The following is a 56,981-nucleotide window of genomic DNA, read 5'->3' as shown; positions in this document are numbered from 1 at the left end:
GAAGGCCCTATGCGGCCGCTACCGGACGCAGCAGGACACGCACCTCGTCCGCCTCCGGCGCACCCGTCTGCTCGTGCAGGGCCAGGGCCTTGTTCCAGCAGGCCCGGGCCCGGTCGATCTGGCCGAGGCCGTCGAGCGCCTTGCCGAGCACGGTCAGGACGTTGGCCCGCATCCAGTCGCCGCCGACGCAGCCGGTGGCGAGGGCCTGCTCGGCGTGTTTCGCGGCCTGGGCGGGGTGGCGGGCCGCCAGGTGGATCTGGGCGATGCGGTAGTGCGCCGTGCCCTCCCACAGCCGCTGGCGGTTCTCCGCGAAGGTCCGCTGGGCGTCGGTGAGCTGGACGAGCGCCTCCGCGTGCCGGCCGGCCTGGTTGAGGCCGATCCCCAGCGCGTACCGGGCGTTGGCGACCCGGAAGCTGATGCCGAGCTCGTCGTAGAGGGCCACGCCCTGGCGGGCGAGCTCGATGGACTGCTCGGTGCGCCCCATCATGGCGAGGACGCGGGACCAGTTGCACAGGGAGCTGGCCTCGCCGTGGCGGTTGCCGTCGAGCCGGAAGGCCTCGATGGCGCGCAGGACGTGCGTCTCGATGGTCTGGAGCACGTGCGGCTCGCTGCCCGCGTGCTGGTTCATGCAGCCGATGGCGATGGCCAGTTCGTTCGCCGCGTTGCCCCGCGTCCAGGGGTCACCGGTCGTCTCGGCGAGGTCCGCGGCGCGCTGCAGCTCCACGGCGGCCTGCTCGAAGGCCCCCAGCTTGTTGAGGACCTGGCCGAGGGTCACCCGGGCCCGGCCCTCGGCGTGCGGGTCCGCCGAGGCGTGCGCGGCGTCACGGGCCGCGCGGGTCACCAGCTCGAAGCGGTGCGAGCTCGCCCCCGACTCCGCCAGGTCCTTGGCCGCGAGCAGCAGGTCCACCGCGCGCCGCAGCCCGGCCCGGCCCAGGGACTGCTGGACGCACGCCAGGATGCAGGCCGCCTCCGCGTGCAGCCAGTCCAGGGCCCTGCTGTCGTCCTCGAAGCCCCGTACGGGGTGGTCGACGGACTCCAGGTGATCCACTGTCCGGTCACCGGGACGCTCGATCGCGTACACCCGGGCCGCCGAGGCCAGGTAGAAGTCGAGGAGCCGGGAGAGGGCTGCCTCGCGTTCGCTGGGCGGGAGTTCGTCGCGTTCGGCGCAGGCGCGGGCGTAGAGGCGGACGAGGTCGTGGTAGCGGTAGCGGCCGGGGGCCGCGGACTCCAGGAGCGAGGTGTCGACCAGGGACTCCAGGAGGTCCTCGGTGTCCTCGGGCGCGAGGCCGAGCATCGCCGCGGCGGCCGTGAGGGAGATGTCGGGGCCGTCGGCGAGGCCGAGGAGGCGGAAGGCGCGGGCCTGGACGGGCTCCAGCTGGCCGTAGCCGAGCTCGAAGGTGGCCTCGACGGCGAGGTCGCCCGCCTGGAGCTCGTCGAGGCGGCGGCGCTCGTCGGCCAGCTTCGCGGCCAGGGTGGAGACGGTCCAGGTGCGGCGGGCGGCGAGCCGGGAGGCCGCGATGCGGATGGCCAGGGGCAGGAAGCCGCAGGCGGCGACCACGTCGAGGGCCGCATCGCGCTCGGAGGCCACGCGCTCCTCGCCGACGATCTTCGTGAACAGCTGGAGCGCCTCGTCGGGGGACATCACGTCCAGGTCGACGAGGTGGGCCCCGGCCAGGTCCACCATGCGGGTGCGGGAGGTGACCAGGGCGGCGCAGCCCTCCGTGCCGGGAAGCAGCGGGCGGACCTGGGCGGCGTCGCGGGCGTTGTCGAGCAGGACGAGGACGCGGCGGCCGTCCAGGACGGAGCGGAACAGGGCGGCCCGCTCCTCCAGGGTGTCCGGGATGTCGGGGTCGGCCGTGCCGAGGGCGCGCAGGAAGGCGCCGAGGACCGTCTCGGGCTCGGCCACTCTGGGGCCCGCGCCCTGGAGGTCGACGTACAGCTGGCCGTCGGGGAAGTGCGGGCGCGCGGCGTGCGCGACGTGCACGGCGAGGGTGGTCTTGCCGACGCCGCCGATGCCGGCGAGGGCGGACACCGCCATCACGCGGCCTTCGGCCGTGGAGAGGATGTCGCTCAGCTCCTTGACGAAGGAGACGCGGCCGGTGAAGTCCTGCACGGTGGCTGGAAGCTGCGCGGGCCGGATGACCCCTGCGGACGGTTCGGCGGCGGGGGCCGAGGGTTCGGCCAGGGCCGGGTCGGCGGTGAGGATGCGCTGCTGGAGCTCCTGGAGGCCGGGGCGCGGGTCGACGCCGAGCTCGTCGGCGAGCAGGCGGCGGGTGTCCGCGTAGACGGCGAGAGCCTCGGCCTGGCGGCCGGAGCGGTAGAGGGCCAGCATCAGGAGTTCGCGCAGGCGCTCGCGCAGCGGGTGCGCGGCGGTGAGGGCGGTGAGTTCGGAGACGGACTCGGCGTGGCAGCCCTGTTCGAGGTCCATGTCGAGGCGGGCCTCGACGAGTTGCAGGCGCCACTCCTCCAGGCGGGTGCGCTGGGCGTCGGCGTAGGGGCCCGGCACGTTCGCGAGGGGCTCGCCGTCCCAGCGGGACAGGGCCTGGTTGACGAGGCTGCGGGCCTCGCACAGGTCGCCCTGGGCGCGGGCCCGTTCGGCCGCGGTCCACAGGGTTCCGGCCTCGGCGAGGTCGAGCGCGCCCTCGGCGGCGCGGACGGCGTAGCCGCCGGACTCGCTGACCAGGGCGCCGGGCGGCAGGACCTTGCGCAGCCGCGACGCGTAGGTGCGGATGGCGGCGAGGGCCTGTGACGGGGGCTCCTCGCCCCAGATGGCGTCGATGAGTTCGGACGCGGTGGCCGTGCGGCCGTCGCGCAGCAACAGGGCGGCGAGCAGCGCGCGCTGCTGCGGCGATCCGGTGGACAGCTGCTGCTCCCCGAGCCAGGCCCGCACGGGCCCCAGCACGCTGAACCGTGCGGTTGGCTGAACGCCCCCCTCGGCCCCACCCAAGCCGCGGTCCACACCGGCCCCTGCCGCACCTGCCCCCGCCGCGCCTGCGGCAGCCGCCGTGCCTGCGGCGCTTGCTGTGCCTGCGGCGTCTGCTGTGCCTGCGGCGCTTGCTGTGCCTGCGGCGTCTGCTGTGCCTGCGGCGCTTGCTGTGCCTGCGGCAGCCGCCGTGCCTGCGGCAGCCGCCGTGCCTGCGGCGCTCGCCGTGCCTGCGGCGTCTGCTGTGCCTGCGGCAGCCGCTGTGCCTGCGGCGCTTGCTGTGCCTGCGGCAGCCGCTGTGCCTGCGGCGCTTGCTGTGCCTGCGGCAGCCGCTGTGCCTGCGGCGTCTGCTGAGCGCGGGGCGCCCGCCGTATCCGCGGCAGTCGCCGTGCCTGCGGCAGCCGGGGTGCCCGCGGCCCCCGCCGTGCCCGGGGCACTCGCCGCCCCTGCGGCACCCGCCGTCTCGGGGGCGCCCGCCGTGCCTGCGGCAGCCGGGATGCCCGGGGCCCCCACCGTGCCTGCGGCACCCGCCGCGCCCGCCGTCCCCACGGCACCCGCCGCCAGGCCCCTCTTGCGGCGGCCGCCGCGTGCGGTTCGGCCTGAGGTCGGGGCAGGGGCAGGGGCAGGGGCAGGGGCCGGGCCGTCGTTGTCCGGGGTGGGGGCCGGGCCGTGGGCCGGGGCAGGTGGGGGCCCGGCCGGGGCCGTGCCGGGGTCCGGCTCCTGGCCCGCGCCAAGCGAAGCGCTTCCCGCCGCCGGACGCCGCTGCTCCGGAACTCGCGGTAGACCGTCCATCGCTCCCCCTGCTGCCCTGCCGCACGCAGTTGTCTGTGTCTGATCAAATACGCCCAACTGTGCCCGGCTGTGCCCGGTTCCTGCCTGCTGTGCCCGATACGGGTCTGCCCAGCCCGCACGACGTACTGCGGTGCACAGTTTGCCTTGTCGAGGGCGAATGCGTCAGCCGTGCGAGACGGCTCTCACAGGGTCATCGCACCAGTGACCGGTTTCAGACAACTGACGGATCGTCAGATGCGCGCTACCGTGGGCGGCATGGAGACCGTGGAGAACACTGCGGAGAGCGCCCAGGGCACCGCCGTCACCAGGCCCCCGTTCCCCCGGATCATCTCGGTGGACGACCACACGGTGGAGCCCCCGCACGTCTGGCGGGACCGGCTGCCGGAGAAGTACCGCGACCGGGGCCCGCGCATCGTCCGCGCCCCCCTGAAGGAAATGTCGTTCTTGGGCGGTAAGTTCGCCCCGGTGATGGGGGCGAAGGGGGACGAAGGCCCCATCGGGGACTGGTGGGTGTACGAGGACCTGCACCGGCCCCTGACCCGCCTCGACACGGCCGTCGGCTACGCGCGCGACGAGATCAAGCTGGAAGTCATCACCTACGAGCAGATGCGCCCGGGCTCCCACAGCGTCCCGGAGCGCCTCGCCGACATGGACGTCAACCACGTCCAGTCCGGTCTGTGCTTCCCCACGTTCCCGCGCTTCTGCGGCCAGACGTTCACCGAGGCCGCGGATCGTGACCTGGGTCTTCACTGTGTGCGCGCGTATAACGACTGGATGGTGGAGGAGTGGTGCGGGCCCGCCGCGCAAGGTCGGCTGATACCGCTCACCCTGGTCCCGCTGTGGGACGCGGAGCTCGCGGCGGCCGAGGTGCGGCGCAACGCGGCCCGCGGCGTGCGGGCCGTGGCGTTCTCGGAGATACCGCCCCACCTGGGGCTTCCCTCGATCCACACCGACTACTGGGACCCGTTCCTCGCGGCCTGCGACGAGACCGGCACGGTCGTCGCCATGCACATCGGGTCGTCCAGCAAGATGCCCTCGACGTCGGCCGACGCACCGCCCGCCGTCGGCTCCACCATCACGTTCGCGAACTGTTGCTTCTCGATGGTCGACTGGCTGATGAGCGGCAAGTTCGAGCGCTTCCCGCGCCTGCGGGTCATGTACGCCGAGGGGCAGGTCGGCTGGATCCCGTACATCATGGAGCGCGCGGACGTGGTGTGGGAGGAGAACCGGGCCTGGGGCGGGGTCGCCGACAAGGTCCGCAGGCCCCCCTCCGAGCTGTTCGCCGAGCACGTCCACGGCTGCTTCTTCGACGACGCCTTCGGGCTGCGGAACCTCGACGCGATCGGCGTCGGGAACGTCCTGTACGAGACCGACTACCCGCACTCGGACTCCACCTGGCCGAAGTCCCGCGAGGTCGGCGAGGCCCAGATGGAACACCTGGCTCCGGACGTCGTGGAGCGGATCGTGCGCGGCAACGCCATCGACCTCCTCGGCCTCACCCCCGACGGCCTGTGGCCGGGGCCAGGGGCCTGAGCGGGCTTCTCAGTCCTCCACGGGGAACCCGCTGGTGTCCAGCGAGAACTTCCGGCCGTCGGAGAGGGCGAGGTCGACGGTCGCCCCATAGGGGTACTCGGTCTTCTTGCGGTAGCCGGTGGCGCCGGAGCCTTCGTACAGTGTGCACAGCTTCTTGAACGGGTCGAGGATGAGGTACGTCTCGATGCCGAAGCGGCTGTACTTCGCGACCTTGGTGACGTAGTCGTTGTCGTCGGACTCCGTGGAGACGACCTCGATGGCGGCGATCACGTCCTGGCAGATGTAGCGCTTGCCGCGGGGCTCGGCGTCCTCATCAAGGATGGTGATGTCGGGAGCTGTCGACGTCTCGCCGGGGAAGTCGATGCCTACATCGAAGACGATGGGGGCGCCCCGCAGGATGGTGTGGGCCTGCATGACCACGTTGAGGATCGTGTTCGACTGTGCCGGGCTCTGCGGGGTCATGATCACCTTTCCGTCGATGATCTCGACGACAAAGCCCTCGATGTTGGTCTGCGCTTCCACGTCTCGCCAGAGGCGGTCGAGAACTGTCATCACCATCGTCCTTCCGTCCCTGACTGGCTGGATCTCCCGCGTGTTCCAGCCTAGCGGGGCAGCGTGCGCGCGCCTGGGGTAGTCGCGATCTCGCCCTGAGTGACATGGGGTGGTCGGCCGGGTTCCGGGCTCTTGGGGAGGGGCGGGGGCGGCCGCCCGCCGTCGCCCGGGCCATTGTCAGTGCCCCGGGTTTCAATCGGAGGCATGGCGATCAAACGTGAGCGGGCCAATGTCGATCCCTTCTCGCACGAGCCGCCCGTGCCGGACGCGGAGCGGGTGGTGCGGCGCGGGGACTGGTACGGAAGGGACCTGTCGGGGGAGGAGTACGAGCGCTTCACGTTCTTCGACACGGATCTGACGGAGGCGGTCGCCGAGGGGGCCGTGTTCGACGGGTGCACCTTCGCCGGAGTGAAGTTCAACGCGGCGCGGTTCACCTCGGCGGCCTTCACCAACTGCACCTTCAAGCGCTGCGTGTTCTTCGACACCCGCTTCGAGCAGTGCAAGGCGGTGGGCAGCCTCTTCCAGCAGTGCACGTTCACGGTCTTCGAGGTGCGCGGCGGGGACTGGTCGTTCGTCGCGCTGCCGGGCGCCGATCTGCGCAAGGCCGTGTTCGACGGGGTGCGGATGCGGGAGGTGGACCTCACGGCGGCCCGCCTTGAGGAGGCCGCCGTGACCTGCTGCGACCTGTCGGGCGCGCAGCTGCACAGCACCCAGCTCATGGGCGCCGACCTGCGCGGCAGCGAGCTGTCGTCCCTCGACCCGCTGACCGTGGCGATCGGGGGCACGAAGGTCGACCTGGACCAGGCGGGGGTGATCGCCGGGGCGCTCGGCTTCGAGGTGGGCTGAGCCGGAGCGGGCCGGGGCCGGGCGGGCCGGGAGCCCGTGACCCTTGTCTGATGGATCGTCAGGTAAGACGATGTGGGCCGTCGGAGCGGACGGCGTGCCGTCCGTCGGGCCAGGGCAAGGGATGGAGTTCCTATGGCGCCGGTGCCGGACCTGGCGGAAGTCTTTCCTCCGGATCGTCTCGCCTACGGCATGCAACTGCCCGTGCAGGCGCGCAGCGTGCTCTTCGCCGAGCCGTGGGAGGCGGGCGCGGGCGCGGCCGACCTGGTGGCGGTGGCGCGCGCGGCCGACGACGCGGGGTTCGCGTACGTGGCGTGTTGCGACCACGTGGCGATCCCGCGGCGGCTCGCCGACGCGATGGGCACGACCTGGTACGACCCCGTGGCCACGCTCGCCCACCTCGCGGCGGTCACCGAGCGCGTGCACCTGCTCAGCCACGTCGCCGTGGTGGCCCTGCGCCATCCACTGCTCACCGCCAAGCAGTACGCGACCCTCGACCACCTCAGCGGCGGCCGGCTGGTCCTCGGCGTCGGCGCGGGCCACGTGCCGGAGGAGTTCGCCGCGCTCGGCGTGGACTTCGCGCGCCGCGGGGCGCTGCTCGACGAGACGGTGGACGCGCTCAGAGCCGCCCTCGGCCCGGCCGAGTACCCCGAGCACCACGGCCCCGACTTCGACTTCGCGGACCTCGGTCAGCGGCCGCGGCCCGCCCGGGAGCGGGTGCCGATCTGGGTCGGCGGCTCCTCGCCCGCCGCCGTGCGCCGCGCCGCGACCCGGGGCGACGGCTGGCTGCCGCAGGGCGACCCGCGCGACCGGCTGCCCCGGCAGATCGCGGAGCTGCGGCGGCTGCGGGAGCGGGCCGGGGTCACGGAGCCGATCACGGTCGGCGCCCTCACCGAGCCCCTGTACGTGGGCGATCCCTCCTGGCCGGTCGGGCGGCGCACCCTCACCGGCAAGCCGGACGCCCTCGCCGACTCGCTGCGCGCGTACGCGGCGATGGGCGTGCACCAGATCCAGGTGCGGTTCCGCAGCCGGAGCCGCAGCGAACTCACCGACCAGATGGCGGCGTTCGGCGCACAGGTCGCGCCGCTGCTCGGCTGAAGGGAACCGGGATGGGCAAGCTGGAGGGGCGCGTGGTCATCGTCACCGGCGGGGCGCGCGGCCAGGGGGAGCAGGAGGCGCGGCTCTTCGTCGCCGAGGGGGCGCGGGTCGTCATCGGGGACGTCCTGGACGAGCAGGGGGAGGCGCTGGCCAAGGAGCTGGGGGACGCGGCCCGCTACGTCCGCCTGGACGTGGGGAGCGAGGACGACTGGCGGGCCGCCGTCGAGGCGACCGAGGACGCCTTCGGCAAGGTCGACGGGCTCGTGAACAACGCGGGCATCCTGCGCTTCAACGAGCTGGTCAACACGCCCCTGGAGGAGTACCAGCGCGTCGTCCAGGTCAACCAGACCGGCGTGTTCCTGGGCATCAAGTCCGTGGCCCCGCGCATCGGCGAGGCGGGCGGCGGCACGATCGTGAACACCGCCTCGTACGCGGGGCTCGCGGGCATGGCCTACATCGGGGCGTACAGCGCGACCAAGCACGCCGTCATCGGCCTGACCCGGGTCGCCGCGATCGAGCTCGCGGCCCGGGGCATCCGTGTGAACGCCATCTGCCCCGGCGCCATCGACACCCCGATGAGCAACCCGGCCCAGCTCGATCCGGGGGCGGACGCGGAGAAGGCGGCCCGGGGGCTCGATGCGCTGTACCGCAGGCTCGTGCCGCTCGGCCGGGTCGGCAAGGCGCACGAGGTGGCGCGGCTCGCGCTGTTCCTGACCGCCGAGGAGGACTCGGCGTACATCACCGGGCAGCCGTTCGTGATCGACGGCGGCTGGCTGGCCGGGGTCGACGTCTTCTGACGGTTCGTCAGTTCGGCTGGGCACCTCTCTTGACGCTCCCGGTGCCCGGTGGAACAGTCGAGTCACTCGATCTGACGGTGCGTCAGAAACGTAGAGGACGGTGAACCGCCTTGGAATTCGGGCTCTTTGTACAGGGATACGTCGGCAAGCGGGCGCAGACCGACCCGCTGGCCGAGCACAAGGCGCTGATGGAGGAGACCGAGTACGTCATCGTGGCGGACAAGGCGGGTTTCAAGTACGCGTGGGCCTCCGAGCACCACTTCCTGGAGGAGTACTCGCACCTCTCGGCCAACGACGTCTTCCTCGGCTATCTGGCGCACGCCACCGAGCGCATCCACCTCGGCTCCGGCATCTTCAATCCCCTCGCCCAGGTCAACCACCCGGTGAAGGTCGCCGAGAAGGTGGCCATGCTCGACCACCTCAGCGAGGGCCGCTTCGAGTTCGGCAGCGGGCGCGGCGCCGGGTCGCACGAGATCCTCGGCTTCCTGCCGGGCATCACCGACATGAACCACACCAAGGAGATCTGGGAAGAGACCATCGCCGAGTTCCCCAAGATGTGGCTCCAGGAGGAGTACGAGGGCTTCCGTGGCAAGCACTGGTCGCTGCCGCCGCGCAAGGTCTTCCCCAAGCCGTACGGGTCCTCCCACCCCGCCATGTGGTACGCCGCCGGGTCCCCGCCGTCGTACGCCATGGCGGCGAAGAAGGGCCTCGGCGTGCTCGGCTTCAGCGTGCAGAAGGTCTCCGACATGGAGTGGGTCCTGGAGCAGTACAAGACCGCGATCCGGGACGCCGACCCCGTCGGCGGCTTCGTCAACGACAACGTGATGGTGACGTCCACGGCGATCTGCGCGCCCACGCACGAGGAGGCCGTGCGCACGGCCGTGCACAGCGAGCTCAACTATCTGCAGTCCCTGGTCTTCCGCTACCACGACACCTTCCCCCGGCCCGAGGGCATCCCCCGGTGGCCCGAGGTCCTGCCGCCCTACACCGAGGAGATCGTCGAACTGCTCATCGCCGAGGAGCTGATGATCTGCGGGGACCCGGACGAGGTGCTTCGGCAGTGCGAGCGGTGGGAGCGGGCGGGGGCCGACCAGCTGTCCTTCGGGCTGCCCGTGGGGATCTCGGCGGAGGACACGCTGCGGACGATCCGGCTGATCGGGGAGCACGTGATTCCCAAGATCGATACGGATCCTGTGCATCGCACCAGCCGGTTCCGTGCGGGGGCCTAGCCCTCGCGGGTGCGCCCCGCTGCGTCCATTAGCGCGCTCCGCGCGCGGGCACCCCTTCCCGAACCGGGGGCTCCGCCCCCACGCCCCCGTTCTTCGCGCTTCGCGCTCGTCCTCAAACGCCGGACGGGCTGAATGTGGAAAGGCCTCTCGTGATGCTGGACCATCTCATCAAAGGCGCCACCGTCGTGGACGGTACGGGTGCGGCGGCGCGCGTCGCCGATGTCGGAATCCGGGACGGGCGCGTCGCCGTCGTCGCCCCGGGTGTCACCACGGACAGCCGCACCGTCGAGGACGGCCGCGGCCTCGTGCTCGCGCCCGGGTTCGTGGATCCGCACACGCACTACGACGCGCAGCTGTTCTGGGATCCGTACGCGACGCCGTCGTTGAACCACGGGGTGACGACCGTGGTGGGCGGGAACTGCGGGTTCACGCTGGCGCCGCTGCACCCGGAGCGGCCCGAGGACGCCGACTACACGCGCCGGATGATGTCCAGGGTCGAGGGCATGTCGCTGGTGGCGCTCGAAGAGGGGGCGCCCTGGTCGTGGCGGTCCTTCGGGGAGTACCTGGACGCCCTTGAGGGGCGGATCGCCGTCAACGCCGGGTTCATGGTGGGGCACTGCGCGCTGCGGCGGTACGTGATGGGGGCCGACGCCGTCGGGGGGCAGCCGACCGCCGGGCAGCTGGAGCGGATGGTCGCGCTGCTGCACGAGGCGATGGCGGCGGGCGCCTGGGGCCTGTCCACGACGCAGTCGTCCACGCACGCGGACGGCGACGGGGCGCCGGTGGCGTCCCGGCACGCGCGGCCGCAGGAGCTGCTCGCGCTCGCGCGGGCGGTCGGCGAGCACGAGGGCACCCAGCTGGAGGCGATCGTCGCCGGGTGCCTGGACCGGTTCAGCGACGCGGAGGTCGACCTGCTCGTGGAGCTGAGCGCGGCCGCGGGGCGCCCCCTGAACTGGAACGTGCTCACCATCGACGCGGCCGTGCCCGAGCGCGTGCCGCGCCAGCTCGTGCCCAGCGAGCGGGCCCGGAAGGAGGGCGGCCGGATCGTCGCCCTGACCATGCCGATCCTGACGCCGATGAACATGTCCCTCGGCACGTTCTGCGCGCTGAACCTCATCCCAGGGTGGGGGGAGGTGCTCGGCCTGCCGGTCCCCGAGCGCATCGCGCGGCTCCGGGACCCGGAGGTGCGCGCGGAGCTGCTGCGCCGCGCCACCGGCGAGGAGGCGGGCGTCTTCCGGCGGCTCGCGCACTTCGACCGGTACGTCATCGGGGACACGTACTCCGAGGCCAACGCAGGGCTCGCGGGCCGGGTCGTCGGCGACATCGCGGCCGAGCGCGGCCAGGAGCCCTTCGCCTGCCTGGTCGACATCTGCGCCAACGACCTGCTGCGGACCGTCCTGTGGCCCATGCCGACCGACAACGACCCGGCGTCGTGGGCGCTGCGCGCCGAGACCTGGGAGCACGAGGACGTGCTGCTCGGCGGCTCCGACGCGGGGGCGCACCTGGACCGCATGTGCGGGGCGCCGTACACGACGCGGTTCCTCGGCGACTGTCTGCGCGGCCGCGAGCTGGTCGGTCTGGAGCGGGCGGTACGGATGCTCACGGACGACCCGGCGCGCCTGTTCGGCCTGCGCGAGCGGGGCCGCGTCGCCGAGGGCTACCACGCGGACCTCGTCCTCTTCGACCCGGAGACCATCGCCGCGGGCCCCGCGACGCTCGTGCACGACCTGCCGGGTGACAGCCCGCGCCTGGACTCCGAGGCGCTCGGGGTGCGGGCCGTGTGGGTCAACGGCGTCGAGGCGATCCGGGACGACGTGGTGACGGGCGCGGTGCCGGGCCGGGTCCTCCGGTCGGGCCGGGACACACGGACGGTGGCCACCAAGTGACGTTCACGGAGAGCCTGTTCATCGGCGGCGAGCCGGTCGGTCCCGACGGCGGCCACTACGACGTGATCGACCCGGCCAGCGAGGAGGTCGTGGGTCGCGCGCCCGAGGCGAGTCCCGCGCAGGCGCGGCAGGCCGCGGCGGCCGCGCGGGAGGCCTTCGGCCCGTGGTCGCGCACGGCGCCCGAGGAGCGCGCGGCCGTCCTGGACCGGGCCGCGGGGATCATCGAGCGGGACTTCGACGCGCTCGCCGCCCTCGCCCAGGCGGAGACCGGTGCCACGACGGCGACCGCGCGGGGCATGCAGGTCGCGGTGGCCGCGGCGCGCTTCCGGCGCTATGCGAAGGGCGCCGTCGAACCCGTCGAGACGGCCCTGGTGCCGCAGGTCAACGAGGCGGGGCCGCTGGGCCGGGCGGCCGCCGTCGGTGCCGTGGCGATCCGCGGGCCGGTCGGCGTCGTCGCCTGTGTCACCTCGTACAACAACCCGTGGGCCAATGCGGCGGGCAAGGTCGCCCCGGCCCTGGCGATGGGCAACACCGTCGTCGTGAAACCGGCCCCCCAGGACCCGCTGTCCGTCCACCGGATGGCCGCGGCCCTGGCCGAGGCCGGGGCGCCGCCCGGCGTGGTGAACGTCGTCGGCGGCACCTCCACGGCCGTCGGCGAGGCGGCCGTGGCGGCCGCCGAGGTCGACATGGTGAGCTTCACCGGCTCCACGGCCGTCGGGCGGCGCATCGGCGAGGTGTGCGGCCGGGGCCTGAAGCGGCAGCTCATGGAGCTGGGCGGCAAGGGCGCCGCGGTCGTCTTCGCGGACGCGGACCTGGACGCGGCGGTCGCCGGGATCGGCACCACGTTCTCCTTCTACAGCGGCCAGATCTGCACGGCGCCGACCCGGGTGATCGTCCAGCGCGAGGTCTACCGACCCCTCCTGGAGAAGCTGACCGCGTACGCCTCGTATCTGAAGGTCGGCGACCCGCGGGCGAAGGGCACGGTGGTGGGCCCGGTCATCTCGGCGGCGCACCGGGACCGCGTCGAGGCGTACGTGGAGCTCGGCCGCAAGGAGGGCGCGCGGCTCCTCACGGGCGGCACCCGGCCCCCGGGCCCCGGCTTCTACGTCGCGCCCGCGCTCCTGGCCGACTGCACCCCCGACATGCGCGTGGTCCGGGAGGAGATCTTCGGCCCCGTCGTCGTGGTCGTCCCCTTCGACGGCGACGAGGACTCGGCGGTGGAGCTGGCCGACGACAGCGACTACGGCCTGCTCTCCTACGTCTGGTCCGCGGACGTGGCCCGCGCCTTCCGCGTCGCGCGGCGGCTGCGCGCGGGCGGCGTCGGCGTGAACACCATCGCCCGCAACATGGAGGCCCCCTTCGGCGGCTTCAAGGCCAGTGGAGTGGGCCGCGACTGCGGCTCCTACGCGCTCGCCGCGTACAGCGAGACGCAGTCCGTGGTCTGGTCGGGCTGAGCGCCCGTACGGGACCGGGGGACTAGGCCCGGCCTGGTCCCCGCCTGGTCCCCGGGACGGATACGAGCCGGTCACCGCCCCGAATAACGTACCGGCCATGAGAATTGGAGTGATCGGAACCGGAAACGTCGGCCGCGCCCTCGCCGCGGCGTGGGCCGCCGCCGGACACGACGTGGTGCTCGGCTCGCGCGACCCCGGGGCCAGGAAGGAGACCGGCGCGGAGCTCGGCCTGCCGCTCGCCGACGTGCGGGCGGCGGCGGCCGGGGCGGAGGTCGTCGTGAACGCGACGCCGGGCGCGGACTCCGTGGCCCTGCTGCGCGCGTCCTGCGCCGACGTCCTCGACGGCAAGGTGCTCGTCGACATCGCCGTGGGCTTCACCGTCGAGCCGCACGGCTTCGTCCTCACCCACCCCGAGCTCTCCCTCGGCGAGGAGATGCAGCGGGCCTTCCCGTCCGCCAGGGTCGTCAAGACCCTCTCCACGATGGACTCCGCGGCCATGGTCGCGCCGGACGCCCTGGCCGGGGAGAGCACGGTGTTCCTCTCCGGCGACGACCCCGCCGCCAAGGCCGTCACCGCCGCCCTCCTCACCGACCTCGGCTGGCCCCCCGCCTCCCACCTGGACCTGGGCGGCATCGACACCGCCCGGGGCCAGGAACACTTCGCCCACCTCTTCGTGGCCCTCGCGGGGGCCCTCGGCACCCACACCTTCAACGTACGGGTGGTGCCCCCGGCCGGGCGGTGATCAGCGGCCCAGGAAGATCGGGTTCGTGAGGGCGCGCATGGGGCCCGGGAGGGGCGGGGTCAGCTGGGGCTTGCGGACCTCGGCGCGTACGTAGGCGGCGTAGGAGGCCGTGGTCCGCCACTCGGCGGAGGCGGTGCCCGTGTCGTCGATGGGCGGGCCGGTGAAGAGGACGCCCTGGTCGGTGACGAAGCGGATGACGCAGCCGGGGGCGCCCTTGACGTCCAGGCGCACCGTCACCGGGTCGTCGGCGGCCACGCGCAGGCGCTCGCCGATGCCCGCGTGGCGGCCCTTGCCGCCGGCCGCGGTGAAGGTCAGCTCGACCTCCTTGGCCTCGGCGATGTAGGAGCGGCCCGCGCGGATGCCCTCCTGGACGGCCTCGCGGGTCAGGTCGTCGGCGAGGACGACGGTCTGCGGGCGGCCCACCGGGTCCGGGTCGCGGTGGGCGTCGCTGTTGCCCATCGCGGGCGTCCAGCGGCGCCCGCCGCGCACGGCCGCCACCAGGGCGTTGTCCCACTCGGAGAGGGCGACCTCGTCCTCGGGCGAGTAGGCGCCGTTCCACACCTCGACCGCGTCCGCCTCGCCGAAGCCGAACTTCCAGTTGCAGCCGACGCAGGTGGCGTGCGGATGGGCGGGCACCACGAGGCCGCCGGAGCGGCGCACGGCGCGGGCGTAGTGGCCGAAGCGGTTGTCGCGGGCCCGGTAGCGCCAGTCGATGAAGGTGCCGGGCTCGGTGCCGATCGCGAGGACGTGGCCGTTGCGGGTGGTGATCTCCTCGCCGAGCAGGACGAGCAGGTCGTCACCGGCGACCTCGGACCAGTGGGCGTGCGACGACTGCGTGTTGTGGTCGGAGGTGTTGATGAAGTCCAGGCCCGCGGCGCGGGCGAGCGCCCCGATCTCGGCGGGGGTGCGGCGGCCGTCGGAGTACCAGGTGTGCAGATGGCAGTCGCCCCGGTACCAGGCACGGCCCCGGCCCCGGGCCCGCTCCGGCGGGTACGACGGCTTCGGGGTGGTGCCGGGCGCCCCGTAGGTGAGGGTGATGGTCACCTCGTACGGCAGCCCCTGCGGCGCCACCGTGTACGGGCCGAGCGCGATGTGCCAGCGGCCCGCGCGCACCGGTCCGGGGAGGTAGCCGGGGGTCGCGTCGTCGGCGCGGACGAAGAACTCCGTGCGGGCGCCGCCCGACCAGCCGCGGAAGCCCTTGCCGCCGAGGTCCGTGCCGCGCTCGTCGAAGACGCCGATGTCCAGGGCGTTGCCGACGGTGCCGGCGGGGACGGGCGGCTTCTCGTAGGTGTAGGCGACGTGGATCTCCCGCACGCCGCGCGGCACGTCCACCGGGAGGTAGACGAAGTCCGGGGCGCCGGTGGGCAGCGTGCCCCTGACGGTCTTCGTCTCCTTGCCGGAGCGCCGCTCGGCGGCCCCCGCGTCGTCTGCGAAGCTCACGGTTCCCAACGTAAGGGCCGTGGCCGCGCCCGTCACGAGCAGCGCCCGTCTGTTCAGGTGGCCTTCGTCCTGGCACATGGATGCTCCCCGGAGTCGGTGACGACGGTGACGACGACACGTGAGTGGTGCCTGCAACTCTGGTATTGAGCCGTGAACTCCCTTGTAAGGGAAGGGAATCGACAGGTTTCCGGCCGGGGACGACGGGGCCGTTCCGGAATGATCCCGTCCGTACTCGCGAAGCGGCCGCGACCTGGCGGAAGTGTCTGTGGGTGTCACGTGTTGTCGCTCGTATGCTCAAGGACATGACCAACAGCGCACAGCCCCCCGAGGACGGACGTCCGACAGCCAACGCCATGCGGCGGGCCCTGCGGCGGGCCAGGGACGGGGTCGCGCTGGACGCGGCGGAGGCCGCCGTGCTGCTCCAGGCGCGCGGCGACGACCTGGAGGACCTGGCGGCCTCGGCGGCCCGGGTGCGGGACGCGGGCCTGGAGGCGGCGGGGCGCGCGGGGGTCATCACGTACTCGAAGAGCGTGTTCATCCCGCTCACCCGGCTGTGCCGGGACAAGTGCCACTACTGCACGTTCGTCACCGTGCCGGGCAAGCTGCGCCGGGCCGGGCACGGGATGTTCATGTCCCCGGACGAGGTCCTGGACATCGCCCGCAAGGGCGCCGCGCTCGGCTGCAAGGAAGCCCTCATCACCCTCGGCGACAAGCCCGAGGACCGCTGGCCCGAGGCCCGCGAGTGGCTGGACGCGCACGGCTACGACGACACGATCGCGTACGTACGGGCCATATCGATCCGCATCCTGGAGGAGACGGGCCTGCTGCCCCACCTCAACCCCGGGGTGCTGTCCTGGACCGACTTCCAGCGGCTCAAGCCGGTCGCCCCCTCCATGGGCATGATGCTGGAGACCACCGCAGAGCGGCTGTGGTCCGAGCCCGGCGGCCCGCACCACGGCTCGCCCGACAAGGAACCGGCCGTCCGCCTGCGCGTCCTTCAGGACGCGGGCCGCTCCTCCGTGCCCTTCACCAGCGGGCTGCTCATCGGCATCGGCGAGACGTACGAGGAGCGCGCGGACTCGCTGTTCGCGCTGCGCCGCGTGGCCCGGTCGTACCACGGCGTGCAGGAGCTGATCATCCAGAACTTCCGCGCCAAGCCGGACACGGCGATGCGCGGCATGCCGGACGCCGAGATCGACGACCTGGTCGCCACGGTCGCCGTCGCCCGGCACATCATGGGCCCCACCGGCTGCATCCAGGCCCCGCCGAACCTCGTCGACGGCGAGTACGCCCGGCTCATCCGCGCCGGCATCGACGACTGGGGCGGCGTCTCGCCGCTCACCATCGACCACGTCAACCCGGAGCAGCCCTGGCCGCAGATCGAGGCGCTCGCCGAGCAGTCGGCGGCCGAGGGCTTCGCGCTGCGCGAGCGCCTGTGCGTCTACCCCGAGTTCGTGCGGCGGGGCGAGCCGTGGCTGGACCCGCGCCTGCTGCCGCACGTACGGGCGCTCGCCGACCCGCAGACGGGTCTCGCGAACCCGGACGCCCCGGTCCGGGGCCTGCCCTGGCAGGAGCCCGACGAGGGCTACGTGGCCTCGTCCGGCCGCACCGATCTGCACCGCACCATCGACACGGAAGGCCGCACCGCCGACCGCCGCGACGACTTCGACGAGGTGTACGGCGACTGGGAGGCGCTGCGCGAGCAGGCCGCGCCCGGCATGGTGCCCTCCCGCCTCGACGGCGACGTCCGCTCCGCCCTCGCCACGGCCGCCGACGACCCGACGCGCCTCACCGACGCCGAGGCCCTCGTGCTGCTGCACGCGGACGGCCCCGCCCTGGACGCGCTCTGCTCCGTCGCCGACGACGTCCGCAAGTCCGTGGTCGGCGACGACGTCACGTACATCGTCACGCGGAACATCAACTTCACGAACGTCTGCTACACGGGCTGCCGCTTCTGCGCCTTCGCGCAGCGCCGCACCGACGCCGACGCCTACACCCTGTCCCTGTCACAGGTCGCCGACCGCGCGGCCCAGGCCTGGGACGTCGGCGCGGTCGAGGTGTGCATGCAGGGCGGCATCCACCCCGACCTGCCGGGAAGCGCGTACTTCGACATCGCCGCGGCCGTGAAGGAGCGCGTGCCCGGCCTGCACGTGCACGCCTTCTCGCCGATGGAGGTCGTCAACGGCGCGACCCGTACGGGCCTTTCCATCCGCGAGTGGCTCCAGCGCGCCAAGGAGTCCGGCCTCGACTCCGTCCCCGGCACCGCCGCCGAGATCCTCGACGACGAGGTCCGCTGGATCCTGACCAAGGGCAAGCTCCCGGCGGCGACGTGGATCGAGGTCATCAAGACCGCCCACGAGGTGGGCCTGCGCTCCTCGTCCACGATGATGTACGGCCACGTCGACCAGCCGCGGCACTGGCTCGGCCATCTGCGCACGCTGGCCGCACTCCAGCAGGAGACCGGCGGCTTCACGGAGTTCGTGACGCTGCCCTTCATCCACACGAACGCGCCCGTCTATCTCGCGGGCATCGCCCGCCCCGGCCCCACCACCCGCGACAACCGCGCGGTGACCGCCATGGCCCGGCTCCTGCTCCACCCCCACATCCCCAACATCCAGACGAGCTGGGTGAAGCTCGGCACCGAGGGGGCCGCGGAGATGCTGCGCTCCGGCGCCAACGACCTGGGCGGCACGCTGATGGAGGAGACCATCTCCCGGATGGCGGGCTCCAGTTACGGCTCGTACCGCTCCGTGAAGGACCTCGTCGCCATCGCCGAGGCCGCGGGCCGCCCCGCGAAGCCCCGCACCACGCTGTACGGAGAGGTCCCCGAGGAGCGGGTCCAGGCAGCCGCAGCCTCGGACGGCCACCTCCCGGAGCTCCTCCCGGTCCTGGACGCGTAGCCCCGGTTTCGGGAAGGGGCGGGATGGGGGAGGCCCCCGGCAGGGACGGGCTCAGCGGCCCACGTCCTGGCCGAACGTGGCGTTGGCCTCCGGGGCGCCGAGCCCCTTGGGGCCGAAGGAGACGATCCCCGTCGTGGTGACCCCGGCGCGCGTGCCGGGGAAGTACCAGGCCGCGCCCGAGTCCCGGTGCGCCCCGTCCTCCCCGCGCGCGGTCACGGTCAGGTCGGCCTTCCCGTCCCCGTCGACGTCGGACAGCAGCACCCGGTGCCCGAAGTAGTCCCGCCTCTCGGAGACCCCGGGAACGCCCGGCTTGGACTGGTCGAAGGCCTGGGCACCGGTGCCGCTGAGCCCGGTGCGGGAGCCCTTGAGGAGGACGAAGGACCCGGCGTCGGAGACCTTCGCGGAGCCGCTGCCGATGTCCTCGCCGGGCACGCCGACGGCGATGTCGGCGTAGCCGTCGCCGTTGACGTCGCCCGCGCTGATGTCGGAGCCGAACCGGTCCCCGGCCTCGCCGACGCCGGGCACGCCCGCCGAGTCCTGGGTGATCTTCTTGGTGCGGGTGGCGGCGGGCCCGTTCTTGCTGCCGTAGTCGACGCGGACGGTGCCCTTGTCGCTCTCGTTGTCGTCGTTGCTGGAGCCGTTGTCGCGGGTGACGAAGTCGCCGTAGCCGTCGCCGTCGACGTCCGCGACGGCGCCGCCGAGGGAGGACTTGAGCTTCTGGGTGGTGCTGGTGAGCCCGTTCTTGGTGCCCTTCCAGAAGCGGCTGGGGTAGGCGCTCTCCTCGAAGCCGTGGGCGGTGACGAGGTCGTCGACGCCGTCGCCGTTCAGGTCGCCGGGGACGAGGTAGGCGGGGCCGAACGTCTGGCTGGTGTGGATGGCCTCCTGCCGCTGGGGCTTGCCGTCGCGCGTGAAGGGGCCGTAGGAGACGGTCATCCCCTCCTCGTCCTCGTCGTTGTCCGGGTAGTCGTTGCTGACGAGGTCGCGGTGGCCGTCGCCGTCGAAGTCCCCGGTGGCGAACCCGGCCGAGGTGGCGGGCAGTTCCTCGGAGGCGCCGGTGAGGCCGTCCTTGGAGCCCCACAGGGCGAGCAGCTTGTCGCCGTACCCGCTGCCCACGACGAGATCGGTGAACCCGTCGCCGTCCAGGTCCCCCACGGTCACCTGCGTGCCGAAGGTGCCGTCCTTCTCGATCTCGCCCGGCACTCCGGCCGTGCCCCGGTCGACGACCTTGGGGTGCGCCCGGTCCGGCCCGTTCTTCGAGCCGTAGACGACGGCGACGTACCCGGCGTTGGTCTTGCCGCCGACGGTGGCGTACGGCGCGGAGATCGCGAGGTCGGCGTAGCCGTCGTGGTTGAAGTCGGTGACGGGGACGCGGGGCGCCCGCGCGGCGGGCGCGGCGGCGTGGGCCGTGCCGCCGACGGCGAGCGGCACGGCGACCGCGGTCGCCGCGACGGCTGTGATGGCTGTGGTGAGGGAGCGTCGCACGGATCCTCCTGGGGCTGCTGTGGGGCTACGCCGGTGCACTGGGGGAGACCCACGAGGGGAAGGGACGGTTGCACGCGGGTGAAGCCGAGGCGCGGGGCGGGGCCCGGCGGAGTGCTTCCGTATCAAAATTGACCTCTGAACAGAAGACCAAAGTGACCTGTTCAGGAAGTCATTTCAGCCATAGAGTTCTGATCATGAACGAGAACGCAGCCACCGCGCACACCGACACCACCGCCTCCCAGCCGGTCCTGACCCGCTGTGCCGACGCCGAGACCTGCGCCGACCCGAGCAGCGTCATGAGCCTCCTCGGCGAGACGGGCGGCGCGGCGGGCTTCACCAGCTACCGCTCGACCTTCGCCCGGGGCGCGGTGGGTGCGCCGGCCCACTTCCACACCAAGGCCAGCGAGCTGTTCTTCGTGGTCAGCGGCTCCCTCCAGGTGCTGATCGGCGAGGAGATCAAGGTCCTGAACGCGGGTGACTTCCTCGCCGTCCCGCCGCACACCCCGCACGCCTTCGCCGCGGCTCCGGGCTGCGAGGCCGACGTCCTGTTCGTCTTCACGCCGGGCATGGACCGCTTCGACTACCTGCGCCTGCTGAGCCGCGTGCTGCGCGGCGAGGCCGACTTCAAGGAGATCGCCGAGTCCGGGGAGCGCTTCGACAACCACTACGTGGACAGCCCGGTGTGGCGAGCCGCCCTGGAGGCCGCCGAGGCCGCGCGGTGATCGACGCACGGCCTAGCGGAAGGCGGGCAGGCTGCGCTCCGCCCATGCCGCGAAGGGGCGGGCGGGCCGCCCGAGGACCCGCTCCACGTCCCCGCTGACCTCCTGCTCGGCGGGCAGCGGGCGGCCCAGCACGTCCAGGGTCCCGTCGATGGCCTCCTCGGGCATGAACCGCGCCAGGTGGGCGCGGGCCTGCTCGCGGGACAGCTCCACGAAGGTCACCTCCTCGCCCAGGGCCTCGGCGAGCGCCGCGGCCTGCTGCCGCGGGCTGACGGCCCGGGGCCCGGTGAGTTCGTACGTACGGCCCGCGTGCCCGTCCTCGCGGAGCGCGGCCGCGGCCACCTCGGCGATGTCCGCCGGATCGACGACGGGCAGCGCCACGTCGGCGAACGGGGCGAACACCGTCCGCTCGGAGCGGACCGCGTCGGCCCAGGCGTAGGCGTTCGACGCGAAGCCGCCCGGCCGCAGCACCGTGAAGTCGAGGCCGGAGCCGCGCACGGCGGCCTCGAACTCCCGCAGGCGGGCGTGCGAAGGCGCCTCCGGGCGGGTCGAGTTGAGCTGCGACGACACCAGGACGACCCGCTTGACCCCGGCCCCCACGGCCGCGTCGAGCAGTGCCCGGGGGCTCTCGCCGTGGGCGTTCAGCTCCCCGCCGATCAGCAGGAAGAGCGCGTCCGCGCCGGCCAGGACCGGGGCCATGTCCGCCGCGCTCCCGACGTCGGCCCGGGCGTGCCGGACCCCGGCAGGAAGGTCCGCGGGCGCCTCGCGCCGCGACACGGCGACGACGTCCTCGCCCGCGTCGGCCAGCAGGGGCACGAGCGTCCGGCCGATGTTCCCCGTCGCACCCGTCACCACGATCATCTGGGTCTCCTCCGTGAGAGTTTGTTAGTTAGTTGGCTGACTTACTCGCCGGGCAAGAAGTTAGCACGGCGGTGCGCCGCTTGCCTATAGTCAGTTGGGTGACCAACTCAGTGAAGCCGGAGTCGGAGCCGAAGCCGAAACAGGGGCAGGAGTCCAAGCCGCGGGCGCGCGGGGCCGACAAGCGGCGGCGGCTCGCGGCCGCGGCGGCCCGGGTCCTGCACGAGCAGGGCGCCGAGCGCACCACGCTCGCCGACATCGCGCGCGCGGCGGACGTACCCGTCGGGAACGTCTACTACTACTTCAAGACCAAGGACGAGCTGATCCGCGCCGCGCTCGGCGAACACCGCGTCCGCCTGGACGAGATCACGGCCGAACTGGAGGAGCTGCCGGACCCGCGCGAGCGCCTCAAGGCCCTCGTCGCGGCCTGGGTGGACCAGCGCGAGGTGGCCGCGCGGCTCGGCTGCCCCACCGGCACGCTCGCCGTCGAACTCGACAAGCGCGCCGACGGGGTCCTCGACGCGGAGGCGGCCACGGTGATCCGCCGCCTCCTCGACTGGGCCGCCGACCAGTTCAGGGCCCTGGCCCTGCCGGACCCGGACGGCCTCGCCGTCACCTTCGTGTCCGGCTACCAGGGCATGTCCCTGCTGGCCAACGCCCTGCGGGAGCCGGAGATCATGACCCGTGAGGGGGCGCGGCTCACCGCCTGGCTGGACTCCCTGGAGGGACCGGCCGGGTGAGACCCCGACCGGCCCCGGCCGTGCGGGTCAGCGGCCCATCCACGCGCCGAAGTAGGAGCGCTCGTCCGGGGCGCCCAGGGCGGCGGGGCCGAAGGACGTGCCGCCGGAGGTCGTCAGGCCGGTGCCGGACCCCTTGAGGTACCAGGCGGCGCCCACGTCCTGGACGGTGGTGTCCTCCTCGGGCGCGGTGACCGTCAGGTCGGCCTTCTTGTCGCCGTTGACGTCGGAGAGCAGGACGCGGCTGCCGAAGCGGTCACCCGTCTCGGACACGCCGGGCACGCCCGCCGTGGACTGGGTGAAGGCCTGCGCGCCCTTGCCGCTGAGGCCGCTCTTGGCGCCCTTCAGCAGGACCACGCTGCCCGCGTCGTAGGCCTCCGCGGCGCCCGCCTTGACGTCTTCGCCGGGGACGCCGACGGCGATGTCGGCGTAGCCGTCGCCGTTGACGTCGGCCGCGCCGAGGGCGGCGCCGAACTGGTCGCCGCGGTGGTACTCGCCGTCCCCGCCGGGTATGGAGCCGCCCCGCTCGCCCGCGCCGGGCACGCCCGCGCTGTCCTGGGTGATCTTCACGCTGCGGGTGGCGGCGGGGCCGTTCTTGTGGCCGTAGTCGACGCGGACGGTGCCCGCGTCGTCGGACTGCGCCTCGCCGTCGCCGCTGACCGCGCGGGTGACGAAGTCGCCGTACCCGTCGCCGTCGACGTCCGCGACGACGCCGCCCCGGGAGGGCTTGAGGGCCTTCGCGGAGGTGCCGCTGAGGCCGCTGCGCGTCCCCTTCCAGAAGCGGCTCGCGAACGGCCCGTCCTCGTCGCCGTCGTTGGTCACGAGGTCGTCGACGCCGTCGCCGTTCAGGTCCCCGGCCACGAGGTCGAGGAGCCCGGGCTCCGTGGGGACGCGCACGGCCTTCTTCCTGGCCGGGTGGCCCTGGGCCGTGAACGGGCCGTAGGAGACGGTCAGGGTGGCCCGGTCGTTGTCGTGCGCCGGGTAGACCTCGTTCACCAGGTCGCGGTTCCCGTCGCCGTCGAAGTCACCGGCCGTGATGTTCCCGTAGGCGCCGTTGGCGACCTCGCCGGAGGTCCCGGTCAGGCCGGCGGCGGAACCCCACAGGAGGACCGCCTTGGTCATGGGGTGCCCGCCGACGACGAGGTCGGTGTAGCCGTCCTTGTTGAAGTCGCCGGTGACCAGTTCGCCGCCGAACAGGTCGTCCTCACGGGCGTCGCCCGGGACGCCCGGGGTGGTGCGGTCGATGATGCGCGGGTGCGCGCGGTCGGGGCCGTTCTTGGACCCGTACACGACGGCGACGTACCCGGCGTTCTGCTTTCCTCCGGCGGAGCCGTACGCGGCGCTGATCGCAAGGTCGGCGTACCCGTCCTTGTTGAAGTCGGTCACCGGCGCCTTGGGGGGCCGGGGCGCGGCGGACGCGGTGCCCGTCGCGGTGAGCATGAGCGGTGCGGCGACCGCGGCCGCCGCGACGGCTGCGATGAGGGAGCGGCGCACTGTTTCTCCTGTGGTGTGCTGACGAGTGGGTGGATCAGGGGTGGTACGGGCGCTAGCGCGCGAGGCGCTCGCCCAGGCGGGCTTCCTTCTCCGGGGCGCCGAGCGCGGCCGGGCCGAAGGAGGCGATCCCGGCGGTCGTCAGGCCGGTGGCGGCGCCCTTGAACACCCAGGCCGCGCCCGAGTCCCGGTACGTGCCGTCCTCCCAGGGCGCGGTGACCGTCAGGTCGGCCTTCTTGTCGCCGTTGAGGTCGGACAGCAGGACGCCCGCGCCGAAGCGGTCGCCCTTCTCGGACGCGCCGGGCACGCCCGCCGTGGTCTGGGTGAAGGCCTGCGCGCCCTTGCCGCTGAGGCCGCTCCTGGCGCCCTTGAGCAGAACGAAGTTGCCGCTGTCTAGAACGTTCTTTCCACTCGCGGTGACGTCCTCGCCGGGGACGCCGACGGCGATGTCGGCGTAGCCGTCGGCGTTGACGTCACCGGCGCTGATCGAGGCGCCGAACTGGTCGCCGCTGTAGTACACGTCGCCGACGTACCCGCCGGTCTCGCCGACGCCGGGCACGCCCGGGCTGTCCTGGGTGATCTTCGCCGTACGGGTCGCGGCGGGTCCGTCGGCGCTGCCGTAGTCGACGCGGACGGTGCCCGCCTCGGAGTCGTTGTCCTCGTTGCTGGAGCCGTTGTCGCGGGTGACGAAGTCGCCGTAGCCGTCGCCGTCCACGTCCGCGACGGCGCCGCCCACGGAGGCCTTGACCCCCTTGTACGTGTGGCCGAGACCGGCCTCGGAGCCCTTCCAGAACCGGCTGCCGTACGCGCGGTCCTCGAAGCCGTGGCTGGTGACGAGGTCGTCCACGCCGTCGCCGTCCAGGTCGCCCGCGACGAAGTCGCCGAGCTCGCGGAAGGAGCCGAAGCCGATCGCGTCCTTCCTGGCCGCCTCGCCGCCGCGTGTGAACGGCCCGTACGAGACGGTCATGCCCGTGTCGTCGCTCTCGGGCGCGGCCTGGTACTCCTGCGTCACCAGGTCGCGGTGGCCGTCGCCGTCGAAGTCACCGGTGGCCAGCGACCCGCCCGCGTGCGGCAGTTCGGCGGCCGCGTCCCCGAGTCCGGCGGCGGAGCCCCAGAGCACGACGGTGCTGCCCGTGGAGGAGCCCACGACCAGGTCCGTGTACCCGTCCCCGTCGAGGTCGGCGGTGGTCAGCTCCCGGCCGAAGGCCCCGTACTCGCCGACCTCGCCGGGCACGCCCGCGCTCGACCTGTTGATGATCTTCCGGTGCGCCCGGTCCGCCCCGCTCTTGGACCCGTACACGACGGCCACGTACCCGGCTTCCTGCTTGCCGCCGACCGTCGCGTGCGAGGCGGCAAGGACGAGGTCGGCGTAGCCGTCCTTGTCGAAGTCGACGACGGGGGCCGTGGCCGCCCTCGCCCTGGGCGCGGCGGACGCGGTGCCGGTGCCGATCGCCAGCGGCGCGGCGATGGCGGCGGCGGCGATGGCGACGACGAGGGTGCGACGCACTGTTCCTCCTGTGACTGGTGGCCCTTCTTGATCAAGAACCGACAGAGAGGAGACAGCCGAGGTGACGCGAGGGTTGCACGATCCTGAACGAGGAGAAACGGAAGCCCCGGCTCAGCCCGCCTCGGCCCGGCCGGACTTGGCGCGGTGGCGCTGCCAGGGCAGACGGCGCGGCGGGCGGGCCACGATGTCGCCGCGACACCCGCAGCCCGGCTGCCAGCGCGGGGGCTCCGGTGCTCTCATCTCCCATGCGCCCAGTGTGCGCACCGCCCGAACGCCCCGGCAACGGCCGCAAGCGAAGATCAGGGAACACCCTGACGGATCTCAGGGTGCCGCCGCCCTCCTCGCGCAACTGTCGCGAAACTGCCCTTTCCGGACCGTTGCCCCGCTGCTTGAATCACCTCTCGCACAGGGGCAAACCGGGAGTGCCGCCCGGCACTTCCGCGGGAGCGAGAGAGGGGTACCACCATGAGCATGACCCAGAGCGGCAAGCTGACCATGGACTCGTCCCACTCCACCGAGACCCGGGGCGGGAAGACCGACACCTTCAACCAGGTCACCTTCCCCACCCCGTTCCCCACCGGGTCGGACGTCGTCGTCCAGGTCACCGTGCAGACCTTCAACGGGCCCGAGACCCCCGGCGTCCGCCTCCACGACGTGACCCGCACCGGCTTCAAGATCCGCTTCAACGAGATCCTCGGCGGCGGCGTGAGCGCGGACGGCAAGCACGTCACGGAGACCGTGGGCTGGACCGCCTACACCGTCTGAGCCCCCGCGGCGAAGCCGACGAACGGAGCCCAGGCCGCGCCTCCGACGGCCACGACGGCCTCCTGGGCTCCGTTCTTGTTCTTGGAGTCGCGGATGTGGACGGTGGCGGGGGCTATCGCCACCTCGACGCACTCGGGCCCGTCGTTGCCGCTGTGGCTGCTCTTGCGCCACTCCTGGGCGACCTCGACGCAGTCAGGATCGTCGTTGCCGCTGTAGCTGCTCTTATGCCATTCCAGGGCTACTTCGACACAATTGGGGCCCTCGTTGCTGCTGTAGCTGCTCTTGAACCATTGCAGCGCAGGGGTGGCAGGGGTCATGTCTCCTGTTTCCTCACTTCCTCGATGAAGGCCAGTGACTCCAGGGGCGTGAGAGCTTGGGCCCGGATCATGCCATAGCTGGCCTCCAGGAGCTGGACCTCCCGGGGATCACTGATCAGTCGGCTGTAGAAGTACGCTTCCAGCTGCCCCAGCGTTTTTCCGTTCGCGAGTTTCAAGAGTTGGAACGAGCCGCCCATGCCTGCATGGTCCTTACGGTCGGTGGGCATCACCTGGAGTACGGCTTTCCTCAACCTGCCAAGTTCCAACAGGTGTTCGAGCTGTTGTCGTAGAACCATTCTGCCCCCGATCGGTCGCCGCAGAGTCACCTCTTCCTGGACAAAGGTGAGCTGTGGCATGGGTGCGCGATCGAAGATGGACTTCCGGGCCACTCGTGCGGCAACGTGGCGCTCGATCTCCTCCTCCGTGTAGGGAGGCCGCCGCATCTCGAACAACTCCTGGGTGTATGCCGGTGTTTGGAGCAGGCCGTGGATGTGGTGGCTCTCGTACGCACCGAGGTCGACCGCCTCCTCCTCCAGTGACTTCAAGTCCCGTACCTTCTTCGGGTACCGGGCTTCCTCCGCGTCCTTCCTCATCGCGAGGATCTTGCCGCCCGCGCGCAGTACTTCGTCCGCCTTCTCCAGGAACACCAGCTTCGGCGCTCGTCGCCCGCGCTCGACCGACGACACCATCTCCTCGCCGTATCCGATGGCCGCGCCCAGCTCCGCCTGGGTCATGCCCGCGTCCTCGCGCCACGCTTTGATCTGACGGCCCACCGTCCTGAGGGCCGCCGTCGCTTCCTCGTCCTCCATGCCGCCACCTCTCCGCGTACGAGCCGGACGGCCCCGAGCGGTATCCGGACAGTCGCTCTGCGTACCGGCTTCTCTGCTGTGCAGCCTAGACACGAGTGGCCACGCTGAGTGATGTGAATGGTGAAGTGACCCAAGCCGCCGTCCCTGTACGGCTGTTCTCAAAGCTCCTGCCTGCGACGCGCAAGGGCGCACGGCAGGCGCGTACGCTCACGGAGCGTCAACTTGACGCCTGGGGTGCGCCGTCGTGCGCCGCCCTCCACGTCGTCGCCGAACTCGCCGCGAACGCGGTGCTGCACGGGCACGTGCCCGGCCGGAACTTCCGGCTCGCGCTGCGCCTCGACCCGGCCGGAACGCTCCGCGTCGAAGTGACCGACGCCCGGGGTGACCGGGTCCCGCGGATCAAGGACCCGGAACCGGAGGGCTGGGCGGAGTCGGGGCGCGGACTGCTGATCGTCGGTGTGTACGCGGACCGTTGGGGGGTGGTGGAGGCACCGGCCGACTGCAAGACGGTATGGGCGGAGGTCACACCGGACCGCGCGGATCCGTGACCCGGCCGGGCCCGGCCGGGCCCGACGGGCACCGGGGCCGCCGCCGCTTGACCTCAAGCGCGCTTGACGTACGAGGGTCGCCGACATGACACCCTTTCGCGACCTCGTGCACCCCGCCGCCGGAACGGCCCTGATCAGCGAGTGGATCACGCGTACTCCCGAGCGGACGCGGGCCGCCGCCGACGCCGTGACGCAGGAGTGGGCGGCGGGGGAGTGGCCGTCCGCGCTGCTCTCCCAGCACGTGTTCCGGGCGACGGACGGTACGGGCCTGCTCTTCTACGCCCAGTGGACCAGCGACGAGGAGCACCTGACGTGGGCCCGCGCCCGGCGCGGCGCGCTCGTGAGCCGGGTCGACGCGCTCGTGCCGGGCATCGAGCGGCCGGGGCTCCACCGGACCCGCCTCCACCGCAGCGTGGTGCACGACGGCGGCCGCGCGCCGGGCGCGCTCGCGGTGACCAGGACGACGGCGGGCACGGTGGTGGCGGCGCCGGGGCTCCTCGCCGCGCACGTCCACCTGACGAAGGACGGCGAGGAGTCCTTCGTCGTCGAGGAGTGGGCGGACGCGGCCTCCTTCGGCGCGGCCGTCCGCACCGGCACCCGCACCGCCAAGCGGTACACGCTCCACCACTCCTTCCTCAACGCCCGCACGGAGGCGTAGGCCGCGCCAGTCCCGGCGGACCCCGGCGCTCCGGGCCCCCGTGGGGGACACTGGACCGCCAGGTACGCGGGGCAGGGGAGGCCGATGACCGAGCCGTCGATGCAGGAGTTGATCCGCCGCCGCAGGCGCTCGGGGTTCGTGGGGCGCCGGGGCGAACTCGCCGCGTTCCGCGGCAACTTCGACGTGCCGGTGACCGACGAGCGCCACCGCTTCCTCTTCCACGTGCACGGGAACGCGGGCGTCGGCAAGACCTCGCTGGTCCGGGAGATGGAGCAAATCGCCCGCCAGCAAGGCGCGTTGACCGCCTGCACGGATGAGGCGGTCGGCAGCGTCCCGGAGGTGATGGCCGCGGTCAGCGCCGAGTTCGCCCGGCGGGGCCGCAGGTGCAAGGAGCTCGACCGGATGCTCGCCACCCACCGGGAGCGGCGGCACGAGGCCGAGATGGCGAGCCTCGCGGCGACGGCCGACCCCGGCCAGGACCCGGGCACCGTCCCGCCCCCGTCGGCGGGCAGCATGACGGCGGCCCGGGCGGGCCTCGCGGGGCTCGGTCTGCTGCCCGGTGTCGGCGCGTTCACGGGAGCCGTCGACCCCGCGCAGCTGGCGCAGGGCGCCGACCGGCTGCGGGCGGGCCTGAGCGCCCGGTTCCGCAACCAGGAGGACGTCCAGCTGGTCCTGTCCCCCGAGCGGGTCCTGACCCCGGTGTTCCTCGGCGAACTGGCCGAGGCCGCCCGCGCGTACCCGTGGGTCGTCCTGTTCTTCGACACGTACGAACGGACCGGGCCGTTCCTCGACGGCTGGCTGTGCGACCTGATGACGACGGACCGGTACGGAGCGCTGCCCGCCCACCTCGTCGTGGTGACCGCCGGGCAGCAGGCCTTCGACGCGGCGCGGTGGGACGGATACCTCGACTTCATGGCGGACGTGCCGCTGGAGCCGTTCACGGACCTGGAGGCGCGCGGACTCCTGGCGGGCAAGGGCGTCACCGCCGAGCCGGTCGTCGAGGAGGTGCTCCGGCTCTCCGGCGGCCTGCCCGTCCTGGTGTCGACGCTCGCCGAGAGCCGCCCCACCGGGCCGGACGGCGTCGGCGACCCGTGTGCCACGGCCGTGGAACGCTTCCTGAAATGGGAGCCGGACCCGGTGCGGCGCGCGGTGGCGCTGGCCTGCGCGCTGCCGCGCGGCCTCGACGAGGACGTGGTCCGGGCGGCGGTGGACGGCCTGTGCGCGGCCGAGGAGGTGCCGGACCTGTTCGCGTGGCTGCGGAAGCTGCCGTTCGTCAGCGACCGCGGGGACCGCCTCGGCTACCACGACGTGGTGCGCGACCCGATGCTGCGCCTCCAGCGGCAGCGCTCGCCGCGGGGCTGGGCGGAGCGGCACGGGAGGCTCGCGGAGACGTTCGGGGCGTGGCGGGCGGAGACCGGGGCCGCACTCGACGCCGACGCGGTGTGGGCCGACGGGCAGTGGCGGGAGCTGCGGCTCGCGGAGTCGTACCACCTGCTGTGCGCGGGCGGGCGGACGGCGCTGCCGGACGTCCTGCGCGACGTGGTCAGCGCGTGCAACCAGGGGGAGTCCGTCGCCCGGCAGTGGGCACGCGTCCTGGCCGACGCGGGCTCGGACTCCACGGGCCGGGCGGCGGAGCAGTGGGGGCGCGACCTGCTGGCGGCGCTCGGCCGCGACGACCTCACGCTGCCGCTCGGGCTGCTGATCGACCGGGGCGGCCTCGACCGCCGCGGCCGGGCCCTCGCGCACGCGGTACGGGGCCGGTTCCGGCGCCAGAGCGGCGCCTTGGAGGACTCGCTGGCCGACTACGACCGGGCCGTCGCCCTCGACCCGGAGCTGATGCGCGCCTACCGCGGCAGGGCCAGCACCCACGGCAAGCGGGGCGACTACGCCGCAGGTCTCGCGGACCTGGACCGCGCCGACGCGCTCGTGCCGGACCAGATCGTGACCCTCCGCATGCGGGGTGAGTTCCAACGGATCCTCGGACACTACGAAAAGGCGGTCGACGACCTCGGCCGCGCGATCGAACTGGCCCCCGGGCAGGAGTACGCCTGGGCGTCGCGGGGTGCCGCCCTGCACAGCCTCGGCCGCCACGACGAGGCGCTCCGCGACTTCGACCGGGCCCTGGAGCTGAAGCCGGAGTACACCTGGGCGCTGGTGAAGCGCGCCCGGCTGCACCTGAGCCTCGGCCGGTCCGAGCGCGCCCTCGCGGACCTGGACCGGGCCGTCGTCCACTCCGCCGACTGGGCGTGGGTGTGGGGCACGCGGGGCGACACGCTGCGCGTCATGCGCCGCTATGAGGAAGCGCTCGTGGACTACGACCGTGCACTCGGGATCGACGACGGGTACGCGTCGGGCTACGCGGGCCGCGGTGCCGTGCTGCTCGGTCTCGACCGGCCGCGGAAGGCGCTCGCGGACCTGGACCGGGCCCTCGGAGCCGCCCCGGACCGGGCGTGGACGCTCGCCCAGCGCTCCCGCGCGCGCCGCCGCCTCGGTGACCACGAGGGAGCCCTCGCCGACGCCGACCGGGCGGTCGAGCTGTGGCCGGACTCGTCGTGGGCGCGGTACTGCCGGGCGCGGGTCCTCGTCGGCCTGTACCGGTACGAGGACGCCCTCGCCGACCTGGACCGGATCGTCGGCAAGGAGCCGGGCTACGGGGACGCGCTGGTCCTGCGGGGCAGGGTCCACTCCGAGCTCGGGCTCCACGAGCAGGCACTGGCGGACCTGGACCGCGCGGTGGCGACCGACGAGGACCGCCCCTCGCTCCGCGAGGGCAGATGCTTCGTCCAGGTGCGCGTCGGCCGGCTCGCCGGGGCCGCGGAGGACCTCGCCCGTCTCGCGGCCCGGGGCGAGCGCACCGACTGGGCGTGCTGCATGAGAGCGGCGCTCGACCTCATGAACGGGCGCCCCGACCTGGCACTCGCCGGACTCGCCGCCGACGACGGGGCCGCCACCCGGTTCGTCGGCGGCGCCGACGCGCTGGCTCAGGCGTGCCGCCTCATGGGGCGCTGGCCGCAGGCGCGCGCGGCGGCCTCGGCGCTGCGCGCCCACGACGAGGCGCTCGGCGCGCTGGCCCACGCCCTCGCCGTGAGCGGCGGCGAGGGGGCGGGCGCGGCCCGCACGGCCTGGCAGGACGCGGACCGGCTGCTGCGGGCCGGTGGGCGCAGGCCCGCCGAGGCCGCGTACCTGGGCGCGGTGGTCGCCGCCGGTCTCGCCGACTGGACCGCGCTCGACGCCCGCCTCGCCCGCTGCGTCCCGCCCGACGACCCTCGCACGAACTGGGCGGACCGCGTCGAACTGGCCGACCTCCTCACGGAACTGCTGCACGCCCCCGGCGCCGACCGCGCTCGCCTCGCGCCCCGGCTGGCGCGGGTGGCCGGGGCCCGCGACGCCTTCCGGGCGCGCTACGCGGAGCCGGGCGCGTAGCGCCGTCAGCCCGGCGTCTGGACCAGGAACGCGCCGCCCCCCGGCGCCGGCGCGAGCAGCAGGGTCAGTTCGTACGGGCGCGGGGTGCCGTCGGGGGCGGTGAGGGTGACGGTTCGGGGAGTGAAGTCGGCGACCGAGCGGCAGGACCACCAGGCGTCGAGTTCGGGGCGTTCGGCGCGCAGCAGGGCGGTCACCTCGTGGCTGCGGGACGCCGGGGGCTCGCGGTCGGCGCGGGTGCGGAAGTGCCGGTAGAGGTCCGTGGCCAGCGGCTCCCAGGCGGGCAGGACGCGCTGGTGGGCGGGGTCGGTGGCCAGGAGCAGCAGGAGGTTGCGGCGGTCGGCGGGCACGCGGGCCGGGTCGGGCCAGAGCGCGGCGTACGGCGCGTTCCAGGCGCGCAGGTCGAGGGACGGGGCGAGGAGCACCGCGGGCGTGGCCAAGCCGTCCAGCAGGGGCTGGTGGTCGGGCGACGGGGCGGGGGCCGTGTCGAAGGGGGCGTACCCCGCCAGGGTGAGGGCGTGGCGGTGGGCCGCGGCGTCCAGGCGCAGGGTCCGCGCCACCGCGTCGAGGACCTGCCGCGAGGTGTCGACGCGGCCCTGCTCCAGCCACGTGTACCAGGCCACCGACACGCCGGACAGCGCCGCGACCTCCTCCCGGCGCAGGCCGGACGTGCGCCGCCGGGGCGTGCCGGGAAGCCCGACGTCCGCCGGGGCCACGCGCTCGCGATGCGCCCGCAGGAAGCCACCGAGCTCACGGCGCAGCGCGGCCGGGGCCGCGACCGGGTCCGTCATCCTGTTACCTCCGCTCACCCCAGGAACGCCTGCCTGGCCGGCGTCCATTCCCGGGGCGAGGGTTGCCGCATGAGCAACGACACCGACCTCACCCCCACTGTCCGGCGCCGCGTCAACGACTCCTCCGCGTTCACCGAACCCCGCACGCTCATCCGCGTGTACACGCCCCTCGGCACCCTGGAGTCCGTCACCGGCTTCTACGAGCGGCTGCTCGGCGTGGAGCGGGACATGTGGTTCACGTATCCGGCGAAGCGGCTCGCGCTCGCCGTCGTCGGGAGCTTCCTGCTCGTCGAGGGCGACGAGGAGACGCTCGCGCCGTTCCGGGCCACGGACGGCACGCTGATCATCGACTCCGCCGAGACCTATCTGGCCCGGCTCGCGGCGGAGGAGGGCACGGAGGTCCTCGACCCGCCCCACCGCGTCCCGACCGGCACCGGCTTCACCGCCCGGCACCCCGACGGCACGGTCATCGAATACGTCGAACACCGCCCAACTCCCGACGGTAACTAGGGAAACCGCACCTTCCGCACAAACCACTTGCCCCCTGAACCCACCGTTCCCGTTCGATTACAGTGCTGCGGAGTCGGACGGCGAGGCACGGGAAAGGGGGTTCGGTGAGTGCCGTAGCAGCCACCTCGGTGTGGGGCCGCACCGAGCAGCAGGACTTCCGCAGCCGGGTCCGCGGCACGCTGCTCGCGGCCGCCGTCGGTGACGCGCTCGGCGCGCCCGTGGACGGCGCGGCCCTGGCGGAGATCCGGGCCGCGCACGGCGCCGACGGCCTCACCGAACTCGCCCCCGCGCACGGCGGACGCGGCGCCGTCACCGCCGCCACCCAGCTGACCCTCTTCACCGTGGACGGTCTGATACGCGCCCAGGTGCGGCGCGACACGGGCGCCTGGCACCCGCCGACCGATCTGCACCGGGCGTACCTGCGGTGGGCCGTGACCCAGCGCGACTGGGGGCCCGACGAGCGGCGCAAGGAGGACGGCTGGCTGGCCCGCGAGGAGTGGCTGTACTCGCGGCGCGGGCCCGCCCGCGCCTGCCTCACCGGGCTCGCCGACGACCGCATGGGCACCCTCGACGTGCCCAAGAACCCGGGCGAGCGCGGCCCGGAGGCCGCCGCCAGGTCCGCGCCCTTCGGGCTGCTCGTGGGGTGGGAGCCGCAGCTCGTCCTCCAGCTCGCCGTGGAGTGCGCCGTGCAGACCCACGGGCACCCCCACGCCTACCTCGCCGCGGGCGCCCACGCCGTGCTCGTGCACGGGCTCGCCCGCGGGGAGTCCCTCGACGGGGCCGTGCAGCGCGCGCTGTCCCTGCTCGCCGCGCGGCCGGGCCACCAGGCCGTCACCGACGGGCTGCGGCACGCGCTCGGCGCCGTACGGCAGGGCATGCCGAACGCGGCCCGCGTCGAGGAGCTGATCGGCGACGGCGAGGCGGAGGGCGTGCTCGCCGCCGCCGTGTACTGCGCCCTCGTCGGCGAGGACGTCCGCCACGGCCTCAGGCTCGCCGTCAACCACGGCGCGTCCTCCACGGCGGCGGGCGCCCTGTGCGGGGCCCTCCTCGGCGCGCTGCACGGCGAGACCGCGCTGCCCCCCGGCTGGCTCACCGAACTGGAGGGCCGCGCCACCGTCCTGGAACTCGCCGACGACTTCGCCATGGAGATGACCCAGGGCCCCGCCCTCCACAGCCCGGCGGGCGCGGCCCCGGGCTGGCTGGCGAGATATCCGAGGGCGTGACAGGGGGGCGCAGCCCCGTAGGGGCGCGGGGCCCTGTCGATCTGCGGCTCCGCCGCGTGGGCGCGCTCAGCCACAACAAATCCGCAGACGAAGAGGCAACCTAAACCTGCGAGTCGGCAAGGAGCTTGAGGGCCCGGGCCTTCGACTCCGCACTGGCCCGACGCGGGTCGCCCGCATCGAAGGGGGGACGCGGGTCGTACTCCACCGCCAACTGGATGGCGCGGGCCGTGTCGTCGTCCGTGAGCCGCGCGGCAAGGTGCAGCGCCATGTCGATCCCCGCGGAGACCCCGGCGGACGTGATGAACTTCCCCGACTCCACGTAGCGTTCGGGTACGTACGTCACGTCGTAGGTCTTCTCCAGGTACTCCGCCGACGCCCAGTACGTCGTCGCGCGGCGGCCGTCGAGGAGCCCGGCCGCGGCGAGCACGAGGGAGCCGGTGCACACGGACGTGGTGAAGCGGGTGCGGCGGTTCGTGGCGCGGATCCACTTCAGGAGGGTCTGGTTCTCCATCGCGGCGATGACACCGCGGTTGCCCGCGCCCGGGACGAGGAGCACGTCGAGGCGGCCCGCCTCGTCGAGGGAGCGCTCGGCGACGACGGCCACGTCACCGGTGTCGGTACGGACCGGGCCGCGCCGCTCGGCGACCATCGTGACGCGCGCGCCCGGCACGCGCGAGAGCACCTCGGCGGGTCCGGTGGGGTCGAGGAGGCTGTAGCCGTCGTAGAGGAGGATGCCGATGCGCGGGCCCTCGGCGCCGGGCTCGCGGGCCGCGTCGGCGTGGGCGGCGGCGGGGCGGGCGGCCAGGCCCGTGGTGGCGAGGGCGGCGGTGGCCGCGGTGGAGCGCAGCAGGGTGCGGCGGGTGGTGGGGTGCGTCATGCCCCGGGAGTCTGCCGCCCGGGCGGCTGCCGCGGGCGGGGCATGTCCGGCATCTTGCGCATCGTGTCCCCGCTGACGCCGTACGCGTCGAGGAAGGCTTGGCGCAGCGTCTGCGCGGAGCCGAAGCCGCAGCGGCGGGCGATGGCGGCCAGCGACAGTTCGCTGGAGCGCACGAGGTGCGCGGCGGCCTCGGTGCGGGCGGCGCGCACCGCGCGGGCCGGGGTGGTGCCGAGGTGCGCGGCGAACAGGCGCGTCAGGTGCCTGGTGCTCACGCCCGCGCGGGCGGCGAGCGCGGCGGGCGTGAGGTCCTCGGTGAGGTGCGCGGCGATGTGGGCCGCCAGGTCCCGGACCAGGCGGTCGCCGGGCGGTGGCGCGGCCAGGAACATGCTGATCTGCGCCTGGTCGGCGGGCCGGTGCAGATACGAGACGAGTTCGCGGGCGACCGTCCGGGCCAGGGTCGGGCCGTGGTCGTCCTCGATCAGGGACAGGGTGAGGTCGAGGGCGCTGGTGACGCCCGCCGAGGTGTAGACGTTGCCGTCGCGCACGTACAGCGGGGCGGTGTCGACGGCCACCGCCGGGTGCCGGGCGGCCAGTTCGGCGCCGTAGCCCCAGTGGGTGGTGGCGCGGCGGTGGTCGAGGAGCCCGGCGGCGGCCAGGACGTAGGCGCCGGTGCACACGGAGGCGATCCGGCGGCTCGTGCGCGCGAGCCGCCGGACCTGGGCGACCAGGCGAACGTCGGCCGCCGCCCGCTCGTACCCGGCGCCGCCCGCCACGAGCAGCGTGTCCAGCGGCCCGGCCACGGTCTCCAGGCTCCGCCCGGCTCCGAGGGCGATCCCGGAGCTGCTGCGCGCCGGGGCGCGGCCGACGGTGCCGAGCTCGATCTCGTACGGCGGCTCGGCCCCGTACCGGTTCGCGATGTCCAACGCCCCGCTGGGACAGGCGACATCGAGGATCTGTGCGTCGTCGTACGCGACGATGAGGATGCGTCTCGCGCTGGGCATGGGGGCATCCCACCACGCGAGAGGAGCGCCCGTAGGGGCGCGGGGCCCTGTCGATCTGCGGCTCCGCCGCGTGGGCGCGACCAGCCAGGACGGCCCCGCAGCCGAAGAGACGCCCGCTAGGGCCCCGGCTTCGAGGGCGCGGCCGCGGCCTGGCCCGGCAGGGGGAGGGCGGCGGCGGACCCGTCGCCGTCCGTGTTGATCCGTTCGATCAGCGCATCGCGCTCAGGCGTGTCCTCCGGCTTGACCCAGCCGATGACCACGTACAGGACCAGCGACACCGCCAGCGGTATGGACACCTGGTACTGGAGGGGCACGCCCCCGTCGACGTTCCAGCTGATGGGGTAGTTGACCAGCCAGAAGGCGAGCAGGCCGAGGCCCCAGCCGGTGAGCGCCGCCGTGGGGCCCGAGCGGCGGAAGGTGCGCAGCAGGCCGAGCATCATCGGGATGGCGATGGGGCCCATGAGCCCGGCGACCCACTTGATGACGACGGTGATGATGTCGTCGAAGGCAGGGGAGTTGACCTGGGTGGCCACCGCCATGGAGAGGCCGAGGAAGACGACGGTGGTGAGGCGGGCCGCGACGAGGCCCGCGCGGTCCGTCCACTGCCGGGCCCTGCGGGACAGGACCGGCGCCACGTCCCGGGTGAAGACGGCCGCGATGGCGTTGGCGTCGGAGGAGCACATGGCCATGGTGTGGGAGAAGAAGCCGACGATGACCAGACCCAACAGGCCGTGCGGAAGGAGCTGTTCGGTCATCAGGGCGTAGGCGTCCGACCCGTCGGGCTTCTCCGCGTCGACCAGCAGCGGTGACATCCACATGGGGAAGAACAGGACCAGCGGCCACACCAGCCACAGCACGGCGGACAGCTTCGCGGACCGCGCGGCCTCGCGGGCGTTGGCCGTGGCCATGTAGCGCTGGGCCTGGTTGAGCATGCCGCCGTTGTACTCGAAGAGCTTGATGAAGAGGAAGGCGAGCAGGAACACCGTGCCGTACGGGCCGACCAGCGGCTTGGCGTGGCCGTCGAGCTCCGGGCTGTCCCACACCCCGAAGAAGCCGCCGTGGTCGCCGAGCTTCACGACCACGGCCACGAACATCGCGATCCCGGCGAACAGCTGGATGACGAACTGGCCCAGCTCGGTCAGGGCGTCCGCCCACAGGCCGCCGATGGTGCAGTACACGGCGGTGACCGCGCCGGTGATGAGGATGCCCTGGTTCAGGGAGATTCCGGTGAACACGGACAGGAGCGTCGCGATCGCCGCCCACTTCGCGCCCACGTCGACGATCTTCAGGAGCATGCCGGACCAGGCGAGCGCCTGCTGGGTGGGCAGGTTGTAGCGGTTCTTGAGGTACTCCAGCGGGGACGCCACGTGCAGCCGCGAGCGCAGCCGGTTGATGCGCGGCGCGAAGAGGCGGGCGCCGATCGCGATGCCGAGCGCGATGGGGAAGGACCAGGTGACGAAGGACGTGACGCCGTACGTGTAGGCGATTCCGGCGTAGCCGGTGAACATCACCGCGCTGTAGCCGGACATGTGGTGCGAGATGCCGGACAGCCACCACGGCATCTTGCCCCCGGCGGTGAAGAAGTCGCTGACGTTGTCCACGCGCTGGTGGGACCAGACGCCGATCGCGACCATCACGCCGAAGTAGCCGATGAGCACGGCCCAGTCGAGACCGTTCATATCCCCCTCCCGGGGTCCGCCTTGTGAACTCGGTCAACTCCGCTGATCTGGTGGGGACTTCACCCGTGCGGCGCGGGAACGGCCGGGAAGGGCCCGCTCATCGTCGGTTCGGCCGCGCGGCACGGACAACCGCCCGCACGGTCAAGACGAAGTAAAATCGTTCGAGTTGGCGACCTTCATTCACATACATGACCATGTGAGGGAAGAAGGAGCCCCCGGCGGCGGGCCGGGGGCCGGGCGCGGAGCGGGTGTCTCAGCGCATCAGCTCCCCCGCGTTCACCAGGAGCGACTGTCCGGTGATGGCCCGCGCCCGGTCCGAGGCGAGGAAGACGCACGCCTGTGCCACGTCCCCGTCCGTGGCCAGGTCGGGCAGCGCCATGCGCTCGGTGAGCCGCCGCTTCACCTCGTCCTCCGGCACGCCCTCGGCCCGCGCGGTCAGCGTCACGTACGCCTGGACCGGCGGGCCCCACATCCAGCCGGGCTGCACGGTGTTGACCCGGATGCGGAGCGGGCCGAGCTCGCGCGCCAGGGAGTACATCGCCGAGGTCAGCGCGCCCTTCGACGCCGCGTACGCCGCCTGGCGCACCTGCGAGGGGGCCGCCACCGACGACTGCGTGCCGATCAGGACCACCGAGCCGCCGCGCTCCTTCAGGGCGGGCAGGCACGCGCGGGCCATGCGCAGCGAGCCGAGCAGATTCACGTCCAGGACGTCCGCCCAGGTGGCGAAGTCCGCGTCCTGGAGGCCGCCGAAGTGGCTGTCGAGGGCCGCGACCTGGACCAGCGCGTCGACGCGGCCGAACCGCTCGACGGCCAGGCCCGCGAGCGCCGCGCACTGGGCCTCGTCGGTGATGTCCGTCGGCCGGTACGCGGTCCGGGCGCCCTCGGGGTCCAGCAGGGCCGCGGTCTTGGCGAGGTTCGCCTCCGTGCGCGCGCCGAGCACGGCGTTGCCGCCCTCGGCCACGACGGCCGCGGCCACCTCGTGGCCGAGCCCGGCGCCGACGCCGGAGACGATCACGGTCTTTCCCTGGAGCAGCGGCATGCGGGCCTCCCGGCTCTGGCCTTCTGTCTGACGGGGCGTCAGAGTATGGGTCCGCGCGGAAGAAGGGGAGAGGCATGGGCGACGACACCCGGTCCACGAAGGCCCCCGGCGAGGCGTACGGCGCGCTCGCCGCGGTCGGGCCCTACGGCGTGCGCCCGGGGCACGCGCTGATCACCATGGTCGAGCCGCACCCGGGGCACGAGTTCGCGTACAACCGCTGGTACGAGGACGACCACTACTACGCGGGCGCGATGGCGATGCCCTGGATGTACGCGGGCCGGCGCTGGGTGGCGACCCGGGAGCTGCAACTCCTGCGCGTGCCCGAGAAGTCCGCCGTCGCGAGCCCGGTGACGGCGGGCTGCTACCTGTCGACGTACTGGATCACCGAGGGGCGCTACGACGAGCACATGCAGTGGACCGTGGCCATCAACAAGCGCCTCAACCGCGACGGCCGCGTCCACCAGGCCCGTACGCACGTCTTCACGGCCTTCCAGGACCACGAGGCGACCGTCTACCGCGACGGCGCCGCCGGGCCGCGCGATCTGCACGCCCTCGACCACCCGTACCAGGGACTCGTCCTGGAGGTGATCGACGCCGCCGGGCCGGGGGAGCGCGCGGAGTTGCTGGAATGGCTGCGCGCCCGGCACCTGCCCCGGGCGCTCGGGGGCTCGCCCGCCGCCATGGTCACGCTCTTCCGCCCCACGCCGCTGCCGGGCGACCGGATGACGTACGTGAAGCAGGTCGAGGGCGTGGACACCCGCTTGACGCTGCTGTGGTTCCTGGAGTGCGATCCGCGCGCGTGCTGGGCGGAGCGCTTCGCGGCGCGCGAGGCGGAGGTGGCCGCGTCGGGCCTGGGGCGCGTGGAGCTGCTCGCGCCGTTCGTCCCGACGGTGCCGGGCACGGACCGCTACGTGGACCAGCTGCGGTAGCGCGCCCGGACAGGGCCGAGCCCCCTCGGCCGGGACGGCGGACCAGTCGAGAGGGCTCTGCGGGTGGAGCTATGCGGTTGTCTCTGCGATTGCCTTCACTGGCACGTATCACCCGAGGTCGTGGGACCCTTCACGCACCTCGCTCACGAAGGCGTTCCACGAGTCGGCCGGGAAGGCGAGGACCGGGCCGCCCGTGACCTTGGAGTCCCGCACGGAGATCGCGTGCAGAACGGGGGACTTGACCTCGACGCACGCGCCGTTCCCGGTGGAGTAGGACGACTTGGTCCACGAGGGCGACGCGCCTTGCTGGATTGCCATGTTTGCTCCGTTTGTGCAGTTGGTGAATTGCGGTATCCCGCGGGAGAGCGGTATACGCCAACGCCGTTGCTCTGTTGGCGTGAATGACGCTACTCGCCAACATCGAGTGGCGGATGGTTCGTTCACTCAACCGGATGGCATATTCCAGAGGGGTCTTCCGTCCCGACGCGGCAAAGGTGTACCGTGCGGCGGTTTCGCGGCCGGAGGGGCATCGGCGATAACCGGAAGGCCTGCTTCCGAATATCGGCCGGAGGTCAGCGGGCGTAGTCCTTGGCGATGTCGGCGATCAGCTGCCGGGATTGGTCCACATTGAGCGCCTGGGCCCGCAAATGCTCGTACATGACGCTGTACTGCTGCACGTCATTGGCCTTTTCCAGATACAGGTCGCTGGTGACGCCCTCGATGTAGACGACGCTGGAATCCGACGCGTCCGGAAACTCCAGGATCGCGTACTGGCCGTTCAGGCCGGGGTGCGCGCCCATCTCGAAGGGGATCACCTGCACCGTCACGTGCGGCAGCTGGGACTGCTCGACCAGGTGCTCCAGCTGCTCGCGCATCAGCGCGCGGTTGCCGACGACGCGGCGCAGCGCGGATTCGTCGAGGACGGTCCACAGGCGCAGCGGATTCTCCGGCGCGGCGATGCGCTCCTGGCGGCGCATGCGGACCTGGACCCGTTTCTCGATGTCCGTCGGCGTGGTCTCCGGCAGCGCGCCGGTGATCAGGGCCTCCGCGTACGGCCTGGTCTGGAGCAGCCCGGGGACGACCTGCGGGTCGTAGACGCGCAGCGACGCGGCGTCGGTCTCCAGGCCGATGTACACGCTGTACGGGATGTCGCCGAAGGAGTGCCACCAGCCCTGCTGGCGGGAGTCCTTGGCCATCTGCATCAGCGAGTCGACGATGCGGTGGTCCTCCACCTCGTACACCCCGCACAGATCGCGGACGTCGCGCTGGCTGATGGAGCGGCGGCCGTTCTCCAGGCGGCTGATCTTCGACTGCGAGACGAGCAGACGCTCCGCCACCTCCTCCGCCGTCATGCCCTTGAGCTCACGGAGCCGCCGCAGCTCCTGGCCTAGCCGGCGACGCCTGACGGTGGGATTGACGTTGGACGCCACGGGAAGTGCACCTCCGGCAAATATGCCTCTACATTGCGTGTCTGCTGTGGAGCAGAGTGCCACCAAGGGGCAACTCGCCGCTGGGAAACAGCAGATACGGCGGCTCTGTGGGGGTGCCGACGCCCCGCGGCGTCGCGTGTGCTTCTCAACGTGCGTGTCGCGTGCGGTGGTTGCGGCCGTGCGGGGCCCGGGCGCCGATGTGACCGGCGCCCGGCCCCGCACGGACCGGCGGCTCCCGAACCGGGTCTCGGGGGACTGCGGCGCGGAGCTGGTGGTGGTGCGGTGTGCCTCACGGCGCGGTGTGCACCTCGCGGTGCGGTGTGCACCTGGGGTGCGGTCTGCACCATGCGGTGCGGACGCGCCTCAGGCGCGGGGTGCGTCACACGGTGCGGGTGACGCGGGGCCGCGTACGTGTGCGCGCCGGGTGAGCGCGCGTGCCGCGGGTGCTGCCTGTGCTGCGTGCTGCGGTGCCGGGCGCCGCGGCCGGTGCGGGCCGTGCGCTCGCGGTGCCGGATCCGGTGCCGGTGCCGGTGTCGGCGGCCGTACCGGTGCCGGTGCCTGCTTGTGCTGTGCCGTGGCAGCGCTGCCCGGGGATCGGCTCCCCGTGCGTGGCCGCTCGATCAGTGGGCCACCGCGCGGGCCATGGCTCCCGCACCCCGGCGCGGCTGCATCGGGACCCTGCCGGGTTCCGTCACCGTCCTCGCCGTCGTGCGTGCGGGCGGCCGTGCGCCCTGCGGCTGTCCCTGCCCCGCCGTCGCGGGGCTGCGGCGGGGCTGCGCCGCCACGCCGTTCTGGACGTCCATCACGGCGTGTGCCACGAGGCCGCCCATGGGGTCGTGCCGGATCAGGTCCCGCAGCCGGGAGCGAGACGATCGTCCCTCGTTGCCCGGATACAGGTGCTTGCCGAGGCCGACCGCGTGGGCCAGCGCGGCGAGCGCCGCGGTCCGCGGGTCCGGCGGTACGCCGGTGCGGATCGCCGAGTCCAGCCGGGACCTGATCTCCCGGCTGATCGCCGTGTCCGTCGCCTGGTAGCGAGTCGTCGGCAGCACTCCGCACATCTGGCCCGCCACGGCATGCACCATGCCGCACCGCTCCAGGTGCGAAAGGTAGGTCTGGCGCAGCCCCAGGCGGGGCCCGCCGATCCAGTGGACCGCGCGGACCGGGCTGCCGCGCCTGCGCAGCAGCTCCAGTGCGGAGTCCAGAGTCGGATCTCCCGTCGGCCGTGGCATCACCACGGCGATACGATCCCCGTCAGGGGCTATCCGTCCGGCCAGCGCCAGCTCCACTAGCTGTGCTCCGGCCAGACCGAGGTCGAGCGACTGCGGCTGCGCTGTGGTACCCGTGGCCGGGTCCAAAGCGAGCAGCAGAAGCTCCTCCGGAATTGTTCTGCGGCTCCTGCCCATCCATGCCTCCCCGCGTGGATGAATGACAGGGTGACCCCTCTCACATTGGTCTGTCGAGAGCGCGTGGGCGGTACGTACGGGAACCAGTAGGTATGTCGTTCTCGTCTACCACGGGGGTTAAGCCCTCACACAGGACACTGGTACATGGTTCGGACAGTGGGTCCGGGCCTCGGTCGGTGTGGCGAAGCACGGCGAGTACGGCGAGTACGAGGAGGAATCGGTGGCGGGCGAGTACCCCGACAGTTCGAAGACGGTTTCTGGCGGGGGCGCCTCTGAGGACGACGCGGCCGCCTCGCCCCCCGCGCCCCCCTCGGAGGGTGCGGCCAACGGGGACGCGCGCCTGCGGAACGCGGTGGCGGCCTGGGTCGCCACGGCGGACACGAAGGCCGAGGGCGGCGAGGGCGAGAGCGGTTCTCCGGCCGGAGGTGACGTTTCCCCTGAGGCGGTGGACACCGCGGACGAGGGCGCCGCCGTCGCCGCGGACCGGGCCTCGGACGAGGCCGTGGCGGAGTCGGGGACGGCCTCCGGCGACGCGCCGGACGTGTCGGACGCGCCGAAGTCCGACACGGCCACGGCGGTGTTCCGGACCGACCGGTCGCGGGTCGAGACCTCTGGCGAGGGCGCGGACGACAGCGCCGACGAGGGCGCGGCGGACTCGGAGGAGACCTCCGGCGACGCGCCGGACCCGTCTGACGCGCCGAAGTCCGACACGGCCACCGCCGTGTTCCGGACCGACCGGTCGCGGGTCGAGACCTCTGGTGACGGTGGTGCCGACGCGGGTGAGCCGCCCGCCGACAAGGCGACCGCGGTGTTCAAGGCCGTGCCGTCGTGGGCGAAGAAGGACGAGGCCGAGGACGCCGCCGCCACCGCGGACGCCGAGCCGGAGGCCGACGCGGACTCCGACACCGGGTCCGGGTCCGCGTCCGGTAAGCGCCCCGTGGACCAGGCGACGGCGGTGTTCAAGGCCGTCGTACCGGACGGGGACGCCCAGACGGACTCCCGGACGGACGCCAAGCCGGGCGACGCGAAGGCGGGCAAGGGCAAGGCGGGCGAGGACAAGGCGGCCGCCGCCGACCCGCGTACCTCGCGGGACGCCAAGTCCGACGACGCGAAGTCAGGCGAAGCCGGCAAGGGCGGCGCGGCCGGGCCGGGCGCCGCCAAGCCCGATGCAGCCAAGCCCGGCGGCACCAGGCCCGAAGGTGCCAAGTCCGGCGACTCCAAGGCGGACGAAGCCAAGCCGGGCGACGCCAAGCCGGAAGGCTCCAAGCCCGGCGAAGACAAGCCCGTGGACCAGGCCACCGCCGTCTTCAAGGCCGTCAAGCCCACCGGCCCCGGTACCGGCTCCGGCGGTGTCGACCAGCCCACCACCATGCTCAAGCTCGGTGACGTCAAGCCCGGGCAGGGCCCGGCGAAGGGCAAGGGCGAGAAGCCCGAGGCCGAGTCCGAGCGGACCAGCAAGTTCGTCGCGCTGAAGCCGCTCGACGAGCCGCGCGCCACGCCCGAGCGGAAGGCGCCGCCGCAGGGCGCGCCCAAGGCCCCGGCCGCCTCCGCCGCGGCCCCGGCCGCTCCCGCGCAGGCGCCCAAGCCGGAGCCCGCGGAGCGGACCACCCAGCAGCCGCTGCCGCCCAAGCCGCCGCTCGACCTGCTCGCCGAGCTGACGAACACGCCGCCGCCTCCGGAGACTCCGACCCGCACCCTCGTGCGGCGGTTCAAGATCTGGACGCCGCTCGTGCTGCTCCTGGCGATTGTGTTTGCAGTCGTACAGGCCGTACGTCCGCTCCCGGACGCGAAGCTCAGCATGACCGCCAAGGAGACGTTCTCCTTCGGCGGCGGCAAGCCCTCGATCCCTTGGCCCGAGGACGGCCAGGCGGCCATGGACGTCGACGGCATCGGCACCTTCGGCACCTCGGGCAAGCCGAAGCCCGTGCCGATCGCGAGCATCGCGAAGGTGATGACGACGTATCTGATCCTGCGCGACCACCCCATCAAGAAGGGGACGGAGGGCAAGACGCTCACCGTCGACGCCCAGGCGCAGCGCCACTACGAGAAGGGCAAGCCGGAGAACGAGTCCGTGGTCAAGGTGACCGAGGGCCAGAAGATCTCCCAGTACGAGGCCCTCCAGGCCGTCATGCTGCCGTCCGCCAACAACGTCGCGCGGATGCTCGCGCGCTGGGACAGCGGCGGTGACGAGAAGAAGTTCGTGGCCAAGATGAACAAGACGGCCAAGGAACTCGGCATGAAGAACACCCACTACACGGACCCCAGCGGCCTCGACAAGACCACCGTGTCGACCGCCGAGGACCTGGTGAAGCTCGGCCGGGTGGCGATGGAGAACCCGACGTTCAAGGAGATCGCCCGCCAGCCGAAGTACGAGGACGTCAACGGCGACGAGCAGAAGAACTACTTCGGCCTCGTCCCGACGGTCGCCATCGGCATCAAGACCGGCACCACCACGGCCGCGGGCGGCAACATCCTCTTCGCCGCGGAGAAGCGGGTCGGCGGCAAGACCCAGGTGATCATCGGCGCGGCCCTCGCCCAGTTCGGCAAGCCGGGCGTGGCCAACATCGACCAGGTCACGAACGTCGTGAAGGACCTGATCGGCGCGGGTCAGGACGCGCTCACGGCGAAGACGGTGGTGAAGAAGGGCACGGTCGTCGGCCACGTCGACGACGGCCTCGGCGGCGAGACGCCGGTCGTCACCACCAAGGACGTCACGGCCGTCGGCTGGTCCGGTCTGACCGCGAAGCTGGAGCTCACCGACGGCGGCAAGAAGGTCCCGCACACGGCGAAGAAGGGCACGAAGGTCGGCGTCCTGTCCGTGGGCGACGGCACCAACGGCGCCATCAAGGTGCCGGTGGCCCTGGAGAAGGACCTCGCGGAGCCGGGCCTCGGCGCGAAGCTCACGCGGATCGGCTGACGGAAGCGCGGGAGCGCGAGCAGAAGGGGTGGGGGCGAGCCGTAAGGCCCGTCCCCACCCCTTCGTCGTACCGCGGGTCAGCAGCGCCGATCAGTACCGCGGGTCAGTACCGCGGGTCAGTCCTTCTCGTTCTCGGGCGCGCAGCGCGGCTGCGGACCCGAGGGGCCGCTGTAGTTCGAGCCGATGCGCACGTCGCCGGGCTTGGTGACGGTCAGGCGCGTGAAGTCGCCGTCCTTGCGCAGGCAGGCGCCCTCGGCCCACAGCCACGGCGAGTAGGCGACGCGGACGATGACGGAGCCGGGCCGCGACATGCGGACGGTCATGTTGGCGCCGTCGGCGGCGACCAGGGTGCCGGGCTTGTCGACGAGCGGCACCGGGTCCTTGACCCGGTAGATCCGCCAGTTGTCGTCGTGCCAGACCTCCTTGAGGTAGCTGGGCCCGCTGGTCACGAGGTTGTGCTCGCGCTCGGCGGCGCCGTCCGGCACGCTGTCGCCCTTGTAGAGCACCACGAAGCCGACGGCCCACTGGTTCAGCCACTGGCGGTAGGAGGCGGAGGAGAAGGCGCCCTCCTTCACCTCGGAGACCGGGCGGCCCTCGTAGAAGAGGCGGCCGCGCTCGACGTCGGCCTGGCGGTTCCAGCCGCGCGCCATGTTGATGTACGGCGACAGGACGGCGGCCTCGCGGTGGTCGCGGGCCGGGACGACCTCGACGCGGGTGCGGTCGGCACCGAGCCGCTTGAGCTCCTTGACGACGCCGTCGGTCTCCACGGCCCAGGTGGGCACCTTCGTGTACGCCACTATGTCGGAGGTCGTCTTGATCGACACCCAGATGAGGGACAGGGCGACGGCGCTGATGAGCAGGGCGTGCCGCCAGATCAGGGCGGGCCTGCCGTTGGGCTTGAGCAGCCGTCCGCGCGGGAAGTCGCGGTTCAGGACGGCGGCGAGCACTATGGCCGGGGCCGCGAGCTCCGCGAGCCGCTCGACGTTCGTGCCGATCGGCGTGGGGATGATCCAGGTCAGCACGACGCCGACCGCGTACACGGCGGCACCGAGCTTCAGCAGCCGCCAGGCGGGCGGCGCGGCCAGGATGACGACCAGGCAGAGCAGCACCGGCGGGAAGATCCGGACGAACGCCATCGGCTGCTCGCCCTCGAAGGGGAACAGCCAGGTCGTGAGGCCGACGACGGCGAACGGCGGCAGGATCAGGGCGAGCGCCTTGCCCCACTCCCGCGACAGCAGGTAGGCGGCGCCCACCACGACGATGAACAGGCCCGCCACCGGGCTGCCCATGGCCGCCAGCGCCGCGCAGGCCACGGCGGCCGCGAGCCTGCCGCGGCCGACCTTCCCGGAGGCGGCGAGGACGGCCCCGACGCCGAAGGCCACGCCCAGCATGAAGGTGGCGCGCCCGCACACCACCTGGCACCACAGGGAGAAGCCGACGATGATCGCGGGCCACAGGGGTCTGCGGATGCCGACGCGCGTGATGAGCGCGACGGCCATCCAGGTCGAGGCGAGGCCCGAGACCATCGCCACGGTCCGCACGCCGAAGGCCGCCATGAGGTACGGCGAGATGACGCTGTAGTTGGCGGTGTGCACCCCGCCGTACCAGAAGAGCCCGTACGCCGAGCCCGGGTAGCGCCGGACGAAGCCGGCCCAGGCCTGCTGGGCCGCGAGGTCGCCGCCGCCCGTCGCGAAGACCGTCCACCACAGCGCGTAGAGCGGCAGTAGACCCAGCGTGATCATCAGCGGCAAGCGGTAGCGCCAGTACCAGGGCTCCCTCATGTCACTCCCCTGATGGGTCCGGGAGAGTGTCGGCGGAGACAGTTCGGCAGAGGCCACGGGCGGCGATCCGTTCGGCTGGCGGGGTCAACTCCTTCGGAGTAGACGCTAACCGCTGCGGAATGGTTGGCGGACAGCGACCCCGGGGCCAGGTATCCGTCAGTATGCGACCGATCGCGGACGGTCGCAGTACATCCACGTCAGAGGCGCCCCGGCCCGTGCGGGAGCGGGCGGAGGGGCCTTTTCGAGGCGGCGCCGACGGCCTCTGTATTTGCGCACGTGTATTTGCTCACAGAGGGTGTGCGGAGGTGTGCGGAGCGGCTGTCAGCGCACCGGGAACGCCACGTCGCACACCTCGTCCTCGGGCCCGGCCGTGTCCCAGTCCGCGAAGTACACCTCCCGGCACGGCCCGGTGCAGACGAGCCCCTCGCGGGTGATCCACTCCTCCACGGCGTCGAACGCGGCGAGGATCTGCGGATAGACCACCTGCGCCTTGGTGATGCGGACGTACGCCATCCGGTACGCGGGCTCCACCCGGGCCGTGAGGCCCTGGGCCCGGCCCCGCTCCTTGACCCAGGCGCGGGCCGCGTCCAGGTCGGCGACGGGCACGCAGGCCTCGGCGGGCCCGTCGCTCTCCTCGCTGACGTCGGAGTGGTAGATCACGAACGGCGACCCGGTGATCCCGCTGCACTCCTCGGCGGCGGCCCGCTCCAGACGGCCGAGCGAGGTGCCGATCCACACCGGCAGCTCGTCGCTGACCAGGTGCCGGGTCTCGCTGAGGACGGGGGTGTCGGGCACCTCGACGATCTTGACCTCGAACGTTCCTTGCACCGCGGTACTCCTTCCGGACAGTCGGCCGCGGAGGTATCCCACCAGGGTGCGCTGGGCGGCGTGCCGCTCCTCGACGCCCGCCCAGTAGCCGTCGAGCGCCGACGCGGCCCGCTCGCCGTCGAGCCGGACCACCGCCGCGATGTCCGCGAGCGGCATGTCCAGACGCCGCAGGAGCGCGACGGTCCTGGCCTGCTCGACCTGCTCGGGCAGGTAGGAGCGGTATCCGGTCGCCGCGTCCACGTGCGCGGGCGTGAGCAGACCCAGCCGGTCGTAGAGCCGCAGCGCCTTCGCCGAGAGCCGGGTGCGGCGGGCGAAGGTGCCGATGCTCAGCAGACCGGCGGGTCTGCCGGAGCAGTCGCCGCGGTCGCTGTCGGTGCTGTCGGTGCTGTCAGGGCGGTCGGTGCGGTCGGTGCGGTCCATGGGGGAATCCTCGATGACCGTGTGAGGGTCAGGGGGTGTCCGGGGCGGACGCCCCGGCCCGGCCGACTCTGGACCCTGCCCCAGGGGCAAGGTCAATGCCGCGAAGCGCGTCCGTCCAGACGCGCTCCACCAGGGCGTTCCCGTATCGCGACCCCTTGCCGCCGACGCCCGACAGCGGCTGGAGCAGCGGGTCGCCCTTGCGCATCCGGAACAGCGTGACGGCCGTGGACACCTCGGGTGTGTACCCGGCGAACCAGGCGGACCGCAGCCGGTCCCGGTCGGTGGTGCGGCCCGCCGCGACCGGGCGGCCGCGCGTGCTGGACACCCGGCCCAGGCTGTCGGTCGCCGCCCCGCGCAGCGCGCCGTCGACCTGCCCCGCGACCCGGGAGTCCAGGGCCCGCCGGGTGGGCGGCCGCTCCAGGCCCTCGATCTTCTCGCCGTCCTTCGTCACGGAGGTCACCGAGTACGGGTCGTGCTGGAGCCCGCCGCGCGCCAGCGTGCCGTACGCGCCCGCGAGCCGGATGGCGCTCGGCGTGGAGGTGCCGATGGCGAACATGTCCTCCTTCGGGCCCATGCTGGCGGGCAGCATCCCCGCGTCCACGGCCACGGCCCGCATCCGGTGCCAGCCGACCTGCTTGCCCAGGTGCAGATAGGTGGCGTGGCCGCCCTCGATCAGGGCCTGGCGCGGGGTCATCCCGGTGGCGCCCTTGCCGGTGTCGACGCCGTCCTGGAGGGCGGCGGCCAGGACGAACGGCTTGAACGCCGAGCCCGCGGGGACGCCGGAGGTGTCGGCGTTGTTGCTGAAGTGCCGGGTGGCGTCGGCGCCGCCGTACAGGGCGAGCACGGCCCCGTCCGAGGTCCGCACCGAAGCCGCGCCGATCTCCACACCGCGGTCCTGTTCGCGCTTCTCGGGGGCGAGGTCGCGGCGGGCCACGGCCTGCGCGGCCCGGGCGAGCTGCCGCACCCGGCGCTCGTCGAAGGTGGTGCGGATGCGGTAGCCGCCGCGGGCCAGGTCCTTGTCGGTGAGGCCGGTGCGCTGGCGGACGTACTTGTTGGCGATGTCGACGAGGTATCCGGCCTGCCCGTTGTGGGCGTTGAGGCTGGTGGAGCGCGAGCGCGCGAGCGGCTCGGGGAACGTGCGGTACCGCGCGCGCTCGGCCTTGCCCATCCGCCCGACCTCCACCTGCCGGTCCAGGATCCAGGCCCAGCGCGCCTTCGCCCGGCGGTGGTGGGCCGCGCTCACCGACGGGTCGTACAGCTCGGCGCCCTTCAACAGGGCGGCGAGGAAGGCGCCCTGGCTGGGGTTCAGCTTCCGCGCGGGGATGCCGTAGTAGGCGTGCGCGGCGGCCTCGATGCCGTACGCGCCGCGACCGAACCAGCTGCTGTTCAAGTACCCCTGGAGGATCTCGTCCTTGCTCTTGCTCCGGTCCACCTTCAGGGAGATGACGAACTCCCTGACCTTGCGCGTCACCGTCTGGTCCTGCGAGAGGTAGGTGTTCTTCACGTACTGCTGCGTGATGGTGGAGCCGCCCTGGGTGTCGCCGCCGCTCGCCATGCTCCCCACGGCCCGCAGCAGGCCCTTGGGGGAGACGCCCGAGTCGCTGTAGAAGCTGGCGTTCTCCGCGGCGATGGCGGCGTTGCGGACCGCCACGGGCACCTCGTCCAGCGGGACGTTCTGCCGGTTGACGTCCCCGGTGCTGACCATCTGCGTGCCGTCGGCCCAGTAGTACACGTTGGCCTCCTGCTGCGCCGCCGCGTTCTCGTCGGGGATGTCGACGGCCGCGTAGACGTAGGCGAAGAGCCCGCCGATGGCACCGCCGCACAGGCCGAACGCGCTGAGCCACTGCCGCCAGGAGGGCAGCCAGCGGCGCACCCCCCGCCGGCCGCGCCGCGGATAGTCGATGAGCCGGCGCCGCCGCCGGTCCTTGGCGCTGCGCGCCGAGTGTGTGCCCATGCTTGAGGAGAAGTGAAAAACCTGTGTGAGGTTGATCGTCAAGCTGTCAGCTCTTCGTAACAAGCCGCAGGTCAGGGCGTGTTGGCAACAAACGGACGAATGGCGTCCGATCGGGCGAGCCGGTTTCTGCCCCCTGCCGCGCGGGTGGGTGCCGGGTCTCTCCAGACCCCGGCCGGATGCGGGGAGTTACGGTGGGAGTGACCTCGTCGGACTGATCAAGGGGGAGCCGTGGGCGGCGCTGGGGCGGACCGGAGGAGCGGACGGCGGCCGTGGGGCGCCCTGGGCGCGAGCGCCGCGCCCCTGCTTCTGCTCCTCGCGCTGCCGCTCGCGGCGGCCCACCGGCTCCCCGACCGCCTTGCCACGCACTGGAGCGGCGGCTCCGCGCGCCCCGACGACTCGATGCCGCTGTGGGCGGCGACGCTGTTCCCCGCGCTGATCTGGACGGTCCTCGCCGGGGGCACGCTGCTCGCGGGCCGCCGGGCGGACACCTGGCGCGCGGCGGTGCTGCTGCCCACGGGCGTGGCCCTCGTCGGCGGGCAGGCGGCGATCGTCCGGGCCAATGTGGACCACGCGGACTGGCACGACGCGGAATCGGCGCCCCTGTGGGGCGTTGCCGTGGCGGTGGCCGCCGTGGCGGCCGCGGGCCTGGGGGTGCTGCTCGCCCGCCGCCGACTGCCGGACGCCCCGGCGCGGGCCGCCGCCCCGCACGCGGAGCTCGCGCCCGGCGAGCCCGTCGACTGGGTGTCCCGCACGTCGAGCCCCTGGACGCACGCGCTCGCCGCGGTCTTCGGCGCGGTGGCGGTGGCCGCGGCCGTGGTGACGGTGGCCGGGCTCACCGACCCGCTCTGGCCGCTGGCCGCGCCCTTCGCCCTGGTCGCCGTCACCTGCCTGGCCTGCGCCTCCGTCGAGGCGGCCGTCACCGACGAGGGCCTGCGGGTCACGTTCGGCCCGCTCGGCTGGCCCGTGCGCCGCTGGGCGCCGGAGTCCATCGAGACCGCGTACGCGGAGCACCGCACGCCCGGCCAGGTCGGCGGCTGGGGCTACCGCCTGAGCGGCCTCGGCACGACGGTGATGCTGCGCGGCGGGGAGTGCCTGGTCGTACGGGCCGAGGGGAAGGCCTTCGCGGTGTCGGTGGACGACGCGGAGCGCGGCGCGGCGCTCCTGAACGCGCTGAACGCGCCGGGCGCGCGCCCGGCGCCGGGCGCGCGCAACCCCTGACGGCACCGCAGGCACCCTTGACAGGGTGCGTACTGCTTCGCCAGGTTTGAGCCGCGTCGGAACGGTTGGAGGACCGTCCGCCGGAGGGGCATGACGCGCACAGTGCCATGGGGGATTTGGGGGGAGGGGTCGCCCGTGCGATCCGTCAGGAAGGCTCCGCGCGCCCCGGGAATCCGGGCCGGGGCCGAGGGGATCCAGGCCGGGGCCGAGGGACTCCGGACCGGTTCCGGAGTGCCGCCGCCCGCGGCCCGAGGCGCCGCCCCCGCGCGGCACCGCCCCCGCGTCCAGCGCGTCGCCCGCGAGGCCGCACCGGCGCAGAAGGGCGGTTGATCGACGTGGACATCGAGATCCACAGACCCGAGAAGCTGACCGACTCCCTGCGCGCGGCCTGGTACCGGGCCATGGACGAGTCGCCCGACTACGCCAACCCCTTCCTGGCCCCGCAGTTCGCGGTCGGCATCGGCGGGCACCGGGGCGGGGCGCGGGTCGCGGTCCTGCGCGAGGCCGGCGAGGCCGTCGGCTTCTTCCCGTACGAGCGCAACGCCGTCGGCGTGGGCCGGGCCGTCGGCCTCGGCCTGTCCGACTGCCAGGCCCTCGTGCACCGCCCCGGAGTCACCTGGAACGCCCAGGAGCTGCTGCGCGCCTGCCGGCTCTCCGCCTTCGAGTTCGACCACCTGGTGGAGGAGCAGAAGCCCTTCGGCCGGTACGTCACGGGGATGTTCGACTCGCCCGTGATCGACCTGAAGGACGGCGACGACGACGTCGGCTACCCCGAGTGGCTGCGCGGCGCGTACCCGGGCATCGCCAAGACGACCCTGAAGAAGGAGCGCCGCCTGGGGCGCGACGCGGGCGAGATGCGCTTCGTCTTCGACGAGCGCGACCCCGAGCCGCTGCGCCAGCTCATGCGCTGGAAGTCCGCCCAATACCGCAGGACGGGGCGCATGGACCGCTTCGCGCGGCCCTGGATAGTCGACCTGGTGCGGCACTTCTCCCAGGTCAGGGACGAGCACTTCACCGGCGTCCTCTCCGTCCTGTACGCGGGCGACCGCCCGGTGGCCGCGCACTTCGGGCCGCGGTCGCGCACGGTCTTCGCGTGCTGGTTCACCGCGTACGACCCCGACTTCCGCTACTACTCGCCCGGCCTGATCATGCATCTGCGCCTGGCCGAGGCGGCGCGCAGGGACGGGGTGCGGCTCATGGACCTGGGGCGCGGCGACAAGGAGTACAAGGACTGGCTCAAGACGCGCGAGCTGCGCGTCGGCGAGGGCTTCGCGACGCGCCCGCATCCGGTGGCCGCGGCGTACCGCCTGTGGCGCAGACCGGTGCGCGGGCTGCGGAACACGGTCCTGGCCCACCCCCGCCTCCGGGACCCGGCGGACCGCCTCCTGAAGACGGCGGGCGCCCTGCGCACGGGCACGCCGCCGGAGACCCGGCGGAGCCCCGAACGAAACGCACCCCAGGCATCTCAAGCACCCCAGGCACCCCAGGCACCTCCTCAGCGCGATCCCCAACAGGCTCCTCAGCAGGCTCCTCGACGAAAGAGGTGACGATGCCGTACGGCTCACGGCTCGCCGCGACGATGACGCGGCGACTGGGACGCGAATGCGTCTACACGCCCTCGGCACGCCTGGCCCTCTACCTCGCGCTGCGGCGCTGGTGCAGGCCCGGCGCCCGGGTGCTGATGTCGCCGGTGAACGACGACGTGATCCTCTTCGTCGTCCTCGCGGCGGGCCTGCGCCCGGTGCAGGCCCCGGTCTCCCCCTGGACGGGGAACATCGACCCGGCCGCCGTGCCCGACGCCACCTGGGCCTCCGTGGACGCGGTCCTCACCACGAACCTCTACGGCATGCCCGACCGCGTCGTCGAACTCAAGGCGCGCTGCGACGAACTGGGCATCCCGCTCTTCGAGGACGCCGCCCACGCGATCGGCACGCACGTGGACGGACGGCCCGTCGGCACCTTCGGGAAGGCGGCGGCCTTCAGCCTGTCCAAGCACGTGGCGGGGATGGCGGGCGGATTCCTCGCCGTCGAGGACGCGCGGACCCGCCGCGAGCTCGAAGTGCTCCGCGACGACCTGCTGGTCCCCGGCCGCCTGCGCGAGGACGTGTACACGACCGTGCGCCCCCTCGCGCGTTCGGCCGTACGCGGACTGCACCTGGTGCGCCCGGTGTGGCGCACCCTCCAGCGCCTCGGCCTCCTCGAACGCGACTCCTTCCGCATGCCCCTGCACGCGCCCCGCCTCTCCGGCTGCGCGCACCGGGCGCCGAACCTGTCCGCGTACGAGCCGTGGGTCCGGGTGGACCTGCACGGCTACCGGGCCCGCCACGGGGCTCTGGTGCGGGGGCAGTTGGGGCTGCGCATGGCCGGGCTCGACGCCGGGCTCACCCGGCGCAGGGCGGGGGTCGCCGAGCTCTCGGGGACCATCTGGGCCACGCCGGAGCTCCGCGCCCGCGCCACCGACGACGGCCCTCCGGCCCTCTTCCGGGCGCCCCTCCTGGTCCGCGACCGCGACGCGCTCGTCGACCGCCTCGTCCGGCGCGGCGTGGTCTGCGGCTACATCTACGACCCGCCGCTCGACGACTACGCGGGCGCCGAGTTCGTCGACCCGTCCCCCGACCCGACGGCCGCCCGCTGGTTCGCCTCCCACGTCCTGCCCGCCGACCCGCTCCTCGCCCACCACATCGCCACGGCCCTCACCAGGGAATCCGCCGCCCCGGCCCGCTACCCGACCCCGACCCCGACGAGGGCACGCCCCGCGCCCGCGATCAACTGAGGCCCTGACCGGGCGATATGGCCGCGCCGGGGGCTCGGCGCGTCACGCGTCCTCCGGGGCGGCCAGTTCCTGGAGGCGTTCGGCGATGTCGTCCGCCCACGCCTGGGCCCATCGGCGGAGGGCGTCGACGGCCCGGGCGTCGAGGCCGCAGGAGGCGAACTCCCCGTCGTCGATCCACTCCGTGCCGCCCAGGCGGGCGTGGAGGTCGGTGAGGTCGAAGGCGTCGCGGGCGTGCCGACGGCCGAGTTCCTCCAGCTCGACGCGGCTCCAGCGGTCCGCGGCGGCCCGGACGTCGACGAGGTCGCGGGCGAGGCCGCGGTCGGCGAGGGCCCGCACCTTGGTGCCGACCGTGTCCTCCAGGGACAGCACGAGCCCGTACGCGCTCAGTACCGGCGGCCGCCAGAAGGCCTCCTTCTGGACGTGGATCTCGCACTCACCCCCGCCGGCCGGATCGGCCACGGCCATCCGCGCGGACAGCGGATCCGTCTCCCACCCCCACACGTCCCACCCGCGCCCCTCGATCCCCGTACACACCAGAGCGACGATGCCGTCCATCCCCTCAGGACTCTCGGTGGCGAACTCGAGCGCCCCACCGAACTCCCCGACGAGCCCGTGCGCCCGCACGGCACCCCCACCCGCGAGCACGAGCGGGTACGAGGCCCCCGCCTCCAACACATCGACGACGAGCCGGAGCCGCGGCTCGGCCGGGCTCATACGAGGCCTGCAAGGCGCTGCCGCGCGGCGTCCAGCGCGGCGTCCCACGGGCGGTCCGTCGCCGCCTCGGGGACGAAGGCGTCCTCGCCGTGCAGCACCGTGACCCCTTGCTCCCGCAACTCTCCTACGCTCCGCTCCAGTTGCCGATGCCGGGCGTACGCAGCGCTGACGCACGGCACCGTCACCGTCGGAACGCCCTTGCCGATGGCCTCGGCGGCGACCCCCACCACGAAGTCCTGAGTGAGCCCGAGGGCCCAGGAGTTGATGCTGTCGAAGGTGGCGGGCGCGAAGAGGATCACATCGGCCCCGGGCCAGACGTCCGGTTCACTCGGGAGCCTGTACTCGCTGCGCACGGGATGCCCGGTCAGCACGGCGAGCCCGTCGAGGCTCTCGCGCAGCCAGTGGGCCGCCGTCGGCGTCAGCCCGAGACAGACGTCCCACCCATCGGCCTGCGCCGCCTCGATCACCTTCGCCACGTCGAAGAGCGGCGGCGCGGCCGAGCCGAACAAGTACAGAGTCGGAGGGGTCATACACCCATCCCACCCCGACCTACGGATCAGGCGCAACAGGCCCTGCGGCCCCATGCGTGCCCGCCCCCGTACCGGCCCCCGGCACGCGCAAGGGCACCCCAGGCGGATGCCCTCGCTCACGGCCGCAGCGGGGCGCACGGCGGCCCGGGGCTGGGGGCGGGGGACATGCTGTCAGCGTAGGCGGTGACAGCCGCCACGGTCTTACGAGCCGCTCTGCCGCCTGTGTAGGTGCAGCGCGGCGAGGGCAGCGTCCCAGGGGAAGCCTTCCGGGTTGCCCTGCTTCGGCGGGTGCGGCTCGTACCCGTCGGGGCCGTCGAGGTACAGCACGCCCTGCTCACGCAGTGCCGCGATGCTGTGCGCTACCGCTGGCTGCGCTCCCTGCGCCTGGTTGAAGTACGGCATGGCCGCGACGGGCACCCCCATGTGCACTCCTTCAGAGACGAGGCCGAGGGCCAGCGTGTCCGCGATCCCCGCGCCCCACTTGTTCAGGCTCGTGCAGGACAGCGGTGCCACGAGCATGGCGTCCGCCTTCGGGAGCGCATCGCTTTCGCCGGGAAGCTTGTACTGCGAGCGCACCGGGTGCCCCGTGAGTTCGGCCAGTTCGTCGAGGCGGCCGTCCCACCACCGGGCCGCAGCGGGCGTGAAGATCACACAGGTGTCCCACCCTGCGGCCTGCGCGCTGGAGACTCCGCGGTCGATGTGCTGGGTCGGGCCTGCGGCGCAGGCGATCAAGTAGAGAACCGGCTTCGTCATGCCGGGAGTCCACACCGCTGTGCCAGCGCACGCAACTGCGCGCCGGGATTCGGCGTCCTGTCCACCACGTCCTTGACGAGGCTCACCGCGTCGGGCCTGGCTTCGACCTCCTCCGGCGCCAGTTCGTCCGCCGCGAGCAGTTCCTTCGCCGCATTGTCCTTCTGCCGTGTCAAGAGCGAAGCGCGTGCCATCGCAACGTGATGTCCCGCCTGCCGCTCCCGCGTCATCCGGTGCACGGCGTTCTCGTCCAAGTCGTCGGCGGCTTCGAGCGCCGACCAGCCGTCTTCAAATCGGATGAGCATGTCGACTCTGTGCAAGCCGACGTTGGTCGGGCCGAACATCGTCCAGTCCTCGTTCAGGTCCGCGCCCTGCCTGTCGGCGACGTCCTCGGCCTCGTCCAGGAAGCCCGTGGCCGCGCGCACTCGCGCGGTGGTGCGGTTCTCAGAGGACGAAGCCAGAGCGGCGGAGAGGTACAGCATGCCCAGCGTTGATAGGCCGAGCGGGCCTTGAGCGGTCAGGTCCCCCGCCAAGCGCCGGGCTGCCGACATGGCAAACTCCACCGCGATCTCTGGGCGCTGTTGGTACACCAGGCTCTTGGCCACGCGCCGCGACGCGGCCCCGATGTGTACCGGGTCGCCGGACGCTTCTGCCGCAGCGAGCGCCCGGTCGGCGGCGAGCGCGGCCTGAATCGCCGTCGTCTCCCCGTACTTG

47 protein-coding genes (1 of these 47 cut by a window edge) are annotated in these 56,981 nt (G+C 73.1%); 22 read left to right on the top strand and 25 right to left on the bottom strand.

The window, feature by feature from the left end:
- Positions 1 to 7: 7 nt before the first annotated feature.
- Positions 8 to 2,959 (bottom strand): BTAD domain-containing putative transcriptional regulator, encoded by a 2,952-nt coding sequence (locus MQV74_RS18800; protein ID WP_242719185.1) that lies wholly within the window; start codon positions 2,957 to 2,959, stop codon positions 8 to 10.
- 1,011 nt (positions 2,960 to 3,970) lie between these two features.
- On the opposite strand from MQV74_RS18800, the gene MQV74_RS18795 reads away from it, so the two are divergent.
- Positions 3,971 to 5,248, top strand: coding sequence for an amidohydrolase family protein (locus MQV74_RS18795; protein ID WP_242728827.1), 1,278 nt, complete (start codon positions 3,971 to 3,973; stop codon positions 5,246 to 5,248).
- A 9-nt stretch (positions 5,249 to 5,257) separates the two neighbouring features.
- Here MQV74_RS18795 and MQV74_RS18790 read toward each other — a convergent pair whose 3' ends face one another.
- The gene (locus tag MQV74_RS18790) at positions 5,258 to 5,800 is read right to left on the bottom strand and encodes a Uma2 family endonuclease (protein WP_242719183.1); all 543 of its coding nucleotides are present in this window, start codon (positions 5,798 to 5,800) and stop codon (positions 5,258 to 5,260) included.
- A 204-nt stretch (positions 5,801 to 6,004) separates the two neighbouring features.
- Between MQV74_RS18790 and MQV74_RS18785 the strand changes: the two genes are divergently transcribed.
- The 7 genes from MQV74_RS18785 (at position 6,005) to MQV74_RS18755 (ending at position 13,849) form a co-directional block, all read left to right on the top strand.
- A complete protein-coding gene (locus tag MQV74_RS18785; protein ID WP_242719181.1) occupies positions 6,005 to 6,646 on the top strand; it encodes a pentapeptide repeat-containing protein in 642 nt (213 codons plus the stop codon).
- Positions 6,647 to 6,778: 132 nt separating this feature from the next.
- Positions 6,779 to 7,741 carry a TIGR03619 family F420-dependent LLM class oxidoreductase gene (locus tag MQV74_RS18780; protein ID WP_242719179.1) on the top strand — a complete coding sequence of 321 codons (963 nt, stop codon included), beginning with the start codon at positions 6,779 to 6,781 and terminating at the stop codon, positions 7,739 to 7,741.
- A gap of 11 nt (positions 7,742 to 7,752) precedes the next feature.
- Positions 7,753 to 8,538, top strand: coding sequence for an SDR family NAD(P)-dependent oxidoreductase (locus tag MQV74_RS18775; RefSeq protein ID WP_242719177.1), 786 nt, complete (start codon positions 7,753 to 7,755; stop codon positions 8,536 to 8,538).
- Between the two features lie 110 nt (positions 8,539 to 8,648).
- Positions 8,649 to 9,767: an LLM class flavin-dependent oxidoreductase gene (locus MQV74_RS18770; protein ID WP_242719175.1), complete on the top strand. Its 1,119-nt coding sequence runs from the start codon at positions 8,649 to 8,651 to the stop codon at positions 9,765 to 9,767.
- A gap of 152 nt (positions 9,768 to 9,919) precedes the next feature.
- Positions 9,920 to 11,653, top strand: a complete 1,734-nt coding sequence (locus tag MQV74_RS18765) for an N-acyl-D-amino-acid deacylase family protein (RefSeq protein ID WP_242719173.1) — start codon at positions 9,920 to 9,922, stop codon at positions 11,651 to 11,653.
- Positions 11,650 to 13,107 (top strand): aldehyde dehydrogenase family protein, encoded by a 1,458-nt coding sequence (locus tag MQV74_RS18760; RefSeq protein WP_242719171.1) that lies wholly within the window; start codon positions 11,650 to 11,652, stop codon positions 13,105 to 13,107. The genes MQV74_RS18765 and MQV74_RS18760 overlap by 4 nt, the downstream gene beginning before the upstream one ends.
- Positions 13,031 to 13,849 (top strand): NADPH-dependent F420 reductase, encoded by an 819-nt coding sequence (locus MQV74_RS18755; protein WP_308402282.1) that lies wholly within the window; start codon positions 13,031 to 13,033, stop codon positions 13,847 to 13,849. Before MQV74_RS18760 ends, MQV74_RS18755 begins: the two co-directional genes overlap by 77 nt.
- Here the strand turns inward: MQV74_RS18755 and MQV74_RS18750 are convergent, their stop codons facing one another.
- Positions 13,850 to 15,367, bottom strand: coding sequence for a CehA/McbA family metallohydrolase (locus MQV74_RS18750; protein ID WP_242719167.1), 1,518 nt, complete (start codon positions 15,365 to 15,367; stop codon positions 13,850 to 13,852).
- A 224-nt stretch (positions 15,368 to 15,591) separates the two neighbouring features.
- Between MQV74_RS18750 and MQV74_RS18745 the strand changes: the two genes are divergently transcribed.
- Positions 15,592 to 18,189 (top strand): bifunctional FO biosynthesis protein CofGH, encoded by a 2,598-nt coding sequence (locus MQV74_RS18745; protein ID WP_242719165.1) that lies wholly within the window; start codon positions 15,592 to 15,594, stop codon positions 18,187 to 18,189.
- Positions 18,190 to 18,240: 51 nt separating this feature from the next.
- Here the strand turns inward: MQV74_RS18745 and MQV74_RS18740 are convergent, their stop codons facing one another.
- Positions 18,241 to 19,671: an FG-GAP and VCBS repeat-containing protein gene (locus MQV74_RS18740; protein ID WP_242719163.1), complete on the bottom strand. Its 1,431-nt coding sequence runs from the start codon at positions 19,669 to 19,671 to the stop codon at positions 18,241 to 18,243.
- 194 nt (positions 19,672 to 19,865) lie between these two features.
- On the opposite strand from MQV74_RS18740, the gene MQV74_RS18735 reads away from it, so the two are divergent.
- A complete protein-coding gene (locus tag MQV74_RS18735) occupies positions 19,866 to 20,393 on the top strand; it encodes a cupin domain-containing protein (protein ID WP_242719161.1) in 528 nt (175 codons plus the stop codon).
- Positions 20,394 to 20,405: 12 nt separating this feature from the next.
- Here the strand turns inward: MQV74_RS18735 and MQV74_RS18730 are convergent, their stop codons facing one another.
- Positions 20,406 to 21,251 carry an SDR family oxidoreductase gene (locus tag MQV74_RS18730; protein WP_242719159.1) on the bottom strand — a complete coding sequence of 282 codons (846 nt, stop codon included), beginning with the start codon at positions 21,249 to 21,251 and terminating at the stop codon, positions 20,406 to 20,408.
- 110 nt (positions 21,252 to 21,361) lie between these two features.
- Here MQV74_RS18730 and MQV74_RS18725 point away from each other — a divergent pair, with 110 nt between their 5' ends.
- Positions 21,362 to 21,988 carry a TetR/AcrR family transcriptional regulator gene (locus tag MQV74_RS18725; RefSeq protein WP_242728824.1) on the top strand — a complete coding sequence of 209 codons (627 nt, stop codon included), beginning with the start codon at positions 21,362 to 21,364 and terminating at the stop codon, positions 21,986 to 21,988.
- 27 nt (positions 21,989 to 22,015) lie between these two features.
- On the opposite strand, the gene MQV74_RS18720 is transcribed toward MQV74_RS18725, so the two are convergent.
- The 3 genes from MQV74_RS18720 to MQV74_RS40810 all read right to left on the bottom strand — a co-directional run bounded on the left by MQV74_RS18720 (position 22,016) and on the right by MQV74_RS40810 (position 25,223).
- Positions 22,016 to 23,479, bottom strand: a complete 1,464-nt coding sequence (locus tag MQV74_RS18720; protein WP_242719157.1) for an FG-GAP-like repeat-containing protein — start codon at positions 23,477 to 23,479, stop codon at positions 22,016 to 22,018.
- A 52-nt stretch (positions 23,480 to 23,531) separates the two neighbouring features.
- On the bottom strand, positions 23,532 to 24,983 hold the full coding sequence (locus tag MQV74_RS18715) for an FG-GAP and VCBS repeat-containing protein (protein WP_242719155.1): 1,452 nt from the start codon (positions 24,981 to 24,983) through the stop codon (positions 23,532 to 23,534).
- A 111-nt stretch (positions 24,984 to 25,094) separates the two neighbouring features.
- Positions 25,095 to 25,223 carry a hypothetical protein gene (locus tag MQV74_RS40810; protein WP_278194174.1) on the bottom strand — a complete coding sequence of 43 codons (129 nt, stop codon included), beginning with the start codon at positions 25,221 to 25,223 and terminating at the stop codon, positions 25,095 to 25,097.
- A gap of 225 nt (positions 25,224 to 25,448) precedes the next feature.
- Between MQV74_RS40810 and MQV74_RS18710 the strand changes: the two genes are divergently transcribed.
- On the top strand, positions 25,449 to 25,748 hold the full coding sequence (locus tag MQV74_RS18710) for a hypothetical protein (protein WP_242719153.1): 300 nt from the start codon (positions 25,449 to 25,451) through the stop codon (positions 25,746 to 25,748).
- On the opposite strand, the gene MQV74_RS18705 is transcribed toward MQV74_RS18710, so the two are convergent.
- Positions 25,736 to 26,065, bottom strand: coding sequence for a DUF397 domain-containing protein (locus MQV74_RS18705; protein WP_242719151.1), 330 nt, complete (start codon positions 26,063 to 26,065; stop codon positions 25,736 to 25,738). The genes MQV74_RS18710 and MQV74_RS18705 overlap by 13 nt on opposite strands.
- Complete coding sequence (locus MQV74_RS18700) at positions 26,062 to 26,874, bottom strand: helix-turn-helix domain-containing protein (protein WP_242719149.1); 813 nt, start codon at positions 26,872 to 26,874, stop codon at positions 26,062 to 26,064. Before MQV74_RS18700 ends, MQV74_RS18705 begins: the two co-directional genes overlap by 4 nt.
- 125 nt (positions 26,875 to 26,999) lie before the next feature.
- Between MQV74_RS18700 and MQV74_RS18695 the strand changes: the two genes are divergently transcribed.
- From MQV74_RS18695 to MQV74_RS18685, 3 genes are all read left to right on the top strand, one after another.
- Positions 27,000 to 27,422, top strand: a complete 423-nt coding sequence (locus MQV74_RS18695; RefSeq protein WP_374120643.1) for an ATP-binding protein — start codon at positions 27,000 to 27,002, stop codon at positions 27,420 to 27,422.
- Positions 27,423 to 27,507: 85 nt separating this feature from the next.
- Positions 27,508 to 28,080, top strand: coding sequence for an antibiotic biosynthesis monooxygenase (locus tag MQV74_RS18690; protein ID WP_242719145.1), 573 nt, complete (start codon positions 27,508 to 27,510; stop codon positions 28,078 to 28,080).
- Between the two features lie 84 nt (positions 28,081 to 28,164).
- Positions 28,165 to 31,503 (top strand): tetratricopeptide repeat protein, encoded by a 3,339-nt coding sequence (locus MQV74_RS18685; RefSeq protein ID WP_242719143.1) that lies wholly within the window; start codon positions 28,165 to 28,167, stop codon positions 31,501 to 31,503.
- Positions 31,504 to 31,508: 5 nt separating this feature from the next.
- On the opposite strand, the gene MQV74_RS18680 is transcribed toward MQV74_RS18685, so the two are convergent.
- A complete protein-coding gene (locus MQV74_RS18680) occupies positions 31,509 to 32,291 on the bottom strand; it encodes an MmyB family transcriptional regulator (RefSeq protein WP_242719141.1) in 783 nt (260 codons plus the stop codon).
- A gap of 69 nt (positions 32,292 to 32,360) precedes the next feature.
- On the opposite strand from MQV74_RS18680, the gene MQV74_RS18675 reads away from it, so the two are divergent.
- Both MQV74_RS18675 and MQV74_RS18670 read left to right on the top strand, forming a co-directional pair.
- Entirely contained in the window at positions 32,361 to 32,801 is a 441-nt protein-coding gene (locus tag MQV74_RS18675; protein WP_242719139.1) for a VOC family protein, read from the top strand.
- Between the two features lie 104 nt (positions 32,802 to 32,905).
- A complete protein-coding gene (locus MQV74_RS18670) occupies positions 32,906 to 34,024 on the top strand; it encodes an ADP-ribosylglycohydrolase family protein (RefSeq protein WP_242719137.1) in 1,119 nt (372 codons plus the stop codon).
- Between the two features lie 100 nt (positions 34,025 to 34,124).
- Here MQV74_RS18670 and MQV74_RS18665 read toward each other — a convergent pair whose 3' ends face one another.
- The 4 genes from MQV74_RS18665 to MQV74_RS18650 form a co-directional block, all read right to left on the bottom strand.
- Positions 34,125 to 34,901 carry a DJ-1/PfpI family protein gene (locus MQV74_RS18665; RefSeq protein WP_242719135.1) on the bottom strand — a complete coding sequence of 259 codons (777 nt, stop codon included), beginning with the start codon at positions 34,899 to 34,901 and terminating at the stop codon, positions 34,125 to 34,127.
- A complete protein-coding gene (locus MQV74_RS18660; protein ID WP_441349357.1) occupies positions 34,898 to 35,884 on the bottom strand; it encodes a GlxA family transcriptional regulator in 987 nt (328 codons plus the stop codon). The genes MQV74_RS18665 and MQV74_RS18660 overlap by 4 nt, the downstream gene beginning before the upstream one ends.
- Before the next feature lie 134 nt (positions 35,885 to 36,018).
- Positions 36,019 to 37,581 carry a sodium:solute symporter family protein gene (locus MQV74_RS18655; protein WP_242719131.1) on the bottom strand — a complete coding sequence of 521 codons (1,563 nt, stop codon included), beginning with the start codon at positions 37,579 to 37,581 and terminating at the stop codon, positions 36,019 to 36,021.
- 253 nt (positions 37,582 to 37,834) lie between these two features.
- On the bottom strand, positions 37,835 to 38,620 hold the full coding sequence (locus MQV74_RS18650; RefSeq protein ID WP_242719129.1) for an SDR family oxidoreductase: 786 nt from the start codon (positions 38,618 to 38,620) through the stop codon (positions 37,835 to 37,837).
- A 74-nt stretch (positions 38,621 to 38,694) separates the two neighbouring features.
- On the opposite strand from MQV74_RS18650, the gene MQV74_RS18645 reads away from it, so the two are divergent.
- Positions 38,695 to 39,549 (top strand): hypothetical protein, encoded by an 855-nt coding sequence (locus MQV74_RS18645; RefSeq protein ID WP_242719127.1) that lies wholly within the window; start codon positions 38,695 to 38,697, stop codon positions 39,547 to 39,549.
- A gap of 108 nt (positions 39,550 to 39,657) precedes the next feature.
- Here MQV74_RS18645 and MQV74_RS18640 read toward each other — a convergent pair whose 3' ends face one another.
- The 3 genes from MQV74_RS18640 to MQV74_RS18630 form a co-directional block, all read right to left on the bottom strand.
- Positions 39,658 to 39,867: a DUF397 domain-containing protein gene (locus MQV74_RS18640; protein WP_138960271.1), complete on the bottom strand. Its 210-nt coding sequence runs from the start codon at positions 39,865 to 39,867 to the stop codon at positions 39,658 to 39,660.
- Between the two features lie 254 nt (positions 39,868 to 40,121).
- Entirely contained in the window at positions 40,122 to 40,979 is an 858-nt protein-coding gene (locus MQV74_RS18635; protein ID WP_242719125.1) for a helix-turn-helix domain-containing protein, read from the bottom strand.
- A gap of 620 nt (positions 40,980 to 41,599) precedes the next feature.
- Positions 41,600 to 42,382: a GOLPH3/VPS74 family protein gene (locus MQV74_RS18630; RefSeq protein ID WP_242719124.1), complete on the bottom strand. Its 783-nt coding sequence runs from the start codon at positions 42,380 to 42,382 to the stop codon at positions 41,600 to 41,602.
- A gap of 178 nt (positions 42,383 to 42,560) precedes the next feature.
- Between MQV74_RS18630 and MQV74_RS41185 the strand changes: the two genes are divergently transcribed.
- Positions 42,561 to 45,299 carry a D-alanyl-D-alanine carboxypeptidase gene (locus MQV74_RS41185; RefSeq protein WP_242719122.1) on the top strand — a complete coding sequence of 913 codons (2,739 nt, stop codon included), beginning with the start codon at positions 42,561 to 42,563 and terminating at the stop codon, positions 45,297 to 45,299.
- 116 nt (positions 45,300 to 45,415) lie between these two features.
- On the opposite strand, the gene MQV74_RS18620 is transcribed toward MQV74_RS41185, so the two are convergent.
- The 3 genes from MQV74_RS18620 to MQV74_RS18610 all read right to left on the bottom strand — a co-directional run bounded on the left by MQV74_RS18620 (position 45,416) and on the right by MQV74_RS18610 (position 50,282).
- Positions 45,416 to 47,080 carry a hypothetical protein gene (locus MQV74_RS18620; RefSeq protein ID WP_242719120.1) on the bottom strand — a complete coding sequence of 555 codons (1,665 nt, stop codon included), beginning with the start codon at positions 47,078 to 47,080 and terminating at the stop codon, positions 45,416 to 45,418.
- 321 nt (positions 47,081 to 47,401) lie between these two features.
- Positions 47,402 to 48,328: a MerR family transcriptional regulator gene (locus MQV74_RS18615; RefSeq protein WP_242719118.1), complete on the bottom strand. Its 927-nt coding sequence runs from the start codon at positions 48,326 to 48,328 to the stop codon at positions 47,402 to 47,404.
- Between the two features lie 28 nt (positions 48,329 to 48,356).
- Positions 48,357 to 50,282, bottom strand: a complete 1,926-nt coding sequence (locus MQV74_RS18610; RefSeq protein ID WP_242719116.1) for a transglycosylase domain-containing protein — start codon at positions 50,280 to 50,282, stop codon at positions 48,357 to 48,359.
- Between the two features lie 228 nt (positions 50,283 to 50,510).
- Here MQV74_RS18610 and MQV74_RS18605 point away from each other — a divergent pair, with 228 nt between their 5' ends.
- From MQV74_RS18605 to MQV74_RS18595, 3 genes are all read left to right on the top strand, one after another.
- Positions 50,511 to 51,500, top strand: a complete 990-nt coding sequence (locus tag MQV74_RS18605; protein ID WP_242719114.1) for a DUF1648 domain-containing protein — start codon at positions 50,511 to 50,513, stop codon at positions 51,498 to 51,500.
- Positions 51,501 to 51,835: 335 nt separating this feature from the next.
- A complete protein-coding gene (locus MQV74_RS18600; protein ID WP_242728821.1) occupies positions 51,836 to 53,047 on the top strand; it encodes a GNAT family N-acetyltransferase in 1,212 nt (403 codons plus the stop codon).
- Positions 53,048 to 53,049: 2 nt separating this feature from the next.
- Entirely contained in the window at positions 53,050 to 54,273 is a 1,224-nt protein-coding gene (locus MQV74_RS18595; RefSeq protein WP_242719112.1) for a DegT/DnrJ/EryC1/StrS family aminotransferase, read from the top strand.
- Positions 54,274 to 54,315: 42 nt separating this feature from the next.
- Here MQV74_RS18595 and MQV74_RS18590 read toward each other — a convergent pair whose 3' ends face one another.
- The 4 genes from MQV74_RS18590 to MQV74_RS18575 all read right to left on the bottom strand — a co-directional run.
- Positions 54,316 to 54,987: a nucleotidyl transferase AbiEii/AbiGii toxin family protein gene (locus tag MQV74_RS18590; protein WP_242719110.1), complete on the bottom strand. Its 672-nt coding sequence runs from the start codon at positions 54,985 to 54,987 to the stop codon at positions 54,316 to 54,318.
- On the bottom strand, positions 54,984 to 55,517 hold the full coding sequence (locus MQV74_RS18585) for a flavoprotein (RefSeq protein WP_242719108.1): 534 nt from the start codon (positions 55,515 to 55,517) through the stop codon (positions 54,984 to 54,986). The genes MQV74_RS18590 and MQV74_RS18585 overlap by 4 nt, the downstream gene beginning before the upstream one ends.
- A gap of 201 nt (positions 55,518 to 55,718) precedes the next feature.
- Entirely contained in the window at positions 55,719 to 56,270 is a 552-nt protein-coding gene (locus tag MQV74_RS18580) for a flavoprotein (RefSeq protein ID WP_242719106.1), read from the bottom strand.
- Positions 56,267 to 56,981, bottom strand: the 3' portion of a protein-coding gene (locus tag MQV74_RS18575) for a helix-turn-helix domain-containing protein (RefSeq protein ID WP_242719104.1). It continues 500 nt past the right edge of the window; only the last 715 of its 1,215 coding nucleotides appear in the window; the start codon falls outside the window, past its right edge; it ends in the stop codon at positions 56,267 to 56,269. The genes MQV74_RS18580 and MQV74_RS18575 overlap by 4 nt, the downstream gene beginning before the upstream one ends.

The organism is Streptomyces sp. AN091965, assembly GCF_022698285.1.
Classification (GTDB): Bacteria; Actinomycetota; Actinomycetes; order Streptomycetales; family Streptomycetaceae; genus Streptomyces.
The sequence above is the reverse complement of the archived record's forward strand: the minus strand, read 5'-3'. Positions and strand labels throughout refer to the sequence as shown.

Coding starts and splice junctions, on each gene's coding strand:
- MQV74_RS18795 (WP_242728827.1), top strand. CDS start 3,971: ATGGAGACCGTGGAGAACACTGCGGAGAGCGCCCAGGGCACCGCCGTC.
- MQV74_RS18790 (WP_242719183.1), bottom strand. CDS start 5,800: ATGACAGTTCTCGACCGCCTCTGGCGAGACGTGGAAGCGCAGACCAAC.
- MQV74_RS18785 (WP_242719181.1), top strand. CDS start 6,005: ATGGCGATCAAACGTGAGCGGGCCAATGTCGATCCCTTCTCGCACGAG.
- MQV74_RS18780 (WP_242719179.1), top strand. CDS start 6,779: ATGGCGCCGGTGCCGGACCTGGCGGAAGTCTTTCCTCCGGATCGTCTC.
- MQV74_RS18775 (WP_242719177.1), top strand. CDS start 7,753: ATGGGCAAGCTGGAGGGGCGCGTGGTCATCGTCACCGGCGGGGCGCGC.
- MQV74_RS18765 (WP_242719173.1), top strand. CDS start 9,920: ATGCTGGACCATCTCATCAAAGGCGCCACCGTCGTGGACGGTACGGGT.
- MQV74_RS18750 (WP_242719167.1), bottom strand. CDS start 15,367: ATGTGCCAGGACGAAGGCCACCTGAACAGACGGGCGCTGCTCGTGACG.
- MQV74_RS18745 (WP_242719165.1), top strand. CDS start 15,592: ATGACCAACAGCGCACAGCCCCCCGAGGACGGACGTCCGACAGCCAAC.
- MQV74_RS18735 (WP_242719161.1), top strand. CDS start 19,866: ATGAACGAGAACGCAGCCACCGCGCACACCGACACCACCGCCTCCCAG.
- MQV74_RS18730 (WP_242719159.1), bottom strand. CDS start 21,251: ATGATCGTGGTGACGGGTGCGACGGGGAACATCGGCCGGACGCTCGTG.
- MQV74_RS40810 (WP_278194174.1), bottom strand. CDS start 25,223: ATGAGAGCACCGGAGCCCCCGCGCTGGCAGCCGGGCTGCGGGTGTCGC.
- MQV74_RS18710 (WP_242719153.1), top strand. CDS start 25,449: ATGAGCATGACCCAGAGCGGCAAGCTGACCATGGACTCGTCCCACTCC.
- MQV74_RS18705 (WP_242719151.1), bottom strand. CDS start 26,065: ATGACCCCTGCCACCCCTGCGCTGCAATGGTTCAAGAGCAGCTACAGC.
- MQV74_RS18700 (WP_242719149.1), bottom strand. CDS start 26,874: ATGGAGGACGAGGAAGCGACGGCGGCCCTCAGGACGGTGGGCCGTCAG.
- MQV74_RS18690 (WP_242719145.1), top strand. CDS start 27,508: ATGACACCCTTTCGCGACCTCGTGCACCCCGCCGCCGGAACGGCCCTG.
- MQV74_RS18685 (WP_242719143.1), top strand. CDS start 28,165: ATGACCGAGCCGTCGATGCAGGAGTTGATCCGCCGCCGCAGGCGCTCG.
- MQV74_RS18680 (WP_242719141.1), bottom strand. CDS start 32,291: ATGACGGACCCGGTCGCGGCCCCGGCCGCGCTGCGCCGTGAGCTCGGT.
- MQV74_RS18675 (WP_242719139.1), top strand. CDS start 32,361: ATGAGCAACGACACCGACCTCACCCCCACTGTCCGGCGCCGCGTCAAC.
- MQV74_RS18665 (WP_242719135.1), bottom strand. CDS start 34,901: ATGACGCACCCCACCACCCGCCGCACCCTGCTGCGCTCCACCGCGGCC.
- MQV74_RS18655 (WP_242719131.1), bottom strand. CDS start 37,581: ATGAACGGTCTCGACTGGGCCGTGCTCATCGGCTACTTCGGCGTGATG.
- MQV74_RS18650 (WP_242719129.1), bottom strand. CDS start 38,620: ATGCCGCTGCTCCAGGGAAAGACCGTGATCGTCTCCGGCGTCGGCGCC.
- MQV74_RS18645 (WP_242719127.1), top strand. CDS start 38,695: ATGGGCGACGACACCCGGTCCACGAAGGCCCCCGGCGAGGCGTACGGC.
- MQV74_RS18640 (WP_138960271.1), bottom strand. CDS start 39,867: ATGGCAATCCAGCAAGGCGCGTCGCCCTCGTGGACCAAGTCGTCCTAC.
- MQV74_RS18630 (WP_242719124.1), bottom strand. CDS start 42,382: ATGGGCAGGAGCCGCAGAACAATTCCGGAGGAGCTTCTGCTGCTCGCT.
- MQV74_RS18620 (WP_242719120.1), bottom strand. CDS start 47,080: ATGAGGGAGCCCTGGTACTGGCGCTACCGCTTGCCGCTGATGATCACG.
- MQV74_RS18615 (WP_242719118.1), bottom strand. CDS start 48,328: ATGGACCGCACCGACCGCACCGACCGCCCTGACAGCACCGACAGCACC.
- MQV74_RS18610 (WP_242719116.1), bottom strand. CDS start 50,282: ATGGGCACACACTCGGCGCGCAGCGCCAAGGACCGGCGGCGGCGCCGG.
- MQV74_RS18595 (WP_242719112.1), top strand. CDS start 53,050: ATGCCGTACGGCTCACGGCTCGCCGCGACGATGACGCGGCGACTGGGA.
- MQV74_RS18590 (WP_242719110.1), bottom strand. CDS start 54,987: ATGAGCCCGGCCGAGCCGCGGCTCCGGCTCGTCGTCGATGTGTTGGAG.
- MQV74_RS18585 (WP_242719108.1), bottom strand. CDS start 55,517: ATGACCCCTCCGACTCTGTACTTGTTCGGCTCGGCCGCGCCGCCGCTC.
- MQV74_RS18580 (WP_242719106.1), bottom strand. CDS start 56,270: ATGACGAAGCCGGTTCTCTACTTGATCGCCTGCGCCGCAGGCCCGACC.